This window comes from Bradyrhizobium sp. LTSPM299 (assembly GCF_000938235.1).
GTDB lineage: Bacteria > Pseudomonadota > Alphaproteobacteria > Rhizobiales > Xanthobacteraceae > Bradyrhizobium.
Genome location: NZ_JYMU01000031.1, coordinates 57,672 through 113,321, shown reverse-complemented (window position 1 = coordinate 113,321; position 55,650 = coordinate 57,672). Strand labels below are relative to the sequence as shown.

The window sequence follows — 55,650 nt, the reverse complement described above, 5'->3', positions numbered from 1 at the left end:
CCGACAGGCTCGCCGCGAACGTCGCCAGTGTGATGATGTTGAGGACCGGCGGCATGCCGCTCTTTGCGGTCACGTCGGCATCCGCCCCGTCAGGCCGCGGACTTGGCGAGTGCGTCGAATTCCATCAGCCGCCGGACCAGGGATTCGAAGTCGCGCAGCGGCACCATGTTCGGACCGTCGGACGGCGCATGGTCGGGATCGGGATGGGTCTCGATGAATACGCCGGCGACGCCGACCGCGACCGCCGCACGCGCCAGTACGGGGACGAATTCGCGCTCGCCGCCCGACGACGCCCCCTTGCCGCCCGGCTGCTGCACCGAATGCGTTGCGTCGAAGATCACGGGTGCGCCGGTGGTGCGCGCCAGGATCGGCAGCGCGCGCATGTCCGAGACCAGCGTGTTGTAGCCGAACGACGCGCCGCGCTCGGTGACGAGCACATTGGCGTTGCCGGCACTGGTGATCTTTGTGACGACATTGGCCATGTCCCACGGCGCCAGGAATTGGCCCTTCTTGACGTTGACGACCTTGCCGGTCGCAGCCGCCGCCAGCAGCAAATCGGTCTGCCGGCACAGGAAGGCCGGGATCTGCAGCACGTCGACCGCCTGCGCCACCTCGGCGCATTGGCTGGCCTCATGCACGTCGGTCAGCACCGGCAGCCCCACCGAGGCGCGGATCTCGGCAAAAATCGGCAACGCCTGCGCCAGGCCGATGCCGCGCGCGGCTGATCCGCTGGTGCGGTTGGCCTTGTCGAACGAGGTCTTGTAGACCAGCCCGATCCCGAGCCTGACAGCGATTTCCTTCAGCGCGGCGGCGACTTCAAGCGCGTGCGCGCGGCTCTCGAGCTGGCAGGGACCGGCGATGATCTGTAGCGGCAGCGCATTGCCAAATTTGACCGACCCGGCGGCAACGACGGGTGCGGCGGCTTGCGCGGAAACGTGACTGGTCAAAATGCTGCTTCCTTTTGCCGGCGACCATGCAACCCCGTTGGTGATGGATCAAGCCATCTCGCGAAATACCGGGGTACGCCGACGCCGTGGGGTCTCTATGGCATCACATTCATGCCATAACCACCCTTATAGCCACTCTGGGAATGATGGCAGGAGGGCTCAATGCGCATACCGCTTGTGATCGGAGCTGTCGTCGCCTTGTCCGCGATTTCGGGTCTGGCGCACGGTCAGAACGCCAGCCAACCCGGCGTCGTCACCGGCGGAGCCTCCGGCGTGATCGTCGACGGCAAGCCGGCCGCGCGCAGCGGCGACACCACCAGCAATGGCGGTCCGCTCGTCGAAGGCGTGCCCAACGTCCTGATCAACGGCAAGCCGGCGGCGGTCGTCGGGGACCGCACGCATTGCGGCGGCAAGGCTATCACGGGCAGCCACGGCGTCTTCATCAATGGCAAACCGATGGTCCGCGAAGGCGATCAGACCTCAGGCTGCGCGGAGTAGTTCGGCTAGGTCGCAGTGCAACTACCGTCATTGCGAGGAGCGATAGCGACGAAGCAATCCATGCTTCCATGCATGCGGCACGGTGGATTGCTTCGCTTCGCTCGCAATGACGCGGATAGGTCCGCACCGCGCCCGCGCTACGTCACTTGACCGACGAGAACGCGGTCGGCACCAACAGCTGGTTGACGATGTTGAGAACGATCTGGCCGTCCTCCTCGGTCTTGGCGCGCGCGGTGATCCATTCCGGGTCGGACGCGAACGCAGCCCATTTCTTGTCGCGATCGGCAAGCGATTCCCAGGCCAGCAGATAGGTCAGCTCCTGGTTGGATTCGCCGACCAGCGTCGTGAAGAAGCCGGCCTGCTTGATGCCATGCTTTTCCCAAAGCTTCAGCGTGATCGTCTCGAAGCGCTTCAGCAGCGCCGGCAACCGGCCCGGCAGGCAGCGATAGACGCGGCTTTCGTAGATCATTGGTGGTTCTCCCTTGAGTGTTGTGCGGGGGCGGTTATAGCGAGCGGGTTCCGCACTGTCTTGAGGGGCGGCAACATGGCACCCTTGCTCGCCCGGCGGCAGCCTTGCTCGCCCCGCCGGGACGGTATCCCGCAATGCTGCCGCAATGTTACTGGCCCTAGAACGGACCGTTTCCGGAGCTGGATCTGACGACATGCGGATATTGCTGGTTGAAGACGAAGCCGAGATGGCGGCGGCGCTGTCGCAGGCGTTGAAGGGTTACGACATGGTGTTCGACCATGTGCCGACGCTTGCCGAGGCCGAAGAGGCGATCTCCGCGGACGTGCATGGCGCGGTGTTGCTCGACCGCCAGCTCCCCGACGGCGACGGGCTTACGCTGATCCCGAAACTGCGGGCCCGGGCCGAAGGCGTGCCGATCATTGTGCTGACTGCGCGCGGCGAGCTTGCGGATCGTATCGCCGGCCTCGACCGCGGCGCGGACGATTATCTGGCAAAGCCCTTCGCCGTGGAGGAATTGTTGGCGCGGCTGCGCGCAGTGCTGCGGCGTCCCGCCGGCCTGCAGCTCGAGAGCATCAAAGCCGGCCGCCTCGCCTTCGATTGCAGCCATCGCGAGGTGAGCGTCGACGGCCGCCCGCTCGACCTGCCACGGCGCGAGCTATTGGTGCTGGAAGCGCTGCTGCGGCGCATGGGCCGCACCGTGCTGCGCTCGGCGCTGGAAGAGGCGGTCTACAATTTCGACGACGAGATCCAGTCGAACGCGCTCGACACCCACGTCTCGCGTCTGCGGCGCAAGCTTGCCGAGGCCGAGGCCGGCGTCGAGATCCACAGCATCCGCGGCGTCGGCTATCTGTTGAAGCAGATCCAATGAGCGCGCATGCCGAGCCGTATTGCCTGCGATCGCGGCTGAGCTGGCGGCTGATCTCGCTGCAGGCCGGGCTATTGGTCGCGCTGGCCGCGCTCGTGATCGGCGCGGTGTGGAGCTCGGGCCTGCCGATCATCGAACGTGACGAAGATCGCGTCATGGACGTCGTGCAATGGGCGCTCGGGCGCGACGCCCAGGGCAGCCTGTTCCTGCGTCCGACCGCGGAGCTAAAGCAACTGCGGGAGGACTCGCCCGACCTCTGGTTCCTGGTGCGCGACCGGCAGGGCCACACGCTCTCCGAAGGCGCGGTGCCGGATGAATTCACCGCGATCGGCGACGCGCTCGACCACATCAGCCAGGCCCGCCTCGGCTGGCAGATGTTCGAGGACGATCCACGCAAGCCGCCGGTGCGGATGAAGCGCGTCAACACCGATGCCGGCAATATGCAGATCATGACGGCCACACAGGGACCAATGTCCGGCGCCAAGGCATTGTTCGGGACCTCGCTGACGTTACTCGCTATCGCCCTGCCCGGCCTGCTCCTGATGGCCGCCGCGACACTGGTGGCGACGCCGATGGTGGTGCGGCGCGCCTTCGCCGGGCTCGATACGACCGCGGACCAGGCCCGCGCGATCGATTTCCGCCAGCGCGGCAGCCGGCTGTCCGCCGACCACCTTCCCCGTGAGGTCGCGCCGCTGGTTGCCGCCATCAACGATGCGCTGAAGCGGCTCGATGACGGCTATTCGCGCCATCAGCGCTTCGTCGCCGACGCGGCGCACGAATTGCGCACACCGATCGCGATCCTCAACACGCGGCTGGAATCGCTGCCCGAGGGGCCGGAGAAAACCCGGCTGCTCGAGGACGCCGCCCGGCTCGCGACACTGGCCGAGCAATTGCTCGACATCCGGCGCGTCGACCAGTGCCGCAATCCTTTCGCCCGCGTCGATCTCGTCGCGGTCGCACGGAACGTCGCGGCCGATCTCGCGCCGCTTGCGATTGCCGCCGGCTATGAGTTGTCGCTCGAGACCGTGACCGAACCCGTCGAGACGCTTGGCGACCGCGCCGCGCTCGAGCGCGCGCTGACCAATCTGGTGCAGAATGCGATCCAGCACGGTGGCCGGCGCGGCACGATCACGATCCATGTTGGCCGGGCCGCGACGATTGACGTCACTGACGAAGGCGACGGCATTCCGCCCGACCAGCGTGCGCTAATCTTCGATCCGTTCTACCGGCTGGCGCCGCTCGATCGCGGCGCCGGTCTCGGACTCAACATGGTGCGCGAGATCGCGCGGCTGCATGGCGGTCATGTCGCTGTTCTCGACGGGCCGAACGGCGGTGCGTGCTTTCGATTGACGCTGCCCCCTGCTCCGCTTGTCGATTGATTCCGTCAGCAACCACGCAATGCTGTCGCAATGCTGACCCTGCAAAAGGGATCACGCCTCAGAGTCGGGGCGCGATCAAACTCTTTGCCGGGAACGCCAATGTCACACGACTTCCTCTCCTTCTTCACCGCCTGGATGGCGGCACCTAGCCGCGTCGGTGCGATCGCACCCTCGGGCGCAGCCCTCGCCGAATTGATCACGCGAGACATCACGGCCAACACCGGACCGGTCCTCGAGCTCGGTCCGGGAACGGGTGCGTTCACCTATCAATTGCTGAAGCGCGGGCTTCACCAGCAGGATCTCACGCTGGTCGAGTACGGCTCGGATTTCATGCGGCTGTTGCAGCTCCGCTTTCCCGGCGCGCGCGTGCTCTGGATGGACGCAGGCCGCCTGGCATCGGAACGGCTGTTCGAGGGCGCGCCGGTCGGCGCCGTCGTCAGCGGGCTGCCGCTGCTCAACATGTCGCCGCGCAAGGTGATCTCGATCGTCGGCGGCGCGTTTAGCTATGTCAGGCCCGGCGGGGCGTTCTATCAATTCACCTACGGCATGCGCTGCCCGGTGCGGCGGCCGATCCTCGACCGGCTCGGCCTGCGCGCGACGCTGGTCGATCGCGCGATCCTCAACATACCGCCGGCCGCGGTCTACCGGCTGACGCGACGCCCGCAATCGAGGTTGCTCGGATGGAACGCAGCGTCGCAGCATCCGGACCGGATCGGAGATCAGGCGGTCGAGACGCGACAGCGGACCGCCGTATCCGCCTGACATGGCCTTAGGCCTTATTCGGCCGCTTGCGGGTCCTGACCTGCCGCAGCGGCAAGTTCGAGAATGCTGCGGCCATGGCGCTCGATCTCGTCGAGCGCAATCTGGACGTCGAGTTCGAGCTTCGCGTCCACCATCAGCTTGGGCCTGTTCACCTCGCCACAATGCGGGCAATGGCGCTCGCCGAGCGACATGTACTCGTAGCACGATTGGCACAGACCGAGCCGCCCGCGCTTGCGCGGCTTGTCGTCCAGGCCGATCGAGCGCGGCGCGCGCGAACCGTCCTCATGCTCCAGCCTGACTTCGAAACGGCCGACCGCGAATGGTTCGTCCGGCGCGTCCGCGACCTTCACGATTCGCTCACGCAACCCGCGCCGCGCCAGCGTGGTCGCCCGATAATAACAATAGGGATTATCGCCGCGGCGCCCTTCGAGGACGTGCGACACCCAGGTGCAGCCACCCCGGCACACATTCCAGTAGTAGCAGGAACCGCAGAAGCTTCGGCCGCGATTGCCGTCACGCCTGACGTTCCGGGACTCCAGCGCCTTAAGGGCTTCCTCGATCGTGCTGGTCCGCGTCTCGCCGCCCGCGAAATGCGATTTCGGCAGCGAAGGACAGCTCTTGATGGTGCCGTCGGCCTCCAGGCCCAACGTCGTCTCGCCGGCCGTGCAGCCGCCCCAATGGGTGACATCGTCGGTCAGCGACCGCCAGTAGGCTTCGTGCCGTCCGAAATAGCCGATGCTGTTGCCGGGCAGCAGGCGGAGACCGACGTCGCGGCCCCGATGATAGAGCTCGGCGAGCTTGTCGACGACGTCGACGATCTGGTGGGGCTGCAGCAGCATCTCGCTGTTGTCGACCGCGTTGCCCATCGCGACCGTGAGCTGGACCTGCCAATATTTCGCGCCGGCGGCCACGATCTCATCGAAGATGCCGTCCAGCTCTCGCATCGAACGGAGATTGATCTGGCTGTTGACGCCGGGCTCGATGCCGACCTCGCTGACCCATTTGATCGCCTGGATCGCCTGGTCGTGACTGCCCTTCACGCCGCGCAATTCGTCATGCAGATCGCGAAGCCCGTCGAGCGAAATGCCGATCGCGCGGACGCCCGCCGCGTACGCGGCGGCGATGCGCTCCCGGGTCAGCCCACGCGCTCCGGTCTGCAATCCGCAATGCATGCCGAGCCTGGCAATCTCGGCGGCGATCTCCAGCCAATCCTTGCGCAGATAGGCTTCGCCGCCGATCAATGTGATTTCGCGCGTTCCTACCGCGGCGAGTTGCCTGACGACGTCAAGGCATTCGGCCGTCGAAAGTTCGTTCGCGCGCCGCTTTCCGGCGCGCGAACCGCAATGTCCACATTTGAGATTGCAGGCGAGCGTGATTTCCCAGACCACATGGACCGGAACATGGGTCTTCCGGTCGCGCGCGGATCGCACGCGAAGCGAGTGCGGGGCCGGCCTCTCGGCTGGCTCGCCGGCGACGCCGTTCGGATTGCGCATTCCCGCGCGCTACTTCTTTTTCTTCGCCTTGGTCTTGAGATCGCGCTCGCGCGACTTGATCTCTTTCTCCAGCGTCCGCAGCGAGCCCTTGAGATCGCCCTGCGACTGCAGCAGCGCGTGCGCGTGGTCGCGGAGAACCTTGAGGTCCTCGAGCTTGGTTCGCGGATTCTTCAGCGCCTGATTGATGGCGGTACCATAGGCAACAATGATCATGGCAATTCCTCCAAACATTTACAGGTTGTATAATTAGCGTATGATTGCATAAGTTGAGAAGAGTGTCCAGCGAACGCCGATGACCCATCACCTTCTCGGAACCGTCCGAGCCTTTCACGAGGGAACCGAGGAACTCTCCGATGCAGCGATCGAGCGCGCGCTAAGAATTGCGCGCACGGGGCAACAGCCGGGCGGGCTCACCAGCCTGCTGCGTCGCTTTGGAAACCAGAATTTTTCTTTTGCCGGCACCTCGTTTCGCGAAATCCGCGAAATCGTCCGCTGTGTCGCACCTGAGCCCGACAAGTTATTCTGCGATGCCGGCGCGGGCTACGGCCACGTGGTGTTCTACCTCGCCTGCGTCACCGACTGCCGCGTTCGCGCGATCGAGATTGTCCCGCAACGTTGCGCCGCGATGCTGCGAACGCAACGCCAGCTCGGCCTCACCGATGTCGACGTCGTCCACGGCGACGCACTCGTGGCGAGCTACCAGGACGTCAGCTATTTGTTTCTGAACAATCCCTTCTTCCCCGACCTCGCCCGGCAATTCGTGCGCAAGCTGGTCGTGTCGGGGGCGGCAGGGCTGACCGTGATCGCCATCAACAACATCGTCGATGTGCTGCGCGACCACACGGCGTTCACCGAGCTCAACGTCGACGCCGATATTCCGAACTATCGGTTCGGCGTCTTTCGCCTCCGGCACCTTGCGCAGGCCAAGGCGCGGACCAGAGCCGCTACACCAGCCGCGACTGCACCACGGCAGCCTGAATGAACGAGGCAAACAGCGGGTGCGGCTCGAAGGGCCGCGACTTCAGCTCGGGATGGAACTGGACGCCGATGAACCAGGGATGGTCCTCATACTCGACGATCTCGGGCAGCACGCCGTCGGGCGAGAGCCCTGAGAAGCGCAGGCCGTGCTGTTCGAGCCGGTCCTTGTAGGCGGTGTTGACCTCGTAGCGATGGCGGTGCCGCTCGGAAATCTCGGTCGCGCCGCCATAGACCTGCGAGACGCGACTGCCGCGCGTCAGGGCCGCCGGATAGGCGCCGAGCCGCATGGTGCCGCCGAGATCGCCGGCCTTCGAGCGCTTCTCCAGCTCGTTGCCGCGTAGCCATTCCGTCATCAGGCCGACCAGCGGCTCCTTGGTCGGGCCGAACTCGGTCGAGTTGGCGTCCTCGATGCCGACCAGATTGCGTGCCGCCTCGATGACAGCCATCTGCATGCCGAAGCAGATGCCAAAATACGGCACATTGCGTTCGCGCGCGAACTGCGCCGCGCGGATCTTGCCCTCGGCGCCGCGCTGGCCGAAGCCGCCGGGGACCAAGATGCCGTTGACGTGCTCCAGGAACGGCGCCGGGTCCTCGTTCTCGAACACCTCGCTCTCGATCCAGTCGAGATTGACCTTCACCTTGTTGGCGATGCCGCCATGCGACAATGCCTCGATCAACGATTTGTAGGCATCCTTCATGCCGGTGTATTTGCCGACGATCGCGATCGTCACTGCGCCTTCCGGATTGCGGACGCGCTCGTTGATGACGTTCCAACTCTGCAGCGCCGGCGGAATTTTTGCGGTGATGCCGAACGCAGCCAGCACCTCGTCGTCGAGGCCCGCGGCATGATAGGCCTCGGGGACGGCGTAGATGTTGTCGACGTCGCGTGCCTCGATCACGGCGCTTTCACGCACGTTGCAGAACAGGCCGAGCTTGCGCCGCTCCTCCTTGGGGATTTCGCGGTCGGTCCGGCACAACAAGATGTCCGGCTGAATGCCGATCGAGCGCAGCTCCTTGACCGAGTGCTGCGTCGGCTTTGTCTTGAGCTCACCGGCACTTGGAATGTACGGCAAAAGCGTCAGATGAATGTAGACCGCGTGGTCGCGCGGCAATTCGGTCTGGAGTTGCCGAATCGCCTCGAAGAACGGCAAGCCCTCGATGTCGCCGACGGTGCCGCCGATCTCCACCAGCACGAAGTCGTACTCGTCGTTGCCCGACAGCACGAACTCCTTGATCGCGTTGGTGACGTGCGGGACCACCTGGATGGTGGCGCCGAGATAGTCGCCGCGGCGTTCCTTGGTGATGATGTCCTGGTAGATGCGCCCGGTCGTGATGTTGTCGGCCTTGGTGGCCGGCCGCCCGGTGAAACGCTCGTAGTGGCCGAGATCGAGATCGGTCTCTGCGCCGTCGTCGGTCACGAACACTTCGCCGTGCTGATACGGCGACATCGTTCCGGGATCGAGGTTGAGGTAGGGGTCGAGCTTGCGGAGGCGGACCTTGTACCCGCGAGCCTGCAGCAGCGCGCCAAGTGCCGCCGATGCCAGACCCTTTCCGAGCGAAGAAACCACGCCGCCGGTGATGAAGATATACCGCGCCATGGGGCTTAACCTTTAATCCGACTGCCGCGATTCGCAAAACGAATCGCGATCCCCCGGCAAGCAATCTGCCGGGCTGTGGGTGACGTTAAACTGAGAGCGATTTCAGAGAAGTAATGGGGGTTTCTGATGCAGGATGCGAGAGGTGCGTCCTGCATGGCCACCCTGCTTTATTGCGACCGCGGCGCCTGCGGGCCGCCAGGGGCCTGCGGAGGCTGCTGTTCGTCGGACTTCTTCAGCGAATCGAGGATGCCGCCCGAGGTCGGCGCACTGATCGGTGCGGACGGTCCGGCTGGCTGCGACTGCGCCGGCGCACCGGTGCCGATGATCGAACTCGGCTGACGATTGTAGCCTGCGTACCAGGACAGGAACAGGCTGGTCACGAAGAAGCCCGCCGCCAGCACGGCGGTCGTCCGCGTCAACAGGTTCGCGGTGCCGCGGCTCGACATGAAGCCGGCGCCGCCACCCATGCCGAGGCCACCGCCTTCGGACTTCTGCAGCAGCACGGAGCCGATCAGAACGGTGACGATCATGAGATGAATAACGATAACGACAGTCTGCATCGCAAGCCTTCCGTCACAAGCCGCCAAGCGGCCAGACAAACGGCGCTATCGGCTTTGCGGGTTTCGTGAAGTCGCGCCCTGTTACACGATTGGACCGGGCGTTGTCACCCCCGAGATAGTCGCAGTGTTGACGATGGCAAGCAGCGCCGGCGGCTTGCTATCTCCATCTTGATCTGGGGCACCGATTTCCACTATACTGGACGAATGGATACTTTAATCGACGATCTCAGCCAACGCCTGGCACAGCGAATCAGGTTGGAACGCGACGGCAGGGGCTGGTCATTGGCAGATCTCGCCGAACATTCCGGCGTCTCCAAGGCCACGATCAGCAAGATCGAACGCGCCGAAGTCAGCCCCACCGCGGTCGTGCTGGTGCGGCTCGCCTCTGCCTTTGACCTCACCTTGGCCGGCCTGATGCTGCGCGCCGAGGGTCAGGGCGAGCGGCTGTCGCGCACCGCGGAGCAACCAGTCTGGCGCGATCCCCAGTCAGGGTATCTGCGCAAGCAGGTGTTCAGCCGCCCCGACCATCCGGTCGAGCTGGTGCGGGTCGAACTGCCGCCGAAGCAGCGCGTGACCCTGCCCGCCTCGTCCTACGCCCATATCCGCCAGCTGGTCTGGGTCTTGAGCGGCAGCCTCGTCATCACCGAAGGTGGCGCGCGCCATGCACTTGCGGCCGGTGATTGCCTCGGCTTCGGTCCGCCCGCGAAGACCACCTTTGCCAACGAAACCAACGCCGCCTGCACCTATGTCGTCGCACTCGCCCGGAGCTGATGCATGCCGTCCTTTGTGATCAGACCGCTGCAAAACCTGCCGCAGATCCGTAACGCGCTCGGCGAATTGCTGGTCGAGACCGTCGCCAATGGCGGCTCGGTCAGCTTCATGCATCCGCTGCCGCTGGAGGACGCCCGCGCGTTCTGGAACGATTCGCTCGGCGCGGCCGCGCTCGGCGAACGCGTCGTGCTCGGCGCGTTCGACAGCGATGATCTGATCGCGACCGTGACGCTGCTGTTGAAGCTGCCGCCGAACCAGCCGCATCGTGCCGAGATCGCCAAGATGATGACGCGCGTCGCGTACCGGAAGCGCGGCGTGGCAACCGCTTTGCTGCAGGCCGCCGAGCGGCTTGCGGTCGACCGCGGGCGCACCCTGCTGGTGCTCGACACCGCCGTCGATGACGGCGCCGCCCCGCTTTACGAGAGGCTGGGTTTCCAGCTCTCAGGGATCATCCCGGACTACGCGCTGAAGCCGCATGGCGGCCTCACCGGCACGATGATCTACTGGAAGCGAATTGGTGCGGTGGCTGCTTAACACCCCGCCGCGATCGCCAGGAAGTCGACGGCCTTCAGGCTGGCACCGCCGACCAGCGCGCCGTTGACATTGGCGACGCCCATCAGCTCCGAAGCATTCGACGGCTTGACCGAGCCGCCATAGAGAATACGCATCTTGGCGCCCTCACCGTTGAAGCGATCGGTGAGCACACCCCGGATAAACCGGTGAACATCCTCGACGTCTTTCGCGGTCGGGGTCAGGCCGGTGCCGATCGCCCAGACCGGCTCATAGGCCACCACCAGATTGGCCGCGGTCGAGCCATCAGGCAGCGAGCCCTTGAGCTGGCTGCCGCAGAGATCGAGGGTCTTGCCGGCATCACGCTGCTCGCGCGTCTCGCCGATGCAGACGATCGCCGTCAGGCCGGCGCGCCAGACCGCCTCCGCCTTCTGCCGGACTAGGGCGTCGTTCTCGCCATGGTCGGCGCGGCGCTCGGAATGGCCGACAATGATGGCAGCCGCCCCCAGATCCGCGAACATCTCCGCAGACAGGTCGCCGGTGTGGGCGCCCGACGCCTTGGGATGGCAGTCCTGGGCTCCGACCGCGACCTTGCCACCGCGTGCCTTGTCGGCAAAGGCCCCGATCAGCGTCGCCGGCGGGCAGACCAGCAGATCGGCCTTCCCGGTTACGGCGGCAGCCCCTGCCAGCATCGCCTCGAACTCGGCCATGGCGGATTTCAGGCCGTTCATCTTCCAATTGCCGGCGATCAGCGGCCGAATAGCGTCGGTCATTTCAGGATTCCCATCAATCGAGTGGTCCCTTGCGCTAGCAGAGGTGGGCCTTGACTTCCAGAGACCGGCCCTGCATTGGCCGGGCGGCTAATAACCGCTTCAATCCACCCGCGGCCCAAGGTTGCGGGGGGACATCAGCCACTTTATGATGGCTTTTCAATTCGGTGACGCCCTGCTGCGGGACTTCAGCTTGCGCCTTGGGCACGACCCGGTTCCCCTCCTGTAAAACAAGTTGGACCCATGCTTCGAGGAATGCGGAAAGCCTCATCAAACTGGCTCGGCAAGACGATTATGGCCGTGGTGATGGGCGTTTTGATCGTCAGTTTCGGTGTTTGGGGCATTGCCGACATCTTCAAGGGCTTTGGCCAGTCGACGCTGGCCAAGATCGGCAGCACCGAGATTTCGGCCGAGCAGTTCCGCCAGATCTACACCGACCGCCTGCAGCAGCTCGGCCGCCAGTTCGGCAAACCCCTGAGCCCCGACCAGGCGCGGGCCTTCGGGCTTGACCGGCAGGTGCTGCAACAGACCCTGGCCGAAGCCGCGATGGATGAGGAGGCGCGCCGCATGGGCCTCAACCAGTCCAACGAAGAGGTGCTGCGCACGATCTACAACGATCCGAACTTCAAGGGGCTCAACGGCCAGTTCGATGCGCAACGCTTCCAGTCGGTGATCCGCAACTTCGGCTTCACGGAAGGCCGCTACATCGCCGAGCAGCGCCGCGTCGGCCTGCGGCGGCAGATCGCCAGTACCATCTCGGCCGGGGTCGAGCCGTCGAAGTCGATGATCGAGGCGCTGACGCGGTTCCAGAACGAGCAGCGCTCGATCGACTACGTCAAGCTCGACGCCGCCCAGGCCGGCACCATCGAGACGCCCTCGCCCGAGGCGCTCGCGGCCTATTTCGAGGATCACAAGGTCCAGTTCCGCGCGCCCGAATACCGCAAGATTGCCTTCGTCGCGATCACGCCCGAAGCGATCGGCAAGTGGGAAACCGTCTCCGACGACGACGCCAGGAAGCTGTTCGAGCAGCGCCGCGACCAAATCAGCACGCCGGAGAAGCGCGAGGTCTCGCAGATCGTGTTCCCGAACGTCGACGAGGCGCAGGCGGCGCGCACCCGCATGACGTCGGGGACCTCGTTCGACGACATCGCCAATGAGCGCAAGCTCAATGTGTCCGACGTCAATCTCGGCCTGGTGACAAAATCGGCGATCCTCGATCCGGCCGTCGGCGATGCCGCCTTCGCGCTGTCGTCGGGCGACATCAGCCAGCCGGTGCAGGGACGCTTCGGCGTGGCGCTGGTCAAGGTCGGCAAGATCGAGCCCGGCGTGACGCCGAGCTATGAAAGCTTCGCCCAGCAGATCAAGAACCAGATCGCCAGCGAGCGCGCCCGCACCAAGGTCGCCGAGCTGCGCGACAAGATGGAAGACGAGCGCGGCGGCGGCGCCGGCGTGCTCGAGGCTGCCCAGAAGCTCGGCCTGACGCCTGTCACGATCGACGCGGTCGACCGTTCGGGCCGGCTACCGGACGGCCAGCTCGCGCCGATCCCGCCCAAGCTCGAATTGGTGTCACAGGCCTTCAACAGCGACGTCGGCGTCGACAATGACCCGATCCAGTTCAATGCCGGCTATGTCTGGTACGACGTGCTCGGCGTTACGCCGTCGCGCGAGCGCAACCTCGACGAGGTCCGTCCCCAGGTCGAGGCGAAATGGCGCGAGGACCAGATCTCCGCCAAGCTGCGCGCCAAGGCGACCGAGATCGTCCAGAAGCTCGACACCGGCGGCAAGCTCGCCGACGAGGCGGCGGCTGTCGGCGCCAAGGTCGAAGCCGCCATCAACTTCCAGCGCGACGCGTCGCTGCCTGGCGTGCCGGCCGCCGTGGTCACCGCGGCGTTCCGCACCGCCAAGGACAACGACGGACAGACGCCTGCAGCTGGTGGCAGCGAATGGATCGTATTCCGCGTCACCGACGTCACGGTGCCTCCGATCGACTTCGCCTCCAACGAGGTCAAGAAGCTCCAGGAAGCCGTGCGGCGCTCGTTGAGCGACGAGCAGGTCGCGCAATACGTCACGAAGATCGAGGCCGACATCGGCATGACCGTCAACGAGGCCGCCTTCGCACAGGTGACGGGCGCGAACAGCAATTGAGCATGTTCCGCGCGGCAAACGCGGAACGCGTTTGCGCAGAGAACATGCCCCAGCAACAGACCTGAGCCAGCGAATGGACGACCTGAAATCGATCATCGGAAAAGTCGCCACCGGCGCCACGCTGACGCGTGACGAGGCAGCGTCCGCCTTCAACAGCATGATGTCGGGCGAAGCCACGCCCTCGCAGATGGGCGGGCTCTTGATGGCGCTGCGCGTGCGCGGCGAAACCGTCGACGAGATCACCGGAGCTGTTGCGGCGATGCGCGGCAAGATGCTGCGGGTCGAGGCGCCGGCGGACGCCGTCGACATCGTCGGCACTGGCGGCGACGGCTCCGGCTCGGTCAACGTCTCGACCTGCGCCTCCTTCATCGTGGCCGGCGCCGGCGTATCAGTTGCAAAGCACGGCAATCGCGCGCTGTCGTCGCGTTCCGGCTCGGCCGACGTGCTGGCCTCGCTCGGCGTCAAGCTCGACCTCACGCCGGAGCGCGTCGGGCGTTGCATCTCGGAAGCCGGAATCGGCTTCATGTTCGCGCCTGCGCATCATCCCGCGATGAAGAATGTCGGCCCGACTCGGGTTGAACTCGCCACCCGCACCATCTTCAATCTGCTCGGTCCGCTGTCGAATCCGGCCGGCGTCAGGCGGCAGATGGTCGGCGTATTCTCGCGGCAATGGGTGCAGCCGCTCGCCCAGGTTCTGAAGAATCTCGGCGCCGACAAGGTCTGGGTCGTGCACGGCTCTGACGGACTCGACGAGATCACCCTCACCGGCCCGACCTTCGTCGCCAGCCTCGAGAACGGCGAAATCAGGACCTTCGAGGTTACGCCTGACGATGCCGGCCTCGGCCGCGTCGGCGGCGAGGCCCTGAAGGGTGGCGATGCCGATGCCAATGCGATCGCGCTCGCAAGCGTGCTTCAGGGCAAGCCGAGCGCCTTTCGCGATGTCGCGCTGCTCAACGCCGCCGCCGCGTTGATCGTGGCCGGCCGCGCCAGGGATTTGAAGGAAGGCGTCGCCATCGGCGCGCAGTCGCTCGACAGCGGCGCGGCGGCGGCGCGGCTCAAGCATTTGGTCGCGGTTTCCAACAGTTGAGCATGATCCGATGTCCGACATCCTGAGCAAGATCGAGACCTACAAGCGCGAGGAGATCGCTGCCGCCAAGCGCGCGCGTCCGCTCGCCGAGGTCGAAGCGCTGGCAAAATCGGCCTCAGCCCCGCGCGGCTTCTTGCGTGCGATCAGAGACAAGCATGCCAACGGCGACTATGCGCTGATTGCGGAGGTGAAGAAGGCCTCGCCCTCGAAGGGGCTGATCCGGGCCGACTTCGATCCGCCTCTGCTCGCGAAGGCCTATCAGGCCGGCGGCGCGGCGTGCCTCTCGGTGCTGACCGATGCGCCGTCGTTCCAGGGCCATCTCGACTTCATGGTTGCGGCGCGCGCGGCGACCAACCTGCCGGTGCTGCGCAAGGATTTCATGTTCGACACCTATCAGGTGGCGGAGGCCCGCGCCCATGGTGCCGACTGCATCCTCATCATCATGGCCGCGCTCGACGATGCTGAGGCCAGGGATCTCGAGGACGCCGCGATCGCACATGGCATGGACGTGCTGATCGAGATCCACGACCGCGCCGAGCTCGAGCGTGCCTTAAAACTCCGCTCGCCGATGATCGGCGTCAACAACCGCAACCTCCGCACCTTCGAGACCACGCTCGCCACCAGCGAGGCGTTGGCGCCGCTGATCCCGCGCGACCGCCTGATGGTCGGCGAGAGCGGCATCTTCACGCCTGATGACCTCGCCCGCCTCGAGCGCGTCGGGATGTCGACCTTCCTGGTCGGCGAAAGCCTGATGCGGCAGCAGGACGTCGCTGCCGCCACGCGCGCGCTGCTGACACGGCCGGATACGCCGCGCGCGACCGGCACGCGCTGACGCGATGCCGCGGACCACCAGGCCCAAATCGTCAAAGACCAGCGCCGCCCTCACCCATATCGACGCCAGGGGCGAGGCGCGGATGGTCGACGTCTCGGCCAAATCAGCGACCGAACGCACGGCGGTCGCCGAGGGCCGCGTCGTGATGAGCAAGGCGACGCTTACGCTGATCGAAACAGGCCAGGCGAAGAAGGGCGACGTGCTGGCGACGGCGCGGATCGCCGGCATCATGGCGGCAAAGCGGACCTCCGAGCTGATCCCGCTGTGCCATCCGCTCGCGCTCACCAAAGTCACGATCGACATCGCAACCGACGCGAAACTGCCGGGCTGCATTGTCCGCGCCACCGTGAAGGTGACCGGGCCGACCGGCGTCGAGATGGAGGCGCTGACCGCAGTGACGGTCGCATGCCTGACGATCTATGACATGATCAAGGCCGTCGAGCGCGGCGTGCGCATCGAGGGCATCCATCTCATTGAAAAGATCGGCGGCGAGTCCGGGCATTATCGCGCGGGGGAATGATCGCCCGCATGGGCGCGCCGGGTTACTTCAGCGACGTGCTGATGTTGGTGAAGGTGGTGGAGAGCTTGGTGCCCACGCCCTTCACCGCGGTGATGATGGCGATCGCAATGCCGGTTGCAATCAACCCGTATTCGATTGCGGTGGCTCCGGTCTCGTCGGCGCAAAAATCCTGCAACAATCTTTTCATAATGTACCCACGTACTGGACGAACTCTGCGCGACGACTCGCAAGTTGCGTGCCTTCGATGACATTGAGCGTGGTCATAGGCTTAGATCGTAAACCATTGATTGCATCGATCCACGACGCGGCAAACCTTGCCGCCTGAATCTGCCGACGCGGCAAGTCTTGCAGTTCCCCATCAGGAACGATGTGTGCGAACTTAAAACAGCCCGCGTTGCCAGCACCGTTGCTGCGACCGTCGTCGCCGCGATCTTCGCTGTCGTTCGGCCGCGGAGGCCGACGTCGGCGCGCTGCGCAGTGTTTTCGCCACCACCAATAACCCTTCATTAACCAGCCTTGCTAACTGCAACTCCATTTCATTTCGGTACGACTTTCGCGGGCCGGAGGTGCACGAAACCTACCTCCGGGCGAGATGCCTGGAAGTGGTCGTATCAGATGAATTCAAGCGGCAGCGCCTCATTCAACATCACGTCGGTCCTGCGCAGCGGCCCGATCCGCTGGCTTATCGTCGGCGGTGGGCTGTTGATGGCAGCGATCGCGATCGGCGCGACGCTGATGGCCGGCAATTTCCGCGAGCGCGCCCTGCAGAGCAGCGAGCGCGAGCTCCATAACGCCGTCCTGCTGCTGGCGCGGCATTTCGACCAGCAGCTTGAGGATTTCGAGGTCGTCCAGAACGACCTGATCGCATTCATCCGCGAGCGGGGAGCAACGACGCCGGAGAGCTACAAGCGGCTGATGTCGGGTGCGGACATCCATGCCATGCTCAAGTCCAAGATGGACGCGCTGTCCTATGTCGGCGGCCTGAACGTGTTCGACGCCGACGGCACGCTGATCAACAGCTCGAGCGCGTGGCCGCTGCCGCAGGCCAGCATCGCCGATCGCAACTATTTCCAGATCTTCAAATCGAGCCCCTATTCGCCCGACATGCAGGTCGCGCCGGTGTTCAGCCGCGTCACCGGGGTCTGGACCACCGTCATCGCCCGCAAGGTCACCGGTCCGAACGGCGAGTTCCTCGGCATGGTCGGCCGCGGCATCGAGCCTGCCAGCTTCGAGAAGTTCTTCGCCACCGTGGCGCTCGGCGAAGGCGCCGCGATCGCGATGCATCACCGCGACGGCACGCTGCTGGCGCGCTATCCCCATGCCGAGGAGCTGATCGGGAAGAATTTCCGCAGCGGCCCGGCCGTCCAGCAGCAGGTGTTCGAATTGCCGCAGACCACGTCGCGGCTGACGAGCCCCCTCGACGGCAAGGACCGCGTGGTATCGTCACGGGCGCTGGAGAAATTCCCGATCGTCATCGTGGCGGCAACGACCACGGAGGCAGCCCTGGCCAACTGGCGCGAGCAGATCAGTATCCTGATCGCGGTGACCGGCCTGTCGGTGCTTGCGATCGCCACCCTTCTGACGCTCGTGGTGCGCAAGCTGCTGCTGCAATACTGGGCACAACAGCAGCGCCTGACGCTGGAGAAGCTGCGGCTCGACACCGCCGTCAACAACATGACGCAGGGCTTGCTGCTGTTCGATTCGTCGAAGCGCCTGGTGGTCTGCAACAAGCGCTATATCGAGATGTACGCACTGTCGGCCGACGTTATCAAGCCGGGCTGCAGCTTCCACGACGTCATCGCGCACCGCCGGCAGACCGGCTCGTTCAACGGCGACGTCGAGCGCTACGTCAACCTCGTGCTGCGCGACGTCGGCGTGCGCAACATGATGGTGATCGCAACGCCCGACGCCCGCTCGATCCAGGTCGTCAACGAGCCACTGGCCGATGGCGGCTGGGTCGCGACCCATGAAGACATCACCGAGCGCCGCCGCGCCGAGGAGCGCATCACCCACCTCGCCCATTACGACGCGCTGACCGATCTGCCGAACCGCACCCTGTTCCATGAGGAGATCAGGCGCGAGCTCGCGCATGCGGCGCCCGACAGCCAGATCGCGGTGCTCTATATCGACATCGACGAGTTCAAGGGCGTCAACGATTCGCTCGGCCACATGGTCGGCGACGAGCTGCTGAAATCCGTTTCCCGAAGCCTGAGCGGCGTGATCCGCAAAGAGGATTTCGTCGCCCGCCTCGGCGGCGACGAGTTTGCGATCGTCCAGACCGGCATCAAGGACACCGAGCAGGTCACCAACCTCGTGGCACGCATCTACGAGGCGATCCGTCCGCCCTATCAATGCCTCGGCCACCAGGTCACCACCGACGCCAGCATGGGGATTGCGCTCGCGCCCAAGGACGGCACCGATCTCGACCAGATCCTCAAGAACGCCGATCTCGCGATGTATGCGGCGAAGTCGGCCGGCCGCCGCACCTGGCGCTTCTTCGAGCCGACGATGGACGCCGAGGCGCGCGCCCGCCGCGGCCTCGAGGTGGATCTACGAAAGACGATCGCCGCAGGCACCGGACTGGAAGTGTATTACCAGCCCTGCCTCGACCTCCAGACCAACGAGATCAACGGTTGCGAGGCGCTGGTGCGCTGGCGCCATCCCGAGCGCGGCATGATCTCGCCGGTCGATTTCATCCCGATCGCCGAGGAAAGCGGGCTGATCAACCAGCTCGGCGAATGGGTGCTGGCGACGGCCTGCAAGGAAGCCATGAGTTGGCCCGATCACATCAGTCTGGCGGTCAACGTCTCGCCGGTGCAGTTCAGGAGCGGCACGCTGGCGCTAAAGGTGATCGCTGCGCTGGCGGCGTCCGGCCTCCCCGCGAGCCGGCTCGAGCTCGAGATCACGGAAGCGGTGCTGATCCGCGACGACGAGGCGGCGCTGGCGGTGCTGCACCAGCTCCGCGCCATCGGCGTGCGGATCGCGCTCGACGATTTCGGCACCGGCTATTCATCGCTGAGCTACCTGAAGCGTTTCCCGTTCGACAAGATCAAGATCGACCGCTGCTTCGTCACCGATATCGCCGACCCGCAAGGGTCAGCCGGCATCGTGGAAGCGGTCGTCAACATCGCCGCCGAGCGCCGCATGACGACGACGGCGGAAGGCGTCGAGACCGCGCAGCAGCAGCAATTGCTGCGCGAGCTCGGCTGCTCGGAAATGCAGGGCTATTTGTTCAGCCCGCCGAAGCCGGCGGCCGATATCAGGCAGTTGCTGATCGCACACCGGCAAGGTCCGCTCGCAGCTGGGTCTAGTCGTCCCCGCAAGCGCAAGCCGATCGCACGCTCGGCGTAAAAAAAGTAAAGCCGGTCCGCGGAACGGACCGGCTTCACCAAAACTCACCAGCTCTCAACTAGTTCGGCACGGGCCGCTTCGCCGCCGCCTTGCTATCCGTAGTCTTGGCGTCTGCGTTCTTGGCATCGGCGTTGACGGTGATGCCGCGGAGTTGGTTGAAGGCTGCGGACAGCGCCTTGTCGTTCTTCTCGTCCGGCGGAACGTAGGACTGCGAGCCGGTCTGTTCGGTACTTTCGGCCGCGAGGTGGCCGCGCATCGAGGCCTCGCCCTTGATCTCCGAGCGGGTCTTGAACTCGTCAGGCACGTCCTGCAGCACCTCGATGTCGGGCTTGATGCCCAGCGCCTGGATCGAATGGCCCGACGGCGTGAAGTAGCGCGCCGTGGTCAGCGCCAGCGCGCCATTGCCGGCGCCGAGCGGAATGATCGTCTGCACCGAGCCCTTGCCGAACGAGCGGGTGCCAATGATGGTCGCGCGCTTGTGGTCGTGCAGCGCGCCGGCCACGATCTCGGAGGCCGACGCCGAGCCGCCGTTGATCAGCACCACGAGCGGTTTGCCCTTGGTCATATCGCCGCCATGCGCGGTGAAGCGCTGGGTCTCCTCGGGATTGCGGCCGCGGGTCGAAACGACCTCGCCGCGCTGCATCAGCGTCGAGGTCACCGAGACCGCCTGGTCGAGCAGGCCGCCCGGATTGTTGCGGAGATCGACCACATAGCCAGCGAGCTTGTCCTGCGGGATCTCCTTCTGGATCGCGGTGATCGCCTTCTGCAGGCCCTCGGTGGTCTGCTCGTTGAACGAGGTGATCCTGATGTAGCCGATGTCGCCGCCTTCGGCGTGGAACTTGACCGGGCGGACGCGGATGATTTCGCGATTGAGCGTGAGCTCGATCGGCTTGTCGGCATCCTTGCGGACGATCTTCAGCCGGATCACGCTGTTGGGCGAGCCCTTCATCTTGTTGACGGCCTGATCGAGCGTCATGCCTTGGATCGTTTCGTCGTCGATCGTGGTGATCACATCGCCGGACATGATGCCGGCACGCGAGGCCGGCGTGTCGTCGATCGGCGCCACCACCTTGATGAAGCCGTCCTCCATCGTGACCTCGATGCCGAGCCCGCCGAACTCGCCATGGGTGGTCTCTTGCATGTCGCCCCAGCCCTTCTCGTTCATGTAACGAGAGTGCGGATCGAGCGAGGAGATCATGCCGTTGATCGCGCCCTCGACCAGCTTGGAGTCCTCGGGCTTCTCGACATAGTCGGTCCGGACCCGCTCGAACACTTCGCCAAACAGGTTGAGCTGCGAATAGGTGTTATCGGAGCGCGCCGCCGCCTTGGCGATCTCGATCAGATGCATTCCCCCCTGAGGCGCAGTCACGAGAAGGGTGAGACACGCCCCCGCAACAGTACCGAGGAAAAAGCCAACGTTCTTGCGCATCATCCGCGATCCCTTTTTTCGCTATGGTCGGCAATGTCTCGCAACATTCGACCGCCTCACCCCGACGGGGGCACAACACAATGGCTTTTTGGTCGGATCAAGGCCACCGCCTTACCGGACCCTTACCAAGAGCACGATCCAGACCAACTCCGGCGGATCTCCGCAAAACACCACGCTCGAACAAGGAGATGGGATCAGGTTGCGATTCCGTCCAGTCGCAGCTTGATCTAAATCCCTTTTTCGGCCTCCTCGAGCCCGTTCTGCCAGGTCGACGGCCGGGTCCCGAACCCGCGCTTGGCCCGTGTGCCCAACCAATAGCCAAATTGCGGCGGAACGTTCCGGAACGGACCCTCCACACCAAGCTTTAGCGCGGCATCCATCGGCCAGTTCGGGTTATTGAGGATTTCCCGGCCGACCGCGATCAAATCTGCTTGTTTATCGCGCAGGATCTGCTCGGCCTGGTCACCATGGATGATCAGGCCGACCGCCATGGTCATGATATCGGCCTGCTGTCTGACATATTCCGAGAGCGGCACCTGATAGCCGTATTTAATCTCCTTGCCCAGAATCGGCGCCGTCTCGCTGATTCCGCCTGACGAGCAGTCGATCACGTCGACGCCCTTGCCCTTCAGGATTTTGGCCAGCCGAGCGCTCTGTTCCGGCCCCCAGCCGGCATTGTCCTCGACCGACAGCCGCACGAACAACGGTTTGTGATCGGGCCAATGCGCCCGCACGGCCTCGGTCACGTCGATGAGGAAGCGCATACGGTTTGATTCGGAGCCGCCATAGTCGTCGCGGCGCTGGTTGGCGCGCTCGGACAGGAACTCGTGCACGAGATAGCCATGGGCACCGTGCAGTTCGAGCACGTCGAAGCCGGCCTCATCGGCGCGCCGCGCCGCCTGCCCCCAGGCCTGAACCAGGTCCTTGACCTCATGCGTCTCCAGCGCCCGCGGCACCGGCCAGCGCTCGCTATGCGCGATCGCGCTCGGCGCCACCGGTGTCCAGTCGTCCCAATCCTCGATCTCGGGCGTCCGCTGCAGCGGACGATCGCCCTCCCATGGGCGGTTCGCGCGCGCCTTGCGGCCGGAATGACCGAGCTGGATGCCGGCCACCGCATTCTGCTGCTTGATGAAGCTGACGAGCCGGCCGAGCGGCGCCACGAAGGCGTCATCCCAGATGCCGAGGTCACCGACCGTGCCGCAACCGCGCCGCTCCACCTTCGTCGATTCGACGATCACGAGCCCGGCGCCGCCGGCGGCGAACTTGCCGGCATTCATCAGGTGCCAGTCGGTCGGAAAGCCCTTCACCGCCGAATACTGGTGCATCGGCGGCACCACGATGCGGTTCTTCAGCGTGACGCCGCGAATCGTCTTCGGTGAAAACAGCAGCATTTCGGACATCGTTTCCCGCTTCCTGGCTTCCTCGCACCCGGTCGTTACCCGGCGCCGGCCGGGTCGATCTTCTGTTGGCGCTGAAGATATACGCACCGCGTCACCGCTGATAGAGGCTGATGTCGGCTGCATGCACGCGGGAGTGGCAATCGCCTGACAGCTCCGCTACGTTTCGGGTCCCGCCTCGCCTGTCTGCCGTCGCCCATGCCCCCATATCGCGCCAGTCCCGGCTTCTTCGAAGTGCCTCATGCAGCGGTCTACGCGCTGATGACGGCGACCGTGCTCGCATCGGGGTTTTGCTTCATCCAGGCCGGCGGATCGTCGGCGCCATCAGAGCTGTTGTTCCGCTACGGCGGAATGTATTCGACCGCGCTGGCGCGGCATGAATATTGGCGGCTGATCGCCTATGGCTTCCTGCACGTCAATTTCATCCACCTCACCACCAACATGCTGTGTCTCGTGCTATGGGGCGGGCATCTCGAGCGGCGGGTCGGACCAGCCTACTTCGTCATCATCTATTTCTGCGCGATGGCGTTCGGCGCCATCATCGGCAATGCGATCCATGCGACGCCATACCTCACGGTCGGCGCCTCCGGTGCCACCTCGGGTATCCTCGGCGCGCTGTTGTGCCTGTGGATCCTCGGCAAGCTCGATGTCCGCTTCGATTTCTTCGCCATCAACATCGGGCTAAACGTCGCCTTTGCGATCAGCAATTCGCGGATCGATTGGGCCGTGCATCTCGGCGGCTTTGCGGCCGGCCTGATCGCCTGCGCGGTGCTCGACCTCGTCGAGAAGGTGACGCCCTATGCGCTTCGCTGCAAATTCCCCGAAACCGTGAAGGTCAATCTCGTCCTGCTCGGCTGCGCAGCCGCACTTTGGCTTTGGACCAACCAGGCGCAGGCCTTGCTGGCCGGCGCTGCAGGATGGATCGCTTTCGCCGGCTTGACCGTCGCGAGTTGTGCCGTCGTCAAGCTGATCGATCTGGCGCTGTCGATCAAGAAGGGCCTCGCGATCGTCGTCGCGGCACTTGCGGTAGCAAACGCAGCCTGCGTGGCGCTTGGCGTCCAGGCTGTGGCGGCGTCGGCCTGCGTCGCGCGCTGGCCGCGGGCTCCGCAAGAGAACCTGCTCAGCACGTTCTGTTCGAATTCGATGCTTGTGGCCGGATTGACCGCGGCCGGCGTGGTCGCACTGACGTTGTTGGCTTGTTCAAGGGAAATTTACCGCGGCATCGAAGATGTCGGCTTTGTCGGCGCGTCGCTCCGCGCCGAACGCAACCGCCGTCACGGGCTGTGATCCGGCCAGGCCGAGCAGCCCGGCGCCACCTGTCCGATTTGTAACCGGCCGGCCTCGAACCCCAGGGCCGTCCCGCAGCGTCCCATCAGCAAGGGCCATTCGGTCCGCAGAGATGGAGGCGTCAGATGAAGGAGAAACTCCTCGCGACCGCGCTGAGTGCGACGATGCTGTTTGCAGCCTCGTTGCGCACGGCAAACGCCGAAACCTGGGTTTCCAAGGACATCTTGCGTCCGCACGGCCATGACCGGTCGATGGCCGCGGGCGCCGGCGAGGACGTCATCCTCGCTGTCCGCAACGCGCACCGCGACTTCCACAAACGGGTGGGATGAAATCCCCCGACGGCTTGCCGTCAGAGCGTCGCGAGCCTGGCCGCGCCCTTGGCGATGGCATCGTTGAAGCTGGTATCCCAGAATTTTCCGACCTCGGCCCTGGCGTCGAGAACGCCGAGCTTGAGGAAGGTATCGGCGACGCCCTGATGGGTCACCGGCACATCCGGTGTCACGCCGGCGAGCGAGAAATCGGCGCTGCGACGGGCGAACTGGTCGAGAATGTCCTGCAGCGACAGATGGGTTTCCGCGACCTGGGCTGCGGCATAGACTTGGAAATTCTTGTTAGCGAAGGCATAGGCGCGCTGGATTCGCAGCAACAGGTCGGTCAGCGCCGCGTGCCGCAGCGGATCGTCAATCGCCTTCGGGTTGGCGTAGATCGGAAAATTCCCCGAGAGATAGCCGACGCCGGTCTTGAGCAGGCGCGCGCCGTGCTTGGCGATGGCGAGCTGGCCATTGTAGCCGTAGATCGCCCAGGCATCGAGCTGGCCGGAGGCGAATGCCGAATAGCCGTCCGACGGCGTCAGGTTGACGGCGTCGATGTCAGCGAACGACAGGCCGGCTTCCTCGAGCTGCTTGGCGAGGAAATAATGCGCGGTCGTCGCGCGCACATAGCCCACCCGCTTGCCCCGGAGATCGGCGATCGCATGGATCGGCGCGTCCTTTGCCGCGACCGTCACCTGGATGTTGAGGTCTTCGTGCGTGACGGCGATGAAGCGCACCTTGGCATTCTGGCGCGCAGCAAACATCGCAGGGATTTCGCTGCCCGATCCCAAATCCAGCGCGTCGCCGTTCAGCGCTTCGATGTGGAGCACGCCATTGTTGAGCTCCTTCCACTCGATCTTGTAGGGCGTCTTGTCTTCGCCCGCAGCCTGAAGCAGCGGCCGCCAGCCGCCCTTGTAATAGGCGACACGAAGCGTGACGCCGCCGAGATCGGGGCCCGCGCCCTGACCGGTTTCGGCGCGTGCGCCGCCCGCGATCAAACTGCCGGCGAGAACGCCGAGCGCGGAACGCCGGGACAAGGAAAGTGGAATCGTCACGGGCAGAGCTCCTGAAGAACAGTCACAAGAGCCCGAGCTTCAAGGAAAGAATGGCAGATGTATATAAGAGGGAATTTCGTTTTTTGCGCCGCTTGCGAAAAGCCGTTCCACGGACGGCTCTCATCGCGCATTGATCTCTTTCCCGGCTCGATTTCGCCGCGCTACTTCGCGACGTCGTACACGTCGGGATCGAAGCTCGAACTCGGATTGCTGAATGCATGCCGAAGCGCCGGCGAGATCGGGACGTTGTAGTTGATCCCGTTCGGCGGCGTCGGCGATTCCAGCCACCTCTTGTACATGACCTCGATCTCAGGGCTGCCGTAAAGCTCAGCCGTCGCGCGGTCGGCAAGCGCCTTGAACGGCGCGTCCTCCCGGCGCAGCATGATGCCAAACGGTTCCGGCTTCGAGAACGTCTCCGCGCTGATCATGTAGAGCGCGGGCTCCTTCGAGCGCGCGATGGCGACGGCGAGCTGCACGTCATCGAGCGCATAGGCCTGCGCGCGATCGGTCTCCAGCATCAGGAACGCCTCGGCCTGGTCGGTTGCGGGGAGAATCTTGACGCCCAGTTTACGCTCAGCATTGACCTTGATCAGCTGGGCCAGATTGACCGATCCAGCGACCGCCGTGACCGATGCCCCCTTCAGATCATCGATCGTGTTGATGTTGCCGGCCTTCTTGGCGGCAAATCGCGTTGCACTCAGGAAGTGCGTATTGGTGAACGCCACCTGCTTCTGGCGATCGGCGTTGTTGGTGGTCGCCGAACAATGCAGGTCGATCGTGCCGTTGACCATCAAGGGAATGCGATTTGACGACGTCACGGGCAGGAAATCGACTGATATGTCGGGCATGCCGAGTTGCTGCTTCACGGCATCGACGATTCTGAGGCAGACGTCGAGGGCAAAACCGACGGGCCGCTGGTTGCCGTCGAGATAGCTGAAGGGAACGGAGGCCTCTTGATAGCCGAGCGTGATCTTCCTGGTTTCCTTGACCTTCTGGAGCGTACCTGAGAGCTCTTCGGCGGCAACGGGGCCCGCGACAAGCATGAAGGCCAAAACAACGGCGGGCAAACGCATCGACTGCTCCTGTGCGGTCATCAATTGCTGGGTTTTTGTGCTCGAGCCGTGTGGATGGTCCGAGCCGAGACGCGATCATTGCGGTGATAAACCACGCCGGACCCGGAAGATAGATGAGCATGTCTCTACCAGATATCGCGCAATGTTATACTCCGCCGTGCAGCTGACCAGATCCTGGCTGCTCAACGATTGCGGCCCGCGATGCGCGCAGAGCTCGCATACACATGACCGTCAAACAGACGCCGCTGCGTCCGGTAGAACGCGCCTTGCTCCGCGATCCATTCGCCGGCACGGTCCTTGACCGTTGCCGCGACCGTCAGCACGCCTGATGGCATGGCGATGCGGATCGGCGCTTCGGCATCGCTGGTCTTTCGCGTCACCTCGTGCACCACGCTGCCCTCGAGCCGCGCCGCCACCGCCATGCAAAGCGATGCGGTGAGCGGCAGCGCCCGATGCGGCTGCCCGTTTGAAATCATCCGGCCGGTGATATCAGCCTCGCCGGCTGCGATGCGTTCACCGGTGAGGGTCGATGCATCAAGCGGTCCGGCGACGAAGCCGATGAACGGAACCTGGCTCTTGGCGATGGCCTCCTCGCGCGTGGACGCAATGCCCATGGCGACGGACGCCGCGCACCTGATCGCCTGCAACCGGTCGAGCAACACGGCATCCGCGTCAAGCGCATCGGGCAATTCGGTGCCGGTCTTGCCGAGGTCCTCGGCACGCACGAAGCAGCACGCGTTCGCCGCATCCACCATGGATACGGTGAAGGCGCCGTGACCGGGGACGTCGAGCGTCTCGACGACCTTGCCGGTCGGCAGCAGCCTGCCCGTGGTCGCACCGCCCGGATCGCGGAACTCCAGCCGCACCGGCGCGCCGGTGCCGGCCACTCCCGGGATCGCGAGATCCCCATCCACGGCGGCAAGTCGGTCGTCGAGCCCGAATCGCGACCAGATGATCTTCTGCGTGTTGGTATTGTGGATGCGCACCAGGGCCTGGTCGCCGGAGATCTTGACCAGGCCCTCGTCGACAGCGAACGGGCCCATCGCGGAGGACATGTTGCCGCAATTGCCACCGTAATCCACCCGCGCGTCCTTCACCGACACCTGCGCGAAGGTGTAGTCGATGTCAGCGTCGGAGCGCGTGGGCGCCCCGACGATGCAGACCTTGGACAGCGAGGAGACGCCGCCGCCCATGCCGTCGAGCTGCCGGCCATAGGGATCGGGAGCTCCGATCGCGGCGAGAAAGATCTCGTCCCACGCGCGCTTGTCGCGCGGCAGATCTTGCTCGTGAAACACGATTGCCTTGCTGGTGCCGCCGCGCATGAAGACGGCCCGAATCCTGGTCTGCGGCATGCTGTCACCTCCCGACCGGACGGGTTTCGTCCGGGCGCAATCATCGCAGTGATAACCCACGTCGGGCTCAGGAGATAGCCGAGGATGTGTCTACCAGCCATCCCGCCTGATCCACTTCTTTCAATCGCGTTTTGATCCATCATGGCGCCTCATTCCAATCGGTGAGACGCAGAATGAAGCGACGCGACGTGCTTGGATTGCTGACGACGGGCGCAATCGGCATTGCGCTGCCGCCTCCCCGCGCCTATGCGCAAGCCGCAGGGCCGCAGATGGCCGCGCTCAGCAACTACATGAGCGCCGCGCGGCAACGCAGCCTTCCCGCCGACGTCGTCGAGCATGCCAGGCTCCATGTGCTCGATACGCTCGTGGCGATGATCTCGGGATCGCGGCTGGCACCGGGTGAAGCGGCGCAGCGCTTTATCCGGGACGTTGCCACCAAGGGAGATGTCAAGGGTGACGTCACGATCGCGGCGAGCAACCTGAGGGCGCCACCGATCGATGCGGCGCTTGCCAATGGCGTGATGGCCCATGCCGACGAAACCGACGACTCGCACAATGCGTCGCGCTCGCATCCCGGCTGCTCGGTGATTCCAGCGGCGCTGGCGATGGGCGAGCGGCTCGGCGTCAGCGGCGAGCATTTCCTTCGCGCCGTGACCCTCGGCTACGACGTCGGAACGCGCGTGGTGCTGACGATGGGCGGCGCCAAGTTCAGCTACGACAATGTGATGGACACCCATAGCGTCGCCGGAACATTCGGCGCGTCGGCCGCAGCCGCCTGCACCGCCGGCCTCGACGCACAGCGGATGCGCTGGGTGCTCGACTACGCCGCGCAGCAAGCGTCCGGTTACATCGTCTGGCGACGCGACGTCGACCACATCGAGAAAGGCTTTGTCTTCGCCGGCATGCCGGCGCGCAACGGCGTCACCGCGGCGCTCCTGGTGCGATCGGGCTGGACCGGAATCGACGACGTGTTCTCGGGCCCGGACAATTTCTTCCTGGCCTATGCGTCGAAGGCTAACCCCGAGCAACTCACCGACAAGCTCGGCGAACGCTACGAGATCGCGCTGACCGACATCAAGAAGTGGACCGTGGGCTCACCGATCCAGGCCCCGCTCGACGGGGTCGCGGCGATCCGCGGCAAGCACCCGTTCAGCGCCGATCAGGTCCAGCGCGTGACAGTGCGCGTCGCCCCTTCCGTCGCCGCGGTCGTCGACAACAGAGACAATCCGGATATCAGCCTGCAACACATGATCGCCGTGATGCTGCTCGACAAGACCGTGTCGTTCCAGGCCGCGCACGACAAGGCGCGGATGAAGGATGCAGCGGTCCTGCAGCAGCGCGCGAAAGTGAATCTCGTCGGAGACGAGGACCTCGCAAAACTCCTGCCGGCGCGCGTCACTGTCGTTGAGATTGATCTGACGGACGGCACGCATCTGTCCGAACGGGTCACTGAGGTTCGCGGCACGGTCGCAAATCCAATGACCCGCGCAGAGGTGACCGACAAGGCGCGAAGCCTGATTGCGCCGGTGCTGGGTCGTGGGCCGACCGAACGGCTGATCCGGTCTACGCAATCGATGCCGTGAAGAACATCCGCGATCTAGGGCAATTGCTCCGCCGCCGATGATCCGGCTGCAGTCAAGCCGGGAAACTGTCGCCGAACATCGGCAGGCCGCTGCGCGATTGCTCGCGCGTCGCCTCGTCCTGGATGACGTCCCAGTGCTCGGCGAGCACGCCGTCCGCCATGCGCACGATGTCGGCGACGACCCACGCCGCCGGCAGGCCATGGCCGCTGAACCGGCCATGGAGAATGACGAAATCACCGCTCGCCGCCGCGACGTGGTTCTCGTAGCGCAGCGTCGCGGGTAAGCCCTTGACCAGCTCGAACAGCCCGTCGCGGCCGGGCGCAATATGCGCGCTGTGCTGGATGTAGCGCGGCGACCAGAAGCGTTCGGCGGAGGCGTAATCGCGCTTGTTGAACAGCATATCGAAGGCATCAAGGACGATCCGGACTTGTCCGTCTTCATTGGATGTGATCATGGCCGCTCCCTCATCATGGCTTGTTGGTATCGGAAGATCCGAGGCTGCCGACGATCGATGCCCGGCGGGACAGCTCGATCCAGTTGCCGTCGGGATCGAGGATCATCGAGATCCGCGCGACGTCGCCGAGCGTGATCGGTGCAAGGCCCTCGCGCACGCCCTTGCTGCGCAGCTCATCATGCACGGCGTCGATATCGGCGACCTGCAGCGTGATGTAGCGCCAGCCACGAGCCTGGCGAACCGGATCGACGGTCGCGGCACGGTCTTCCCTGAAAAGAACGAGGCTGTCGCCCAACCGAAAGGCCGCACCGCCCGACCAGGGTTGTTCGGCGAAGCCGAGGATGTCGCGATAGAACCTGCGGTGTTCGCTCAGCGACCGCACCGCCATGGCGACGGCGATCTGGGTGATGCCATCATGCCCCGGCGGTACCAGACTGATACGATTGCCATCGGGATCAGACATGGCGCGCGGTTCTTCGACGCCCTCTCTTGCAACAATCAGCTCGCGGTAGCCGCTCGGCGCTGAATCCGGCAGCGGTTCCAAATGGTGGTTGAGCTTGATCACCGATCCGTCGGCATCGTGCCGATACTGTTTCTGCCCGCGGCGAACCGGCAGCACATGATCAAGACGGAGACCGGCATCCTGCTGCCAGAACCGCAGCATCGGCTCCAGATTGTTGGTCGAAAGTCCGACGTCGATGACCCTCTTCGCCAGTTGCATCCGCCGCTCCCTTGCTCGAACGACGTAGTCTATCGCTTCACAAACCCAAAGCTACTTCCGGACCAGCGGGATCTGCAAATTGGTCGGGCGATTCTGCTCGCTGTCAAAGCCGCGGCCGTCGACGTTGCGTGCGCCCCAGAACAACAGGTCGCCCCTGAGATAGACCAAATCGTACTCCATGAAGTTGGTCCCTTCCTTCAGACCGAATGGGACAAACGACTTTCCGAAGATGCTCTGGGGCGCATTGACCGCCCATGGCGCGTATCCGGCCGTTGCGACCTTGTTCAGGACGTCGGCAAATCCCTGCACCAGCGGCGTCACCTCGTAGCTCTCATCGGCAACGAAGTCGACCTTCTGCGCGCCAGGGGCGATCGGATGGGCCCCCTGCCACAGCACGTGTCCGCCGATCTTGATCCGCGCCAGCGGCACGGCGCCGTTAGGGTCGGCGAAGTTGACGACATCGAGTTCGAAGCGATCGGACGGCAGGTATTTGAAGGCGCGCTTGAGGTAGAACGGCTTGAGCGATCCGTCCGGGTTCTTGCTCGGCCTGATCTCGGGCGAGATGCTCTCCCAGTTGCCGAGCAGCGCCTGCTTGATCTTCGTGACGTCCGTTTCCATGCCACCTCTCCCCGGTTGATTGCTCGGCGACTGTGCCGCGGCTGTGCCAAGTCCTGCGCCAAGTCCCGTCATTACCAGAAAGAGCAACAGCGACGCTCTCAAACCCCAGCACATGCGCACACTCCCGTGCCTGCCAGGCAGGCCGCCCGTATCAGGTGCTTGTGTCTATAGAGAGAACTGGCGAGCCATAGAAAGACTTTGTAAGCTGGGCCCATGCCTGCGAGATATGGGAGCGAGGCATTGGGAGCGGGACATTCGGGAGATTGTGATGGAGCTTCGGCATCTCCGCTATTTCGTCGCCGTCGCCGATGCAGGCAGCTTGACCGTCGCCGCCGAGCAAAAGCTGCACACTTCCCAGCCCTCGCTCAGCCGGCAGATCCGCGACCTCGAGCAGGAGGTCGGCGTTCCCTTGATCACCCGCAGCGCGCATGGCATTGAGCTGACGCCGGCCGGCAAGGCGTTTTTGGATCACGCCCGCATGTCGCTGCTGCAGGCGGAGGCGGCCAAGGAAGCGGCGTTGCGCGCAGCCCAGCCGCCCAAACCGACATTCACCCTTGGCTTTCTGTCGGGCGCCGAAATCGATCTGCTACCCGAGGCGAGCCGCGTGCTGCGCGAGGCTTTTCCCGGCATCGACATCCGCCTGTCGAGCGAATACTCCCCCGTGCTTGCCAAAGCCTTGATGCGGCGCAAGCTCGATGCGGCCTTCATGCGGCCGGAAGAGAACATGGCGGATCTGGCCTTCAAACGCGTCCGAACCGATCCGCTGGTGTTTGTGTTTCCGAGCGACCATCGCCTCGCCGCGCAAACATCCATCGCGCCGCAGGAGATCGTCAATGAAACGTTCTATCTCCCGTCCAAATCCGCACCTGCGGTGCGCCGGGTCGTGCTGGAGTATTTCAACCGCGTCGGCATCGACATCAGGCCGGAGCATGAAGTGCACAATGTCGTCCATGCGATCTCGATGATCACCTCGACGCGCGGGGTCATGCTGCTGCCGGCCTACACCAGACGCTATCTGCCTGAAACGATCACCACCCGCCCGGTGCAGGGAGCAGCCCCCACGCTTGACCTCGTCATCGCCTACCACAAGGCAAACAACTCGCCGATCTTGAAGCTGCTGCTCTCCCGGGTTGACAGGTTGGGTCTGGTGCCTACCTAGGGCGGCAGGCGCAACAGCCCTTCCGCATTCGGAAGAGTGCCTCGGCTCCGCGGCGGAAGCCGAGGCACCAGTTCGACTTACCAATGCCACAACACACGTGGCATTGCTCTAACGGCAAGATGCCCTGTGCGTTCCTATCGCTCTCGGATCGTGGATCGTTGTTGGCCTCTGGCGGTTGTGTCACAAAATCATCATGACAGTCAGGAGGCACTTATGAACCCCTCAGCAGAACCAGAAGTGAACGACCGCGTAGTCTGGACCCGCGGTAGTGTGGGGCTCTCCGGGATCGTGACGGGCGCTCTCATCCTGAACGGCGCTGAGCCGGGATGGCAGCAACTGTTGGCGATACGCACCCAGCACGGCACGTTTCACGAGTTTCCCCGCAACCTGCGCGTCCTGCCGAGGATGATGCCGGCCAGCGCGCTGCTGTAACCGCAGACTGCTCGCGCGTAGCGGCCCGACCTATGCGAGCGGCAAGGCGATTTCGCAGGTCAGTCCTTGGGCACGCCAATCGAAACGCACCTCACCCTTGAGCTGGCCGATCATGTTTTCCATGATGCGTGTGCCGAACCCGCGGTGCGTGGGTGGCGTGACGGTTGGCCCACCCGACTCGACCCAGCACAGGCTGAGGCTTCGGTCTGCCGCTAGGGACCATTTGATTTCAACGTGACCGCCCGCCGCCGAGAGCGATCCGTATTTTGCCGCGTTGGTCGCGAGCTCGTGCAGGGCGATTGCAGCAGTCTGAGCCATACTCGGCTCCAGCATGACGGTCGGGCCGTCAATTCGCACGCGCGCCTCACTCTCCCCGCTGTAAGCCAAAAGCTCTTGCGTGACCAGACGGTGGAGCTCGGCTCCCTCCCAGCGGGATTCCACGAACAGCGTATGGACCTTTGCGAGCGCACCAATGCGCCCTCGATCAGTCGCTTGAGACCATCGGACGTATCGGAATGGGAAAGCCGCACCGTCGCCAACACCGTGGCCTGGATGTTCTTTGTGCGATGCTCGGCCTCACGCGCGAGATTGACGATCTGCGCCTGGCTCCGTTTGTGCTCGGTGATGTTGCGAGCGATTTCGCTGCGCCGACCACCTTGCCTAGCGCATTTCTGATCGGCGAAACGGTCAGGGAAATGTCAATCAACCTGCCATGCTTGCATTGCCGGACAGTTTCATAATGTTCGACGCTCCGGCCGCGCCGGATTCGCCCCATGATCGCGGCGTCCTCTTCTTGGCGATCCGGCGGCATCAAAACCGCGATCGGCTTGCCGACGATTTCCTCCGCCAGAATAGCCAAAGACGCGCTCCGCGCCGCCGTTCCAGCTCGTGACGATGCCATCGATATCCTTGCTGATGATTGCGTCGTCGCTTGATTGGATGATGGCGGCGAGCCGCAGCGCCGCCTCCTCGCCGCGTTTGCGCGCGGATATATCCTGGAAGCAGTTGATGGCGCCGACAATGTTGCCGCCGCGATCCTTGATCGCCTCGATGTCAACGAGCGCGATGCCGCGCGAGCTGTCGGGCCGCTCGATAGGGACCTCCTGGTCACGGACGGAAACACCGGTGCGCAACACATCGGCCATGGGGCATTGATGGTGCGGGAGCGGCCTGCCGTCGGGACTAAACTTCCGATACGATCCGCAAAACCGTTCGTCAGGATGTCCCGGTTCAGGCGACCGGCCCCATCGTTCGGCAGCGCGGCGGTTGTACCGAAGAACCAAGCCGTCCCGGTCGCAAACGTAGATCGCAAACGGCAGTTGTTCGAACAGTCGCCCAGGTACTTCGAAGCTGTCTTCGTCGTCACGCAAACCAAGGGCGACGCCGGCAGCGATCGCGACCGTATCCAGCTCGATTGAGGTTGTCAGGGGTTCGGCCTTACGGGAGCGTGGCGCCTCTGAAGGTACATTGCTCACTGTGCTGTCACCTGCGCCGAATTCGGGATTTGGATGATCTCGGGGCGCCCGATCCGCGTCCCTCATCTCGATTTGGCGGCTTGTGGTGCAAGCGCGCGCTTCATGGAAGCATACATCCTCAACTGGGCTGCGTTACGAAGCGCATTCTGCCTCGCCTCTCCTTCCGGCAATTGTCTCGCCTCGCCGGCACGCGCATCGGCCTGCTCATCCAGACGGTCCGCCGTCAAGAATACCACTTTCGTCCTGCTTCGCTTTTTAGGAATCATGTCGGTGACCTGACTTTCTTTCGAACCAGTCGAGTGGTTCGGATTGTGGTGAGGCCGATACAATTTGCATTTGATCGACGTGGCCGCAGCTTTTGCAGCGCAGCGTCCAATGCTCGTGCCCGGGTCGCGAAGCCGTGATCCGCTGCACCACGGTGGCGCCCGCACATCGCTGGCACCGTGGGCTCGACGGTATCAGGATTGGTGATGGGGCTATTTGAGCGGACATCCTGATCTCCTGTGAGGTTGCCGACTCTAGTCTGGAGATTTAAGTTCGCAGCTGAGCCAGCCTGTCGCGTCGCCGCTCAAGGCATCGCTGACCACCAGGGTTCGCTGGGCACGGTCACATTTGGGTCACTCGAACGTACGGAGTTCGTAACCCGCCGGGCCCGGCGCAATGCTGGCCAGCCGCGTTCGGGTCTCGCAGCGCCAGCAGCGCGGGCGCTCTATGACGCTAAGCGGCAAACCGGTTGGTAAGGTGTGAAAGCCGAGCATGCCGCACCCTTTATCTGCCCGGGCGGGTGCACAACACATTGCCGGGCCTCAGCCGCAGACCGGGCGATGTTCTCCCCTTGCAGATCGGTCTGCTGGTCAATATTGACCACACCGCACCATTTTTAATATTTAGGCATTGGTGGTCCCGAGGAGGGCTCATGAAGTCAGCGAAGCGAACATTCGATCCTCAGGCTTTTCTGGCCGTGGTCGGGACCGGAAAAGCGATACGGAAGTACCGTAAAGGTCGGATCATCTACGCCCAAGGCGAAGAGGCTGATCAGGTTTTTTACATCCAATCGGGCAAGGTCAAAGTGACCGTTGTTTCCGAGCAGGGAAAAGAAGCCGTCGTCGGCATATTGGACGCTGCGCAGTTTTTTGGCGAGGGATGTCTGAATGGTCAGGCGGTCCGCATCGGGACCGCGAAGGCGATCGAGGAGTGCCTTATCACCTCGATCACGCGAAAGGCGATGCTGGCGGCGCTCCGCAAGGAGCCAAGATTTGCAGAACTCTTCGTGACTTACCTGGTGACCAGGAGCAACCGCATTGAAGAAGATCTGATCGACCAGCTGTTCAATTCGAGCGAGAAGCGGCTCGCCCGCCTTCTGCTTCTGCTGGCCAATTTCGGAAAAGATGGCAAGCCGATACCAATCGACGCTTCGATCACTCAAGCAACCTTGGCGGAGATGATCGGTACGACCCGATCCCGGGTGAGCTTTTTCCTGAACAAGTTTCGCAAGCTCGGATTGATCAGCTACAACGGAAAGATCGAGGTGCATCGCTCTCTGCTGAACGCGGTCCTGTATGAAAAACCTCAGCTGCAAAGAGACGTAGAACCCGCCGAATAGATCGGATGATGGGGTAGCAATTCTTGCGCCCGTCGCAGCACATCTTACAACACTTCCGCCACCACCGCGCCCGGCCGGACCCTCGTCTGCAGTCGGGACACCGCCTCGGCCAGCGGAATGTCGGCCTGTGAGCCGTCGCGCTCGCGCAAACTCACCCGGCGGTCTCTCATCTCGCGGGCGCCAACAATGGCCATCACAGGCACCGCCATGTCACGCGCCGCCACGATGCGCCGCGACAGGGTGTCGGCGCCGTCATAGGCGACGGCTCTGATACCGGCATCCCAAAACGCCGCCATCACCTCCGCGCCGTATCCGGCCTGGTCTTTCGAGATCGGCATGACCGCGACCTGATCCGGCGACAGCCAGAACGGAAGTACGCCACCATGGTGCTCGAGCAGGATCGCGATCTTGCGGCCGAGTGATCCGAAGATCGCATGGTGGATCATCAGGGGCGTCGCGCGGCTGCCATCGGGCGCGATGTAGGACGCCTCGAGCCGCTGCGGCAGCACGCCGTCGAGCTGCACCGTGCCGCACTGCCAGGATCGTCCGAGCCGGTCGCGCAGCGCGAATTCCAGCTTCGGTCCGTAGAACGCGCCTTCGCCGGGATTGATCTGAGGCGCGAGGCCGCAGCGCCGCGCAGCATCGCCGAGCTTCGCCTCCGACCAGTCCCAGGTCGCGTCGTCGCCGGCGCGCACCGCCGGCCGCGTGGCCAGCGCCACTTCGTAGTCGGGAAAACCGAGGTCGCGGTAGACCTCGCCCAGCAGGGCGATGAAGCACGCGACTTCGGCCTCCACGTCCTGCTCGCGGCAGAACACATGGGCGTCGTCCTGCTCGAAGGCGCGCGTCCGCATGATGCCGTGGAGCGAACCGGACGGCTCATTGCGGTGGCAGGCGCCGAACTCGGCATAGCGGATCGGAAGCTCCCGCCACGAGCGCAGCCCCTTGTTGAATATCTGGACGTGGCACGGGCACGACATCGGCTTCAGCGCCATCGCCGCTTCGCCGTCATCGAGGCGGAACATGTGCTCGCCGAATTTGTCCCAGTGGCCGCTGCGCTGCCAGAGCTCCTGCGGCAGCAGCTGCGGCGTCCGGACCTCGGCATAGCCGGCGCGGCGCATCTTGCCGCGAACATAGTCCTCCAGCACCCGGTAGATCGCGGTGCCGCGCGGATGCCAGAACACCATGCCCGGCGCGTCGTCCTGAAGGTGCCAGAGCTTAAGCTGCACGCCGAGATTCCTGTGGTCGAGATCGTCCATGGCTTCATTCCTTGTAAGGGGAGTAAGCGCGGACGGGGATCATCAAACACAGAAAAGGCCCCGTCCGTCGCCGGCGGGGCCTTTTCTGGGTGAAATACGCTTGTCTCTAGCGCGCGCAACCAGAAGGCGACCCGCCGTAAGCGGTCGCCGTGGTGGTCGATGCGGCTGATCGAAGGTTGTTCATGGCGCTTATATGGCGGCAAGGCGCTCGGGCGTCAACTCAGTTCCACGAATGGCCTTTGACGATCACCTCGCAAATCGTTGAGGCCATCACCGGCACACTGCGGTTGACACAGCGAACGGCAGGGTTTCTATTTGGGCCACGGGGAAGTGCGATCTCCCCGCGAGGCGACATGCCCAAGAATCGCGTCCTGGTTCACCAAGGGCGCATCATGTCATCATACACCGCAATCTCATTCGAAAAACTGTCCCGGCTTATTGGAACGGCCAACGCGCCGGCGCTCATCGATGTTCGCATTGATGAGGATTTCGCCGCCGATCCGCGGCTGATACCCGGCGCGGTGCGCCGATCGCATCTCGACGTGCAGGACTGGGCCTCCCGCATGACCGGCCAGTCCGTCGTTGTCATTTGCCAGAAAGGCCAGAAGCTCAGCGAAGGCACCGCCGCGTTGCTGCGCTGTGCCAGCGTCGAGGCCGAAGTCCTCGAAGGCGGGCATCTCGGCTGGACCGCCGCGGAACTGCCGGCCGTCCCGGCCGACAAGATTCCCAAACGTGACGGGCGCGGCCGCACGGTCTGGGTCACGCGTTCGCGCCCCAAGATCGACCGCATCGCGTGCCCGTGGCTGATCCGCCGCTTCATCGATCCTGCCGCCGTGTTCCTGTTTGTGACGGCCTCCGAGGTCGAGGCGGTTGCCGAACGCTTCGGGGCAACACCGTTCGACATCGAGAATGTGTTCTGGAGCCATCGCGGCGAACTCTGCACGTTCGACGTGATGGTTAAGGAGTTCGGGCTCTCGACGCCGCCGCTGGAGCGGCTTGCGACGATGGTGCGGGCCGCAGATACCGGGAGGCTTGACCTCTCTCCGGAGGCTCCCGGATTGCTCGCGGCATCGCTTGGCCTGTCGCGGATGTACGACGACGACCTTGAACAGTTGAGCGCCGGCCTGCTCCTCTACGACGCCTTCTTTCGCTGGTGCCGCGACGCGACCAAGGAGACGCACAATTGGCCGACCAACAAGGTGAAGCCATGACTGACGTCGCGGCCAACGAAAAAGTGCGCATACCGGAGTACGCGCACGGCATCTCCTTCAATGAGGCGCTGCGCGTCTGGATTCGCGTGGCGATCCTCAGCTTCGGCGGGCCGGCCGGCCAGATCGCCGTCATGCACCGCATCCTCGTCGAGGAAAAAAACTGGATTTCGGAAGGGCGTTTCCTGCATGCGCTCAACTACTGCATGCTGCTGCCCGGGCCGGAAGCCCAGCAACTCGCGACCTATATCGGTTGGTTGTTGCACCGGACCGCCGGCGGCATTGTGGCGGGAGGACTGTTCATCCTGCCCGGCATCTTTGCCATCATGGGGCTCAGCTACATCTATGCCGCCTACGGCAATGTGGGTTTCGTCGAGGCCCTGTTCTTCGGTCTGAAGGCGGCGGTGCTCGCCATCGTCATCCAGGCCGTGGTCCGCGTCGGCAAACGAGCATTGCGCAATCCAATCATGATCGGCATCGCTGCGGCCGCCTTCGTCGCGATCTTCTTTTTCGGAGCGCCCTTCCCGCTCATCATCGTCGTGGCGGCCATCATCGGCTTCGTGGGGGCCCGGCTCGGCAGGCCGGAGTTTGCGGCCATCGAACACGGCGGCAAGAGTTCGGCTGCGATCGACGACATGCTCGGCGAAGCCGTCCCGGATCACGTTCGACCGAATACGATGCGCACGCTGCGGGTTGGCGCAGTCTGGCTGACGCTCTGGCTGGTTCCAGTCTTCGTAATCCTTATCGCTCAGGGCCCAAACGACGTCTTTAGCCAGATCGCGATCTTCTTCAGCAAGATGGCGATGGTGACGTTCGGCGGAGCCTACGCGGTGCTGGCCTATGTCGCGCAGCAGGCGGCCGAGTACTATCACTGGGTGAGCCCACGCGAGATGCTCGACGGCCTCGGCATGGCGGAAACCACGCCCGGACCGCTCATCATGGTCGTCCAGTTCGTGGGCTTCATGGCCTCGTTCCGCGAAGCGAGTGGCCTCCCGCCGATGCTCGCCGGAACGCTCGGTGGATTGTTGGCGACGTGGGTGACCTTCACGCCGTGCTTCCTCTGGATCTTCGCCGGGGCGCCCTACATCGAGGCGCTGCGTGGAAACAAGTCCCTCGCCGGCGCCTTGTCGGCCATCACCGCGGCGGTCGTGGGCGTCATCCTCAATCTCTCGATCTGGTTCGCACTGCATACGCTGTTCCGGCAGACCTTTCCGGTTCATACGCTCGGTCTATCACTCGACGCCCCCATACTCAGCAGTGTCGACCTTCCGGCGCTTGCCCTGTCGGTCGCCGCGGCCACGGCGATCTTTCGCTTCAACGTCGGAATGCTCGTCGTCCTCGCCGCTTCGTGCATCGCAGGCGTCCTGATGCGCCTGGCGGGCGTCATCTGACGGAGCGGAGCAAGGCCGCCGAATGGACTCCACCTGGCGCAGGACGTGGCAAGAAGGATCATCACGCCAACACGGACCCTTCAGACAACCCAAGACCGTTCGGTCGCAGCTTGGCGGCCACAAGGTCAAACCGAAAGCAACGGAGTTACGAACATGATGAAATCGATAGCGATCGCGTTGGCAGCCGCGCTGCTCCCCGGCGCATCCTTGTCTGCGCCGGCCGACCTTGGCAGGGCCGCACCGACAGAACAGGAAACGCTTGTCACGCCAAGCCAAGGCGTAGCGGCCGTACGCCTTCCCGCGACCGAGACGTTGCGCGGCGTCGTCGACAGCGTCGATCAGGGTAATGACACCATCAAGATCAGACTGTCCACGGGCACAGCGGAGCAGTTCGAGGTCCAGGACGGACTGCTCTTCAACGCTGTTCGCTACGGCGATCAGGTTGAAATTACCGTGGAGAGTATCGAAGGCGCGAAGACCATCGTCGGGCTGAAATAGCAATGGACGAAGACCACCATTCAATACGCGCCAACAAGAGCAACAAGGAGCGGACAACCATGCGCATCAAACGCTGGACGACAGCTTTCATTCTCGCGGCAGGTTTCGCGACCGCCGCGAGCGCACAGAAGATCGACTGGGACATCTTTGCCGAACCGTTCGTCTCTGCGGCCCATGCCCAAGACGTCAACTGGCAAAAAGTCGACGATGCGCTGGGCCGAAAACCGGCCATTGCCGGAGAGGTGCATCGCTATGGATTTCCGCGCAGCGACCTTTCCGTCACTTTGGACGGCGTGACCATCAAGCCGGCATTGGCACTCGGCGGCTGGGTTGCCTTCAAGCCCGCCCACGGCGGCGTCATGGTGATGGGCGATCTTGTTCTGCTGGACTCCGAGATAAACCCGGTCATGGCCAAGATGATTGCGAATGGCATCGAGATTACCGCAGTCCACAACCATCTGCTGCGTGCCAATCCCGCGACCTTTTACATGCACATCGCGGGACTTGGCGATGCCCCCAGGCTCGCGACGGCCATCCGCGAGGCGCTGCGGGAAAGCAAAACCCCCGGCGTTGCACCGACGCCGGCAACGGCTCCACCGGCCGTCGATCTCGATACCGCACAACTCGACCAGATCATCGGCGTCAAAGGACAGGCCAATGGCGGCGTCTATCAATTCAACGTCCCGCGGCGCGATCCCGTCACGGAAGGTGGCATGACATTGAGCCCGCCGGGACCGATGGGTGTTGCGATCGGCATCAACTTCCAACCGACTGGTGGAGGCAAGGCGGCCGTCACCGGCGACTTCGTGCTGACCAGTGACGAGGTGAACCCGGTCATCCTGGCATTGCGGACGCATGGCATCGACGTGACGGCTCTCCACAGTCACATGCTGGAGGAACAGCCGCGCCTCTTCTTCATGCACTTCTGGGCGAATGACGACGCGATCAAGCTCGCCAAGGGCTTGCGCGCCGCGCTCGACAAAACGGCAAGCACGAAAAGCTAGTGCAATCCAAACAAGGCGATCCAGTCATAAGGAAAGCAAAAGCTACCCTCCTCGCCGTGCTCGTTACTGTCTCCAATGCTGAGGCCGCGGACAATATGCGCAGACTCAAAGGCACCGAGATCGTCACCACGCTGAGCGGCATGCAATTCACCGATGAAGTGCATTGGCGCGAGGTCTATGAGCGGAACGGCACCCTGCGCAGTTACAGCATGGGCCGCGCCAGTGTCGGAAAATGGCGGCTCCGGAAAAATGAGCTCTGCACTGGGTACGGTAGCGAAGAGGAGCGGTGTTTTGAGGTCTGGCGACATGGCAACAGGGTCATTATGCAGCGCGACGCCGAGGACAAATACCCGAATGAAGGAATCCTTGAGAGACCCAGCGCCCCACCTTCGGACGTGCGAAAGCCAAAGCCGTCGCCGGCCAAAAATTAACGACGCGATCAAGCGGGAGCGATGAACAAGTGGAGAACCGAATGACAGTGAACAACGAGCGCCGTGATTTCATCAGGGGCGTTGGTGCTGCCGCAGCATCAACGGCGATTTTTGCGGGGACACCTGCCCTTGCGCAGGCCAATCAGGAGACAGGAGTAAAGCCAATGGCGTATCAGCCCAAGGTGATGCCGTTCGATCCGAAATCCATCACCGGCATCTCGGAGAAGGTCCTCATCAGTCACTACGAGAACAACTATGTCGGCGCCGTGAAGCGGCTGAATGCGATCGGCGCGCAGCTCGCCGAGCTCGATTTCACGAAAGCTCCGAATTTCGTCATCAACGGACTGAAACGTGAGGAGCTGATTGCCTCGAACTCGATGATCCTTCACGAAATCTATTTCGATGGGCTCGGTGGTGGCGGCAGCGCGAAAGGGCCGCTGATCGAGGCCATCGTGCGCGATTTCGGGAGCATGGAGCGGTGGCGCGCCGAGTTCGCCGCGATGGGCAAGGCGGAAGGCGGCGGATCGGGCTGGGTGATCCTGTCCTACTCGCCGCGTGACAAACGGCTCGTCAACCAGTGGGCGGCCGACCATACGACGACGCTCGCCGGTGGCCGCCCGGTGCTCGTGCTCGACATGTACGAGCACGCCTATCACATGGACTATGGTGCCGCGGCCGCGCGCTATGTCGACATTTACATGGAAGCGATCAAGTGGGACAACGCCGCAAAACTGTACGAGCAGTACAGCCGGGAAACGTAGAGCGTTTTCGAGCGAAGTGGATACCGGTTCGCGCTGGGAGAAAGCAAACATCTAGAGCCCCGTTCCGATTCCGACGGCGATTGCGAAATGTGAAAAAGGGGACGCTTTGCCATGAGGCTAGTGGCGATCACGGTATAGTCTGCGCTTGCGTGTCATTCAACGCCGCACATGCGCAGACGAGTTGCAGGGTCTGCGCTGACCAGCAAAAGGCCTGCATGAAGAATTAAGCCGGTGCGACCTGCAAATCCGAGTATCGGATGTGCATGAAGTCCTGCACGAAGTGAGGACCGTTTTTTCAGCGAACGATCCCTGAAGTGCCTCATCGCGGCACTCGCCTGCGGCATCGGGGGCTCAGTTGCCCTCGATGCCGGCTTTGTCGCCGAGGAAAGCCTTCGGAAATTATCGGCTGCACCGATCCGTACGAAGCTTGCCGGATGCAGCTGACCGATGAGGTGCACTATCAGCATGTCTACGATCAGGACGGTACGCTGAGAAGCCATCCGACAGGAGGGTCGAAAAATGGTTCATCGAACATTTCAGGAAATTGCCAAAATGTTGGCTGGACTTGCGATGCTATCCGGCGCCGCTGCCGCGGCTCAATCGGAAGACAAGCGGCCTCTCCGACTCGAAGCAAAAATCCTGCTCGGCGATGTGCAGGGCCGTATCGACCACATGGCGGTCGATTTGAAGAGGCAGCGGTTGTTCATAGCCGAACTCGGCAATGACAGCGTCGGCGTCGTCGATTTGGCCAATCACACCCTGATCCGGACCATCCATGGGCTGAACGAACCGCAAGGTGTCGGCTATGAGCTGTCGACTGATACGCTGTTCGTCGCCAACGCGCGGGGTGGCTCGGTCAGCCTGTTGGAAGGCACCGAATACAGGACGACGGGACGAATCGAACTCGGCAGCGATGCCGACAACGTTCGTATCGACGCCGCAGCCAAGCGCGTCGTCGTCGGTTTTGGTGATGGCGGGTTGGCCGTGCTGGATCCCTTGACCCGCAGCAAAGTCCGGAGCGTGCCATTGAAAGCGCATCCAGAGAGCTTTCAGCTCGTCCAGGATCGCATCTTGGTCAATTTGCCCGACGCCCACGCGATTGCGGTGGTGGATGGCACTTCCGGCAAGCAGCTCGCAACCTGGCCAATGGACAAGGGTGGCAATTTCGCGATGACCGCGGATCACGAACGAGGCCGAATTCTTGTGGCCTTTCGTAATCCGGCCGACCTGGGTGTCTTCGACCTGGCCAACGGCAAGTCCATCGCGAATGCCGAAACCTGCGGCGACGTCGACGACCTCTTCGTCGATGCCAAACGCTCGCGCGTCTATGTCAGTTGCGGAGCCGGTTACGTCGATGTGTTCGAGACCGACGCCGCGACCTATCGGCGAATCGCGCGCATTCCGACCGCTGCCGGCGCACGGACCTCTTTGTTCCTACCGGAATTGGATCGTCTGCTGGTCGCGGTCCGTGCAGGCCCGGCGGGCCCAGCAGCGATCTGGGTGTTCAAGCCTTTGCCTTGAATCGGCTCCGCTCGATTGAACCGTATCGATGACCGGCGAGTTGTCGTCGGCGCGCCGCATGGCCTGGTGGGTACCGGTCGCGACGGCTCCTATCAGCCGGAACCCGCTCGTTGGTTTTGAAGGATGCGGTCCTTGACCGTCCGTGCGATCGCCGCCGGCGCGTCGTCAGGGATCGCGAAGCATGAACTCGCGTTGATTTCGCAGAGGACGTAAGTGTCGGCGCCCGCCGCATCCTGTGGGCCGTAGAGAAAATCCGCGTCCCAGATGACCGGCAACGAGTCTTCGTCGATATCAAGCGTTTCCATCAACTGCGGGGTCCATGTGTCCTCCATCGACCTTCGCAGTGTCTGGAACAGCGAGGCATCGGGCCCATGCATCATCCGCGACCCCGGCTGCGCTTCAGGCGAGTCCGGGCCTTCCGGCGGAGGCGGGATCAAGGCCTTGATCAATTGCTGACCGAAGCCCGCGACCTTGGAGCCGCTCATGTAGCAGCGGATCATTCCTTCGGGCAGACGAGGCTGGTACGCCTGGTCGATGATGCAGCCGCCCCACCCGAAATACGGCTCGCAGCGGACGATGAACGCGTCGAGCGGCATCTCCTCGGGCAAGCTGCCGCGCAGCGCGTGGAGCACCCGGACCGTCGTGGCCGTATCCGGCAAAGCTTCCACCTTCCAGACGCCCTGGCCTCCATTTCCGCGGTTTTGTTTGATCACCCGCGGGCCGCCGGCCCGAAGGCACGACGGGAATTCGACGCGGAAGGCGTCTGCGCTGTCATAGCGATGCGTGTCACCGCCCCAGCCCAAATGGCGCGTGCGGTAGAGCACCTCCTTGACGCCCATCTTGAGGATGATGTCGGGATGTGCACTGACCCACGGGCCCTGCGCCGCGATCTCACGCAGCAACGGATCGAGTGCCGCGCGTGTCTTGCCCTGATGGATCGGGTCGACCCAGACCAGGACGCCATCGACCGCGAGCAGTTCGTTCCGGACCGCGTCGGCGAAGGCTTCGTCGTAGACAACGGGACGGGCCTCGATGCCGACAGCGGAGAGCGCTTCGAAAACGCGGATGAAGCGACTGTTTTGTGGGGTCGTGTCCCGACGTGCGGCAGCGTCTCCACGCGAAAGGATTGCAACGGTCTTGTGGTGAGGAGAGTGTTCGGTGTCCATGCGCAAGCTCCACGACGGATCGCGTGTCGCGCAGAGCTTGGACGGGGAGAGGTCTGACGGGGAGTCTGCATTGTCCCCACGACAATTACTTTACGCGACATCGCAAGCAGGTTTCAAGACGGAGATTGCTTCGCTTGACCGTGCTCGGTAATGTCGCGACAGGGGATCATTGGAGCCTCCCCGTTTAGATGGGCTTTACCATCCAAGCGCTCGCCACCTCGTTCGGGGGAGCGACTCTATGGATGGATTTTTCTTTACTCTCTTTGCCCTCGCCGCCCTTGCCGGCGGCTTCGTCAGCGGCTTTTCCGGCTTTGCGATGGGCATCGTCGTATCCGGCGTATGGCTGCATATCATCACGCCGATACAAACCGCCACCTTGATCGCCGGCTACGGTCTGCTCACGCAGGGCTATGGCATCTTCAAGCTGCGCCACACAATCGACTGGCGGAAGGCCTGGCCGCTCGCGCTTGGGACGGTCGTCGGCATCCCGGTCGGCGTCAGCATTCTGGCTTACCTCAACTCCACCTATTTGCGGTTCGGCGTCGGTGTGGTGCTTGAGCTTTACGCGATTTACGGCCTGACGCGGCCGGTCTTCGCTCCGATGAAGATTGGAATCGGATCTGATCTGGCGATTGGCGTTTCCAACGGCTTGCTTGGTGGCCTGACGGGCCTCGGCGGCATTATCTCGACGATCTCGTGCCAATGGCGCGGCTGGCCCAAGGAGGTGCAGCGCGCCGTGTTTCAGCCGGTGCTGTTCATAGCATTCGTGGTTATCTCGATCTCCCAGGCGGCTGCCGGCTCAATCACCAGAGATACGCTGGCACTGTACGCGTTGGGCATTCCATTCATGGTGGCCGGCCTTTGGGCCGGCTTCAAACTGTTTGGAAAAATCAACGATGAGACGTTCCGCAAGACCGTCCTGGTGCTGCTGCTGTTCTCCGGACTGTCGTTGATCGTCTCGGCGCTGTCCCATCCGGGATGAGTTGCCGGCTCCGCGCGTTCCCGCCGGAAATCACGATCACTGATTTGCCCGCGGCACAAGGTCCCGCGACAGAAGTCATTTCGTTTTTTTTGTAAAGCTCGGACAATCATGTCGCGAGAATGTTGGTGTATGACTCGCAGGTCGCGCCACAAATTCGGTGTCGTCCCGGGCTTGACCCGGGACCCAACCACAAATGCCGATTGTCGCGCGCCGCTGGGGCTACAGCTTTTTCGACAACACAACCCTGTAGTTATGGATCCCGGCTTTCGCCGGGACGACAGCGTTGATGTTGCGCACAAATTCTCGTACACCGTTCCCGCAATGACCTCCTCCCTTTCCCCCAATTCCGTCGACGTGCTGCTGTTCGATATCGGCCGCGTCGTGCTCGACATCAGCTTCGACGAAGTGATGGCGCGCTGGGCGCAGCACGCCGGCTGTGCGCCCGCCGTCCTCGCAAAACGTTTCGTCGTCGACGACAGTTTCAAGCATCACGAGATCGGTCGGATCGACGACGCGGCGTTTTTCGCGAACCTGCGGAGCTCGCTGGGTGTCGACCTCACCGACGCGCAGTTCCTCGAGGGCTGGAACGCGATCTTCACCGGCGAGATGGTGGGCATCCGCCCCCTGCTCGCGAACGCCGCGAAGCGGATGCCGCTCTATGCGTTTTCCAACACCAACCCGGCCCACATCGCGCATTTCTCGGCCGCCTATGCCGACCTGCTCAGTCACTTCAGGACCGTCTTCCTGTCGTCGACGATCGGCTTAAGGAAACCCGACGCCGAGGCCTATGATCATGTGGTAAAAGCGATCGGCGTGCCGGCGTCGCGGATCCTGTTCTTCGACGACTCGGCTGCCAATATCGAAGGCGCGCGGGCGCGCGGCCTTCAGGCCATCCACGTGACATCGACGGATGACGTGGCAAGGGCGCTGACCGCACTTGGAATTTGAAGACTCGGACTTTGAGGAGCTTTGCCCGTGGCCCTGATGCCGGTTGCCGATGCCCTCGCCGCCATCCTCGCGGGCGCCGACCCGCTGCCCGAGGAGATGGTGGCGCTCGATGCCGCCTATCACCGCACGCTGGCGCGCGATATCGCGGCGCGGCGCACCCAGCCGCCGCAGCCGATGTCGGCGATGGACGGCTATGCGGTGCGCGCAGCCGATGCGGCCAACCTGTCGGCCCGGCTCAAGGTGATCGGCGAGGTCGCGGCCGGCCGGCCGTTCGCGCGGACGGTCGGCGCCGGCGAAGCGGTGCGGATTTTTACCGGCGGCGTGATCCCCGACGGCGCCGACGCGATCATCATCCAGGAAGACACCCGCACCGACGGCGACCACATCACCATCACCGAGGCGGCCGCCAAAGGACGACATATCCGCGCGGCCGGCGTGGATTTCCACGAGGGCGATGTGCTGCTGGCAGGCGGCAGTCTGCTGGCCGACCGCGCGCTGTCGCTTGCGGCTGCGATGAACTATCCGGAGCTGCCGGTGTGCCGCCGTCCGAAGGTGGCGGTGCTGGCGACCGGCGATGAACTCGTAATGCCCGGCTCCCGCCCCGGCCCCGGCCAGATCGTCTATTCCAACGGCTATGCGCTGCGGGCGCTGGCCCGCGCCGAGGGTGCCGAGACCGTCGATCTCGGAATCGCGGCCGACACTGTGGCGTCGACGACCGCGGGGATCCGCCGCGCGCGTGACGTCGGGGCCGACATCCTGATCACCACCGGCGGCGCCTCGGTCGGCGACCACGACCTGGTCAAGCAGTCGCTGGAGGCCGAGGGCGTCAATATGGCGTTCTGGCGGATCGCGATGCGGCCGGGCAAACCGATGATGCACGGGCGTCTCGGGGGAATGCGGGTGATCGGCCTGCCCGGCAATCCAGTGTCGTCCTATGTGTGCGCCTTCCTGTTTCTGGTGCCGCTGATTCGCAGCCTGTGCGGCCGCAAGACGGTTCATCATGTCCGCGAGCGCGCCCTGCTCGGCCGCGATCTCGCCGCCAACGACCAGCGCGAGGATTATCTGCGCGCGCGGCTCGAGCAGCGCGACAACGGCACGCTGATCGCAACGCCGGTCACGCAGCAGGACAGTTCGCTGTTGGGAAATCTCGCTGCGGCACGGGCACTTCTGATCCGCCCGCCGTTCGCGCCGGCCGCCGCCAAGGGCGCGGCGTGCGAGATCCTGACCATGCCGGAGTGAGGCCTTCGCGGTAGCCGCGCATCGGGAGTGCCAGTTACGTTCACCTGAAATTAAGTGGTTGCGGAACACATATCGAACATATAGTGTCCGTTCATGATTTGTTTCGAGTACTGGTGTCACCAAATGGGAGTCCGTCTCGGAGTTTCGCGCTCCCGAGGTCCGGCTTTCTTCTGAAGTCTCGGAATCGAACGACGCTACCAACCGGGGGAATGCTCGAGATGCTCACGCGCAAACAGTACGAACTTCTGCGTTTCATCAACGAACGTCTGAAAGAGGCCGGCGTGCCGCCCTCCTTCGACGAGATGAAGGACGCGCTCGACCTGCGCTCGAAATCCGGTATCCACCGCCTCATCACGGCCCTGGAAGAGCGCGGCTTCATCCGCCGCCTGCCCAACCGCGCCCGCGCGATCGAGGTGATCAAGCTTCCCGAGCTCTCCGGCGGCGGCGGCAATGGCCGGCGTGGCTTCACGCCAAGCGTCATCGAGGGCACGCTCGGCAAACGCTCGACCGCGCCGATGACGGCCGAGGAGGACGGCAACCGCCCGGTCGCAGTCCCCGTGATGGGCCGGATCGCGGCCGGTACCCCGATCGAGGCGCTGCAGACCCGCAGCCACACCATCAGCGTCCCGCCCGACATGCTCGGCTCCGGGGAGCACTACGCGCTGGAAGTGCGCGGCGACTCGATGGTCGAAGCCGGCATTCTCGACGGCGACATGGCGTTGATCCAGCGCAACGACACCGCCAACACCGGCGATATCGTGGTGGCGCTGATCGACGAAGAGGAAGCCACCCTGAAGCGCTTCCGCCGCCGCGGCGCCTCGATCGCGCTCGAGCCGGCCAACACCGCCTATGAAGTGCGCATCCTGCCGCCGAACCGGGTGCGGATCCAGGGCAAGCTGATCGGGCTCTATCGCAAGTACTGAGGCAGCAAACGCGCTGTAGCGCGTTTGTGATCGGAGTGCTCCACGGTCAGTCGTACAATCGCCCAGAAACGGGAAGAAGATCGTACGCTATCGTCCACTCTGGTAGAGGCCCTATGCCTCAAGGAGAGGCACGGGTCGCTACCTCGAAATGAGGAGCCATCCGATGTGTGACTATAGTCTGCACGCCGTGGCATCGCGCCCCGCCGTCGTCGGAGAGACGCTGATCACCACGACCTTCCGCGGCACGTCGACCCGCGGCTTTGCTTCGGAGCATGATCCCGCCGTTGCGGTGTGCATGCGTCCGGGCACCGAGCTCGCCTTCGCCGAGAACGTCCGCTACGACGGCCGCTGGCTCTGGACCCGGACGATCGGCTACCGCGTCGGCGTGTTCAACGAGGTCGAGCCCGACGTTCCCGATCGCCATCATGATGCGGTCGAATTCCCCGACGGCAACCGCTTGCTGGTGACCCAGCTCTGCGAAGGCCAGCGCGTCACCGTGCTGCAGCTGCCGGCGGTCGCGTCGACCGTCGAGCGCGAGCCCAAGGTCGTGGAGCGGCGGCCCTCCGTATTCGCGTCGCTGTTTTTGGGTTGAGACCATCATCGCCGCGGGATGAGCCTCCGCGCGGCGGGTGACCAAAGTCATTTCCAGCGACCCCGGACTTAGCGTTCCGGGGCGCATTTGTGGATTTGCGTCCAATGGCGCCTTGGCGCATCATCACGGTCCGACAAGGACACGCGCGGTGGTCGACAAGGTCACTTGGCAAAAGGCTGGACGCGTCACGGAGCCGGGCCGCTACATGTTCCGGTTCGGCTGGCTGACGGTGACGGCCGCCGACCTGAAGGTCTGGGAGCAGTTTCCCCAGGCCGCCTTCACCCTCGTCAAGATACCCGACGCTGATCCCGACGCGGCCGAGTACCACCTCGGTTTGTTCGAGCTGCCGACCGGGCCTTCGTCCTAACCCGACTAATCGTATGGGCAGCAGCCCAACTCGAGCAGCTAATCCTGCAAGGCATGTCGCGCGCCTGATAGGCGCGCCAATCCACCATCCAACTTCGAATCCCGGCTCGCTCCGCGAGATCGGCGACCTGTGCCCGTGCTCGGGCTTCCAACCATCTCAAAAACGAAAGGAGCTGCCATGAGCAGTCGTTTCACGAGTGCCAACAATCCTGGCCTCCGCGGGCAGGAACGCATGAAAGAACTCGCCGCCGAGGCGAGAGTATCGCCCATCCCGGTAAAAACGGATTTAGTCGTGCGCGAAAACAGAGCGGAAACACCGCGAAATTTCGCAGATGTGATCATTCGATCGCACCGAAGGAAGCTTGCGGCGCCTCAGTGAGGCACCGAAAATGCCGAAGCCGCTTGCTCCGCCTAATGCTTAGGTTTCTTTGGCTGTTGCGGCCGCTGCTGACGAGCCTTTTTGGCTTCTTGGCGTTCTTGGTGGCGCCGTTGCTGTCTGGTCTGCTTTGGTCGTGCTTCTGGTTCTTCCGCGGGCGCGGCTAAGGGTGTTAGTCTTGGGTATGGCTCCTGGCCTGTTGCGTAGACATGCACCTGATCGACCAGCTGGTTCCAGTTCAGTGTTGTGCTATTCGAGCAGCTTGCGAGAAGGGTAAGCAGCAAGGCGGTAAGCGCCCCGCCAGCCGACATCTTTTTCTTGATTGCGACGGCGAGCTCTGGCGAGGAAGCTTCGATCGTACTGACAACCTCGGCCTCTGGCTTCCCCTGCCGAGCTTCGTCCAGTGCGGTCTGCAGAACACGCAGGATCTCGATCGTTTCTTGCGGCGCATGAACGACGCGGATCGCGTTCTCAACGAAGTCAAATTTTCCGTCGACGACACGGGCTGGACGTCCGCACCTTTGACACTGGGTCACGTTGTTGATGAATGCTGCGCCTGTCGATTCTGTAGCGCCAAAATCATTGGAAATGAACACGAACCCGCAATTGGAGCAGCGGCTCGGAAGCGCACCGGACGTCTGCTTCAGGGTTGGCACGATTATCAGTGTTCCCTCGCTCAGGCCGCCTCAATGGGCGGCCCAAATCATACCACGGAAGGATCGGACGGGGGTCCAGCCTCCCCCGCGGGGCCTCGGGGATGCCCCGTAAACCAGCGACCCCCGCTGAGGGGGTCAGCGAGGGCCAATGCGGCTGGGGTTGGCGCGGGTTATGGGCTTAGCGCCGCTGGCAAGTTCACGCCTCTAAACCCCGGGAGTCGAGCCCAATGATTGGGCCGTCGCCTCCAATGCCGGCGTGTCAACCAGTTATCCCAGAAATCCACAGGCGCCCGACGCCAGGCTCAAAGACAAGCGGGCATCGAATTTGCTTCGATACCATCGGTTCGCACCGGGAGAAGGACGTAATCGGACGAGGCAGGCGACCAGCTTCGCTCCAAGAACGGCTCGCTGCATTTGCACGGCTAAACCGAGAAGCTGCCTCCCGGCACGGAACGGGACATTCTCCTCGAGAAGGCGCGAAAGGCCGATGAAGCTGCGGATCTCGATAGTTCGACGAAGCGCCGGCAGGATTGACTGACACCGCCGACGCCGAATAGGGCGGCCCCCCTGGCTTGGACGGTTCACTCGATCAAATGAAACCGGTGGCGCATTTCCCGCTGAACGACCTTCATTGCTCGATCAGCGAGTCGCCTCGGCGATGCGCCGTAGAGGGTGACCTTTACCGAAAAGGAGCCGTCGTTCTGCCTGATGATCTGGATGCCGCTGATCGTTTCGCAGCCGGGCCACTGCCGAACAGCCTGGAGGCATTCTTTGCGGAGGTCCGCGTAGGTCAGACCAGTGGTTGGTGGTTTTGGCACTGGGACAATCCGGCCCGTTAAAGCCCTAGCTCTAGTTAGCAAAGCTGACACCGGGCTGACAGGCATTCCGGGTCGCGTCCGTCACTAGGCGTACAATAGGATTGAGCCGATCAGCGCGACGATAGACCCCCATATCGAGACCAAGGTCACACCGAGCCACAGCGTATCGAAGATTTCGCCTGTCGAGTAGCGGCGAGGCTTGCGATCGGGCGGGACTGTCACGGGTGCAGGGCTACGCGGCGAAGTGCGCCGCGGTCGCGAAGGCGATTGCGCACGCGGCGGCCAGCATTGTCGCAGCGCCGATAAGGCCTCGGGTCGTTTCCGTCTTGGTCAGGTGCGATTTCATGCTGAGGCAACGCGTGCTCTGGGGCAGTGTTCCTAGTCTAAACCCGCTCCCACGTCGCCAGAGCCGCCTCAACCGCTGCGGGGTCATCCTTGATACGGTAGACCGTTTGCCGGCTCAGGCCGGTGGTGTTCGCGATCGCGATCGCGCTCCGGTTTTGCGCAAGCATGTCGCGCACCTTGTCGACTTGCTGCCGGGTGAAGCTCGGCTTCCGGCCCCGATACTCGCCATGTGCCTTGGCGTGCGCGATGCCGGCCCGCTGGGCTTCCTTAATGGCCTCGGCCTCGGCCTGAGCGTTGGCAGCCATGAACGCGATCACCGCGTCTCTGGCGGCCTTCTGCATGGGGTCCTTGGTGGTGCCGTCGAACACCATGCTGTTGATCACCGTCCGGACGATGACACCGCGCCTAATGAACTCGCGCAGCACCTCGGTGATGTCCTCATAGTTGCGGCCCAGGCGATTTACCCAGCGCACCACCAGCGTGTCGCCTTCGCGCAGCATGTCGAACAGCCGGCGGCCTTCAGGCCGCTCGACAAGGCGCGTAGACACGCCAGAGACGCCTTCGTCGCATAGGACGGCGTCGAACTTGTATCCGGTCGCCTCGGCCATCGTGCGCTGATGAGCGCTGGTCTGCTCCGACGTGCTAACTCGGCAGTAGAGGATGGTCGCCATTGGAACACCTGTCCGTTGAGTTGGTGTCCACATAAAATGATGTCCGAAAGGCAGAGTCAACCCTATCGGACATGTTCTTTGACGATCTTGACATGTCCGCTACGCGTACCCCAACGGACAACCACGGATGAAAAGATGCCCGGCGCGCCACCGGGATGCGCCGCGCCGGGCAAGGTCAGGTTGGAACAGGCCCGCGAAGCCGGAATGATTGTCACAGGCCGGCATGGTTTACTGCAAGAATCGAACCACCCGGCGAGGCATCGCGGGGGTGCGCCGGGTCGAGGGGAGGCTCCCGCAAAAAAATCCAGAGACGATCGCGCCCGTGTTCAAGCGATACGGGGCCGCATTCCAGATGGGACCGATAGCGGCCCGCCAACTGAGGCGGCAAGAAGCGAGGTCACGCGGCTGAGGCGCAGCCCCAACACGCGGACCTCGCAGCCATCGATCCTATCTGATGACGGGACAATGACCATCAACGATGTCACATACTCAGCTGACACCAGCCTTACGTTACGAGATCTTAATGGTGCCGGTTCACAGAATTTGAACCTGGCCTTTTTTAGACAGCGGTCTGCGGACTTTACTTCGCGAAGAAGATTGTCTGAATTAGGACAGTAACGCCCGATGCACGGCGCCCGTCGCGCTCAGGCGCGCGGGCCTTCACCGACGTGAGACAAGTCCGAACTCAGCAGTGTCTTCCTATATTTTGCTCCGTTCGGACCTGTCTCACCCCTCGCCTGCCTCAGTCGACGATGGTACGTGGCCTTGCTGATACCCATCGGGACCCGCGGCTCGGTACGGCTTGCGGTATTCTTGGCAAGCCACTCTGAGCGCGGGATAGCGCCGGCTTCACGTCGGCGCTCCGTGCTCCTATCCTTGCTCAACTCTACCTGCCGCTTCTCCCGCCCCTTCTTGTCGACGTCGAGAGAGCCTATCGTCGTCAGCCCCAGGGCCTGCCGAACCACGAAGGGCAGAACGTAGAGCCCCAGGTCGTATGCCAGTTCGTCCGCCGTCCACTTGCGCGGGTTGAGCTCGACGCGCCTGATCAGTGCGGCAAGCTCGTCCGGACCGCACCAGGGTGCCCACTGCGCGACCCACGCCTCTATGGCGGCGACGGGACCGCTCTTCTTCCCGATGTGCCAGAGATGGCATGCCGCGATGTACAAGTGGTCGCGGCCAGCGTCATCATCCGGCAGCTCAGCACTAACCGGCATTTTACCGCCATTCGTTCCGTTTCCGTGCGGCACGGCAGGAAGTGACGGCTGGAGAAATGTGTGTGATTTCAGAGCGGTTGAGTGCTGAAAGCTCAACTATGCGGAAAGCGTCTCCAAGCTCTGGAAGCTCGGATGCACCAGCGCTTCCGGCGCGATCGCCAGCACGATCAGCGCCGCCACCGCCAGCTTCCGGAACGTGATCGCACGGCGATCGACCATGACCGCGATCAGCACCACGGCCGTCATGAAGAACGACCGCTGGGTCGCGACCTCCGAACCCGACAGCAGGAGATAGAACGCCGCGGCGACAAGCACGGCGGCGGCCGCCCATTTCTTGATCGGATGGCCCACCGTCAGCGCCGGAAACAGCGCCAGCAGCGCACGCACCACGAAGAACACGACGCCCGCGACGACGGCCATGTGATAGCCGGAGATCGACAGAACGTGGCCGAGACCGGAGATGAACATCGCATCGTTGACCGGCGTGGTGATTGCATCGCGCCGGCCGGTCAGCAGCGCGGTCGCGATCGCACGCTTGTCGCCATCGAGCGACGTGCGGATGCGTGCGTCGATGGCATCGCGCAGGTTCTGCATCACGGCCGCGTAGCGCAGCGCCGGGCCGCCGCTTGCCGGCGGCTCCTTGGTCTTGATCGCGCCCATCGCGAAGCCAGAGGCGCCGATGCCCTGGAAATAGCCGTCACGGCCGAAATCATAGGAGCCCGGGCGCTGCGGTCCGAGCGGCGGCTGCAACCGCGCTTTCAGTTCGACGAAGCTGCCGACATCGGGCGCGGTGCCCTTCTTCACCGAGAGCCTGACGCGCTCGAGCCTCAAGGCGTCGCGCGGGCTCTCCATCGAGACCACGCGCAGCACGAAGCGGTCGGTCTTCTCTCTGACGTCGCGTGTCTCGACAAATCCGGTCAGCGCCACCGAGAACATCGGCCGTGCCAGCACGCCGTGGGCGATCCGCGCGGTCTTCCAGGTCGCAGTGGCAAAGCCCGCCGCCACGGCCGCGGCCATGACGATGGCGGGAAACAGCTTCTGCCGCCGCAGCAGGAACGCCAGCGCACACAGCGCGATCGCTACGATTGCCGCAACCGATAGCACCGGCTCATGCTCGGCCGCGAAGTAGAACGCGATGCCGGTGCCGAATGCCACCGGCACCCACGGCAGCAGCCGCCCGGCCCCCGCCTCGGCGCGCACCCATTGAGAGGCGGCCAGATGCTGGCGCGCACCGGCACATAGCCTCCAACCGGCGCGGCCGCGCGCGGCGGCCACGTCCCCGCGTAGCCGCGCTTGCCGCCCGGCGTCGTACCCTGCTCCGCCATCCCGCTCGCGATCCCTGCCGGACGACAAGGCTAGCGGAAGCCGCCGTTGGCCGATTAGCGGAACGCAACCAGAACACGAGGTATCCGGCAGCACGAGCTGCGGCTGCTACGGCGTCCTGCGAAACCGGAAATCGCAGCACGAGGCCCCCTCCATCAAGGTCTGGGAACGCGACAGCTCCAGGCCGTCGTCGAACCCTGTGAGCATGGCATGGTCGCGTTTGCAGTGAACCTGGTAACCGATGTCAGCGAGGCCGAGATCCTTGTAGAACTCTGCATAACCGCAGCGCTTCACGTTGAAAGCAAACTCTTGATCCGACTGATCCAGGACCTGGACCTCCATGCCGCCGCCGGCCGCCCACAGTTCATCGACAATTCGCCTCAACGATCCGATACCCTGTCCGTAGGTGGTGGCCCATGTTGCGCCATCCTCGGTCGCCAGCCGGCGTATCGTCGCATCGACGAGCTCTCGCGCGGC

58 protein-coding genes and 1 pseudogene (2 of these 59 running past the window's edge) are annotated in these 55,650 nt (G+C 63.7%); 32 read left to right on the top strand and 27 right to left on the bottom strand.

From position 1 onward, the window contains the following. A protein-coding gene (locus tag UP10_RS18065) for an MFS transporter (protein ID WP_044588769.1) crosses the window boundary here: on the bottom strand, positions 1–55 show its 5' end (the start). Its footprint begins 1,124 nt before the window's first position; the window shows 55 of its 1,179 coding nt (coding positions 1–55); the start codon lies at positions 53–55; its stop codon lies beyond the left edge, outside the window. A 34-nt stretch (positions 56–89) separates the two neighbouring features. Beyond that, on the bottom strand, positions 90–947 hold the full coding sequence (gene kdsA / locus UP10_RS18060) for a 3-deoxy-8-phosphooctulonate synthase (RefSeq protein WP_044588647.1): 858 nt from the start codon (positions 945–947) through the stop codon (positions 90–92). A 162-nt stretch (positions 948–1,109) separates the two neighbouring features. Here kdsA and UP10_RS18055 point away from each other — a divergent pair, with 162 nt between their 5' ends. Continuing rightward, positions 1,110–1,445 (top strand): PAAR domain-containing protein, encoded by a 336-nt coding sequence (locus UP10_RS18055; protein WP_044588646.1) that lies wholly within the window; start codon positions 1,110–1,112, stop codon positions 1,443–1,445. A gap of 142 nt (positions 1,446–1,587) precedes the next feature. Here the strand turns inward: UP10_RS18055 and UP10_RS18050 are convergent, their stop codons facing one another. Continuing rightward, positions 1,588–1,914, bottom strand: a complete 327-nt coding sequence (locus tag UP10_RS18050) for an NIPSNAP family protein (RefSeq protein WP_044542316.1) — start codon at positions 1,912–1,914, stop codon at positions 1,588–1,590. Between the two features lie 193 nt (positions 1,915–2,107). Here UP10_RS18050 and UP10_RS18045 point away from each other — a divergent pair, with 193 nt between their 5' ends. The 3 genes from UP10_RS18045 (at position 2,108) to UP10_RS18035 (ending at position 4,920) form a co-directional block, all read left to right on the top strand. Further along, positions 2,108–2,782, top strand: a complete 675-nt coding sequence (locus tag UP10_RS18045; RefSeq protein WP_044588645.1) for a response regulator — start codon at positions 2,108–2,110, stop codon at positions 2,780–2,782. Next, entirely contained in the window at positions 2,779–4,158 is a 1,380-nt protein-coding gene (locus UP10_RS18040) for a sensor histidine kinase (protein WP_044588644.1), read from the top strand. Before UP10_RS18045 ends, UP10_RS18040 begins: the two co-directional genes overlap by 4 nt. A gap of 99 nt (positions 4,159–4,257) precedes the next feature. After that, a complete protein-coding gene (locus UP10_RS18035) occupies positions 4,258–4,920 on the top strand; it encodes a class I SAM-dependent methyltransferase (protein WP_044588643.1) in 663 nt (220 codons plus the stop codon). Positions 4,921–4,934: 14 nt separating this feature from the next. Here the strand turns inward: UP10_RS18035 and UP10_RS18030 are convergent, their stop codons facing one another. Both UP10_RS18030 and UP10_RS18025 read right to left on the bottom strand, forming a co-directional pair. Then, complete coding sequence (locus UP10_RS18030; protein ID WP_050043725.1) at positions 4,935–6,413, bottom strand: radical SAM/SPASM domain-containing protein; 1,479 nt, start codon at positions 6,411–6,413, stop codon at positions 4,935–4,937. Positions 6,414–6,422: 9 nt separating this feature from the next. Next, positions 6,423–6,626 (bottom strand): DUF1843 domain-containing protein, encoded by a 204-nt coding sequence (locus UP10_RS18025; RefSeq protein WP_044588642.1) that lies wholly within the window; start codon positions 6,624–6,626, stop codon positions 6,423–6,425. A gap of 79 nt (positions 6,627–6,705) precedes the next feature. On the opposite strand from UP10_RS18025, the gene UP10_RS18020 reads away from it, so the two are divergent. Continuing rightward, positions 6,706–7,395, top strand: coding sequence for a hypothetical protein (locus UP10_RS18020; RefSeq protein ID WP_044588641.1), 690 nt, complete (start codon positions 6,706–6,708; stop codon positions 7,393–7,395). Here UP10_RS18020 and pyrG read toward each other — a convergent pair. Beyond that, the gene (gene pyrG, locus UP10_RS18015) at positions 7,358–8,989 is read right to left on the bottom strand and encodes a CTP synthase (protein ID WP_044588640.1); all 1,632 of its coding nucleotides are present in this window, start codon (positions 8,987–8,989) and stop codon (positions 7,358–7,360) included. The two genes, UP10_RS18020 and pyrG, sit on opposite strands and share 38 nt — an antisense overlap. A 167-nt stretch (positions 8,990–9,156) precedes the next feature. Further along, a complete protein-coding gene (secG, locus tag UP10_RS18010; RefSeq protein WP_044542323.1) occupies positions 9,157–9,549 on the bottom strand; it encodes a preprotein translocase subunit SecG in 393 nt (130 codons plus the stop codon). A 204-nt stretch (positions 9,550–9,753) separates the two neighbouring features. On the opposite strand from secG, the gene UP10_RS18005 reads away from it, so the two are divergent. Both UP10_RS18005 and UP10_RS18000 read left to right on the top strand, forming a co-directional pair. After that, positions 9,754–10,320 (top strand): helix-turn-helix domain-containing protein, encoded by a 567-nt coding sequence (locus UP10_RS18005; protein ID WP_044588639.1) that lies wholly within the window; start codon positions 9,754–9,756, stop codon positions 10,318–10,320. A 3-nt stretch (positions 10,321–10,323) separates the two neighbouring features. Next, positions 10,324–10,854 carry a GNAT family N-acetyltransferase gene (locus UP10_RS18000; RefSeq protein WP_044588638.1) on the top strand — a complete coding sequence of 177 codons (531 nt, stop codon included), beginning with the start codon at positions 10,324–10,326 and terminating at the stop codon, positions 10,852–10,854. Here the strand turns inward: UP10_RS18000 and tpiA are convergent. After that, positions 10,851–11,603, bottom strand: coding sequence for a triose-phosphate isomerase (tpiA, locus tag UP10_RS17995; RefSeq protein ID WP_044588637.1), 753 nt, complete (start codon positions 11,601–11,603; stop codon positions 10,851–10,853). The genes UP10_RS18000 and tpiA overlap by 4 nt on opposite strands. A gap of 240 nt (positions 11,604–11,843) precedes the next feature. Here tpiA and UP10_RS17990 point away from each other — a divergent pair, with 240 nt between their 5' ends. The 4 genes from UP10_RS17990 (at position 11,844) to moaC (ending at position 16,184) form a co-directional block, all read left to right on the top strand. Next, the gene (locus UP10_RS17990) at positions 11,844–13,745 is read left to right on the top strand and encodes a peptidylprolyl isomerase (protein ID WP_044588636.1); all 1,902 of its coding nucleotides are present in this window, start codon (positions 11,844–11,846) and stop codon (positions 13,743–13,745) included. A 73-nt stretch (positions 13,746–13,818) separates the two neighbouring features. Continuing rightward, positions 13,819–14,832: an anthranilate phosphoribosyltransferase gene (gene trpD / locus UP10_RS17985; RefSeq protein ID WP_044588635.1), complete on the top strand. Its 1,014-nt coding sequence runs from the start codon at positions 13,819–13,821 to the stop codon at positions 14,830–14,832. 10 nt (positions 14,833–14,842) lie between these two features. Then, positions 14,843–15,664: an indole-3-glycerol phosphate synthase TrpC gene (gene trpC, locus UP10_RS17980; protein ID WP_044588634.1), complete on the top strand. Its 822-nt coding sequence runs from the start codon at positions 14,843–14,845 to the stop codon at positions 15,662–15,664. A 4-nt stretch (positions 15,665–15,668) separates the two neighbouring features. Beyond that, on the top strand, positions 15,669–16,184 hold the full coding sequence (gene moaC, locus UP10_RS17975; protein ID WP_044588633.1) for a cyclic pyranopterin monophosphate synthase MoaC: 516 nt from the start codon (positions 15,669–15,671) through the stop codon (positions 16,182–16,184). Between the two features lie 22 nt (positions 16,185–16,206). On the opposite strand, the gene UP10_RS17970 is transcribed toward moaC, so the two are convergent. Then, positions 16,207–16,371, bottom strand: coding sequence for a Flp family type IVb pilin (locus UP10_RS17970; RefSeq protein ID WP_044588632.1), 165 nt, complete (start codon positions 16,369–16,371; stop codon positions 16,207–16,209). 428 nt (positions 16,372–16,799) lie between these two features. Here UP10_RS17970 and UP10_RS17965 point away from each other — a divergent pair, with 428 nt between their 5' ends. Next, positions 16,800–19,535, top strand: a complete 2,736-nt coding sequence (locus tag UP10_RS17965; protein ID WP_044588631.1) for a bifunctional diguanylate cyclase/phosphodiesterase — start codon at positions 16,800–16,802, stop codon at positions 19,533–19,535. Positions 19,536–19,593: 58 nt separating this feature from the next. On the opposite strand, the gene UP10_RS17960 is transcribed toward UP10_RS17965, so the two are convergent. Then, on the bottom strand, positions 19,594–20,964 hold the full coding sequence (locus UP10_RS17960) for a S41 family peptidase (RefSeq protein ID WP_044588767.1): 1,371 nt from the start codon (positions 20,962–20,964) through the stop codon (positions 19,594–19,596). Positions 20,965–21,191: 227 nt separating this feature from the next. Continuing rightward, the gene (locus UP10_RS17955; RefSeq protein WP_044588630.1) at positions 21,192–22,364 is read right to left on the bottom strand and encodes an NADH:flavin oxidoreductase/NADH oxidase; all 1,173 of its coding nucleotides are present in this window, start codon (positions 22,362–22,364) and stop codon (positions 21,192–21,194) included. Between the two features lie 195 nt (positions 22,365–22,559). Here UP10_RS17955 and UP10_RS17950 point away from each other — a divergent pair, with 195 nt between their 5' ends. Further along, entirely contained in the window at positions 22,560–23,648 is a 1,089-nt protein-coding gene (locus UP10_RS17950; protein WP_044588629.1) for a rhomboid family intramembrane serine protease, read from the top strand. A 125-nt stretch (positions 23,649–23,773) separates the two neighbouring features. After that, positions 23,774–23,977 carry a hypothetical protein gene (locus UP10_RS17945; RefSeq protein WP_044588628.1) on the top strand — a complete coding sequence of 68 codons (204 nt, stop codon included), beginning with the start codon at positions 23,774–23,776 and terminating at the stop codon, positions 23,975–23,977. Positions 23,978–23,997: 20 nt separating this feature from the next. Here the strand turns inward: UP10_RS17945 and UP10_RS17940 are convergent, their stop codons facing one another. The 3 genes from UP10_RS17940 to UP10_RS17930 form a co-directional block, all read right to left on the bottom strand. After that, entirely contained in the window at positions 23,998–25,014 is a 1,017-nt protein-coding gene (locus tag UP10_RS17940) for an ABC transporter substrate-binding protein (RefSeq protein ID WP_245321778.1), read from the bottom strand. 161 nt (positions 25,015–25,175) lie between these two features. After that, positions 25,176–26,087, bottom strand: coding sequence for an amino acid ABC transporter substrate-binding protein (locus UP10_RS17935; RefSeq protein WP_044588765.1), 912 nt, complete (start codon positions 26,085–26,087; stop codon positions 25,176–25,178). Positions 26,088–26,269: 182 nt separating this feature from the next. Continuing rightward, complete coding sequence (locus UP10_RS17930; RefSeq protein ID WP_044588627.1) at positions 26,270–27,439, bottom strand: 2-methylaconitate cis-trans isomerase PrpF family protein; 1,170 nt, start codon at positions 27,437–27,439, stop codon at positions 26,270–26,272. A 173-nt stretch (positions 27,440–27,612) separates the two neighbouring features. On the opposite strand from UP10_RS17930, the gene UP10_RS17925 reads away from it, so the two are divergent. After that, positions 27,613–29,022, top strand: coding sequence for an MmgE/PrpD family protein (locus UP10_RS17925; protein WP_044588626.1), 1,410 nt, complete (start codon positions 27,613–27,615; stop codon positions 29,020–29,022). A 52-nt stretch (positions 29,023–29,074) separates the two neighbouring features. Here the strand turns inward: UP10_RS17925 and UP10_RS17920 are convergent, their stop codons facing one another. The 3 genes from UP10_RS17920 to UP10_RS17910 are packed head-to-tail and all read right to left on the bottom strand — an operon-like array spanning position 29,075 to position 30,815. Then, on the bottom strand, positions 29,075–29,476 hold the full coding sequence (locus UP10_RS17920; protein ID WP_044588625.1) for a nuclear transport factor 2 family protein: 402 nt from the start codon (positions 29,474–29,476) through the stop codon (positions 29,075–29,077). A 13-nt stretch (positions 29,477–29,489) separates the two neighbouring features. Beyond that, entirely contained in the window at positions 29,490–30,197 is a 708-nt protein-coding gene (locus UP10_RS17915; RefSeq protein ID WP_044588624.1) for a VOC family protein, read from the bottom strand. Between the two features lie 51 nt (positions 30,198–30,248). Continuing rightward, positions 30,249–30,815, bottom strand: a complete 567-nt coding sequence (locus UP10_RS17910; protein ID WP_044588623.1) for a hypothetical protein — start codon at positions 30,813–30,815, stop codon at positions 30,249–30,251. Between the two features lie 268 nt (positions 30,816–31,083). Between UP10_RS17910 and UP10_RS17905 the strand changes: the two genes are divergently transcribed. Together UP10_RS17905 and UP10_RS44365 are read left to right on the top strand one after the other, a co-directional pair. Continuing rightward, the gene (locus UP10_RS17905) at positions 31,084–31,974 is read left to right on the top strand and encodes a LysR family transcriptional regulator (protein ID WP_044588622.1); all 891 of its coding nucleotides are present in this window, start codon (positions 31,084–31,086) and stop codon (positions 31,972–31,974) included. Positions 31,975–32,187: 213 nt separating this feature from the next. Further along, positions 32,188–32,406, top strand: a complete 219-nt coding sequence (locus UP10_RS44365) for a hypothetical protein (RefSeq protein WP_197086848.1) — start codon at positions 32,188–32,190, stop codon at positions 32,404–32,406. Between the two features lie 30 nt (positions 32,407–32,436). Here UP10_RS44365 and UP10_RS46700 read toward each other — a convergent pair whose 3' ends face one another. Genes UP10_RS46700 through UP10_RS45860 form a run of 3 tightly spaced genes read right to left on the bottom strand, consistent with a single transcriptional unit; the run spans position 32,437 to position 33,881 of the window. Further along, positions 32,437–32,880: a sensor histidine kinase gene (locus UP10_RS46700; RefSeq protein WP_082077169.1), complete on the bottom strand. Its 444-nt coding sequence runs from the start codon at positions 32,878–32,880 to the stop codon at positions 32,437–32,439. Positions 32,881–32,890: 10 nt separating this feature from the next. Then, positions 32,891–33,217, bottom strand: a complete 327-nt coding sequence (locus UP10_RS46695; RefSeq protein ID WP_502692208.1) for a PAS domain S-box protein — start codon at positions 33,215–33,217, stop codon at positions 32,891–32,893. Further along, complete coding sequence (locus UP10_RS45860; RefSeq protein WP_283807657.1) at positions 33,141–33,881, bottom strand: PAS domain S-box protein; 741 nt, start codon at positions 33,879–33,881, stop codon at positions 33,141–33,143. Before UP10_RS45860 ends, UP10_RS46695 begins: the two co-directional genes overlap by 77 nt. Before the next feature lie 916 nt (positions 33,882–34,797). On the opposite strand from UP10_RS45860, the gene UP10_RS17885 reads away from it, so the two are divergent. Continuing rightward, positions 34,798–35,484 (top strand): Crp/Fnr family transcriptional regulator, encoded by a 687-nt coding sequence (locus UP10_RS17885; RefSeq protein ID WP_044588620.1) that lies wholly within the window; start codon positions 34,798–34,800, stop codon positions 35,482–35,484. 44 nt (positions 35,485–35,528) lie between these two features. Here UP10_RS17885 and thrS read toward each other — a convergent pair whose 3' ends face one another. After that, complete coding sequence (gene thrS / locus UP10_RS17880) at positions 35,529–36,740, bottom strand: threonine--tRNA ligase (RefSeq protein ID WP_050043721.1); 1,212 nt, start codon at positions 36,738–36,740, stop codon at positions 35,529–35,531. A 392-nt stretch (positions 36,741–37,132) separates the two neighbouring features. On the opposite strand from thrS, the gene UP10_RS17875 reads away from it, so the two are divergent. The 7 genes from UP10_RS17875 to UP10_RS17845 all read left to right on the top strand — a co-directional run bounded on the left by UP10_RS17875 (position 37,133) and on the right by UP10_RS17845 (position 43,554). Continuing rightward, positions 37,133–37,951, top strand: a complete 819-nt coding sequence (locus UP10_RS17875; protein ID WP_044588763.1) for a chromate resistance protein ChrB domain-containing protein — start codon at positions 37,133–37,135, stop codon at positions 37,949–37,951. Next, complete coding sequence (gene chrA / locus UP10_RS17870; protein WP_044588619.1) at positions 37,948–39,339, top strand: chromate efflux transporter; 1,392 nt, start codon at positions 37,948–37,950, stop codon at positions 39,337–39,339. The genes UP10_RS17875 and chrA overlap by 4 nt, the downstream gene beginning before the upstream one ends. Before the next feature lie 153 nt (positions 39,340–39,492). After that, entirely contained in the window at positions 39,493–39,837 is a 345-nt protein-coding gene (locus UP10_RS17865; RefSeq protein WP_156180101.1) for a hypothetical protein, read from the top strand. Positions 39,838–39,896: 59 nt separating this feature from the next. Beyond that, positions 39,897–40,841 (top strand): DUF1259 domain-containing protein, encoded by a 945-nt coding sequence (locus UP10_RS17860; protein WP_044588761.1) that lies wholly within the window; start codon positions 39,897–39,899, stop codon positions 40,839–40,841. Then, complete coding sequence (locus UP10_RS44355; protein ID WP_156180099.1) at positions 40,841–41,272, top strand: hypothetical protein; 432 nt, start codon at positions 40,841–40,843, stop codon at positions 41,270–41,272. Before UP10_RS17860 ends, UP10_RS44355 begins: the two co-directional genes overlap by 1 nt. 41 nt (positions 41,273–41,313) lie before the next feature. After that, the gene (locus UP10_RS17850) at positions 41,314–42,033 is read left to right on the top strand and encodes a superoxide dismutase (protein WP_156180097.1); all 720 of its coding nucleotides are present in this window, start codon (positions 41,314–41,316) and stop codon (positions 42,031–42,033) included. 570 nt (positions 42,034–42,603) lie between these two features. Beyond that, complete coding sequence (locus UP10_RS17845; protein ID WP_050043720.1) at positions 42,604–43,554, top strand: YncE family protein; 951 nt, start codon at positions 42,604–42,606, stop codon at positions 43,552–43,554. Positions 43,555–43,646: 92 nt separating this feature from the next. Here the strand turns inward: UP10_RS17845 and UP10_RS17840 are convergent, their stop codons facing one another. Next, positions 43,647–44,720 carry a Cj0069 family protein gene (locus tag UP10_RS17840; protein ID WP_044588615.1) on the bottom strand — a complete coding sequence of 358 codons (1,074 nt, stop codon included), beginning with the start codon at positions 44,718–44,720 and terminating at the stop codon, positions 43,647–43,649. Between the two features lie 238 nt (positions 44,721–44,958). Here UP10_RS17840 and UP10_RS17835 point away from each other — a divergent pair, with 238 nt between their 5' ends. The 7 genes from UP10_RS17835 to UP10_RS44350 all read left to right on the top strand — a co-directional run bounded on the left by UP10_RS17835 (position 44,959) and on the right by UP10_RS44350 (position 50,149). Then, positions 44,959–45,702 (top strand): sulfite exporter TauE/SafE family protein, encoded by a 744-nt coding sequence (locus UP10_RS17835; protein WP_044588614.1) that lies wholly within the window; start codon positions 44,959–44,961, stop codon positions 45,700–45,702. A 321-nt stretch (positions 45,703–46,023) separates the two neighbouring features. Further along, positions 46,024–46,650 carry an HAD family hydrolase gene (locus UP10_RS17830; protein ID WP_044588760.1) on the top strand — a complete coding sequence of 209 codons (627 nt, stop codon included), beginning with the start codon at positions 46,024–46,026 and terminating at the stop codon, positions 46,648–46,650. A gap of 27 nt (positions 46,651–46,677) precedes the next feature. Continuing rightward, the gene (locus tag UP10_RS17825; RefSeq protein ID WP_044588613.1) at positions 46,678–47,889 is read left to right on the top strand and encodes a molybdopterin molybdotransferase MoeA; all 1,212 of its coding nucleotides are present in this window, start codon (positions 46,678–46,680) and stop codon (positions 47,887–47,889) included. A 218-nt stretch (positions 47,890–48,107) separates the two neighbouring features. Beyond that, positions 48,108–48,812, top strand: a complete 705-nt coding sequence (lexA, locus tag UP10_RS17820) for a transcriptional repressor LexA (protein ID WP_044588759.1) — start codon at positions 48,108–48,110, stop codon at positions 48,810–48,812. 163 nt (positions 48,813–48,975) lie between these two features. Then, complete coding sequence (locus UP10_RS17815; RefSeq protein ID WP_044588612.1) at positions 48,976–49,404, top strand: hypothetical protein; 429 nt, start codon at positions 48,976–48,978, stop codon at positions 49,402–49,404. Positions 49,405–49,552: 148 nt separating this feature from the next. Then, the gene (locus tag UP10_RS17810; protein WP_044588611.1) at positions 49,553–49,771 is read left to right on the top strand and encodes a hypothetical protein; all 219 of its coding nucleotides are present in this window, start codon (positions 49,553–49,555) and stop codon (positions 49,769–49,771) included. A 177-nt stretch (positions 49,772–49,948) separates the two neighbouring features. Continuing rightward, complete coding sequence (locus UP10_RS44350; RefSeq protein ID WP_156180095.1) at positions 49,949–50,149, top strand: hypothetical protein; 201 nt, start codon at positions 49,949–49,951, stop codon at positions 50,147–50,149. A gap of 32 nt (positions 50,150–50,181) precedes the next feature. On the opposite strand, the gene UP10_RS42105 is transcribed toward UP10_RS44350, so the two are convergent. The 5 genes and pseudogenes from UP10_RS42105 to UP10_RS17780 form a co-directional block, all read right to left on the bottom strand. Next, a complete protein-coding gene (locus UP10_RS42105; protein ID WP_050043719.1) occupies positions 50,182–50,802 on the bottom strand; it encodes a hypothetical protein in 621 nt (206 codons plus the stop codon). A 1,201-nt stretch (positions 50,803–52,003) separates the two neighbouring features. Continuing rightward, positions 52,004–52,636, bottom strand: coding sequence for a recombinase family protein (locus UP10_RS17795; RefSeq protein ID WP_044588609.1), 633 nt, complete (start codon positions 52,634–52,636; stop codon positions 52,004–52,006). Positions 52,637–53,280: 644 nt separating this feature from the next. Further along, entirely contained in the window at positions 53,281–53,850 is a 570-nt protein-coding gene (locus UP10_RS17790; protein ID WP_044588608.1) for a hypothetical protein, read from the bottom strand. Positions 53,851–53,970: 120 nt separating this feature from the next. Then, a pseudogene (locus tag UP10_RS17785) lies at positions 53,971–55,175 on the bottom strand (ComEC/Rec2 family competence protein); the annotation flags it as partial. A gap of 106 nt (positions 55,176–55,281) precedes the next feature. Continuing rightward, positions 55,282–55,650, bottom strand: the 3' portion of a protein-coding gene (locus UP10_RS17780) for an L-2-amino-thiazoline-4-carboxylic acid hydrolase (RefSeq protein ID WP_044588607.1). The gene runs 108 nt beyond the window's last position; 369 of the gene's 477 nt are visible here — the last part of the coding sequence; its start codon lies off the right edge, out of view; the stop codon is at positions 55,282–55,284.

Excerpts from the sequence above, each read along its gene's own strand:
- UP10_RS18055 (WP_044588646.1), top strand. The coding sequence starts at position 1,110 with ATGCGCATACCGCTTGTGATCGGAGCTGTCGTCGCCTTGTCCGCGATT.
- UP10_RS18050 (WP_044542316.1), bottom strand. The coding sequence starts at position 1,914 with ATGATCTACGAAAGCCGCGTCTATCGCTGCCTGCCGGGCCGGTTGCCG.
- UP10_RS18045 (WP_044588645.1), top strand. The coding sequence starts at position 2,108 with ATGCGGATATTGCTGGTTGAAGACGAAGCCGAGATGGCGGCGGCGCTG.
- UP10_RS18040 (WP_044588644.1), top strand. The coding sequence starts at position 2,779 with ATGAGCGCGCATGCCGAGCCGTATTGCCTGCGATCGCGGCTGAGCTGG.
- UP10_RS18035 (WP_044588643.1), top strand. The coding sequence starts at position 4,258 with ATGTCACACGACTTCCTCTCCTTCTTCACCGCCTGGATGGCGGCACCT.
- UP10_RS18030 (WP_050043725.1), bottom strand. The coding sequence starts at position 6,413 with ATGCGCAATCCGAACGGCGTCGCCGGCGAGCCAGCCGAGAGGCCGGCC.
- UP10_RS18025 (WP_044588642.1), bottom strand. The coding sequence starts at position 6,626 with ATGATCATTGTTGCCTATGGTACCGCCATCAATCAGGCGCTGAAGAAT.
- UP10_RS18020 (WP_044588641.1), top strand. The coding sequence starts at position 6,706 with ATGACCCATCACCTTCTCGGAACCGTCCGAGCCTTTCACGAGGGAACC.
- pyrG (WP_044588640.1), bottom strand. The coding sequence starts at position 8,989 with ATGGCGCGGTATATCTTCATCACCGGCGGCGTGGTTTCTTCGCTCGGA.
- secG (WP_044542323.1), bottom strand. The coding sequence starts at position 9,549 with ATGCAGACTGTCGTTATCGTTATTCATCTCATGATCGTCACCGTTCTG.
- UP10_RS18005 (WP_044588639.1), top strand. The coding sequence starts at position 9,754 with ATGGATACTTTAATCGACGATCTCAGCCAACGCCTGGCACAGCGAATC.
- UP10_RS18000 (WP_044588638.1), top strand. The coding sequence starts at position 10,324 with ATGCCGTCCTTTGTGATCAGACCGCTGCAAAACCTGCCGCAGATCCGT.
- tpiA (WP_044588637.1), bottom strand. The coding sequence starts at position 11,603 with ATGACCGACGCTATTCGGCCGCTGATCGCCGGCAATTGGAAGATGAAC.
- UP10_RS17990 (WP_044588636.1), top strand. The coding sequence starts at position 11,844 with ATGCTTCGAGGAATGCGGAAAGCCTCATCAAACTGGCTCGGCAAGACG.
- trpD (WP_044588635.1), top strand. The coding sequence starts at position 13,819 with ATGGACGACCTGAAATCGATCATCGGAAAAGTCGCCACCGGCGCCACG.
- trpC (WP_044588634.1), top strand. The coding sequence starts at position 14,843 with ATGTCCGACATCCTGAGCAAGATCGAGACCTACAAGCGCGAGGAGATC.
- moaC (WP_044588633.1), top strand. The coding sequence starts at position 15,669 with ATGCCGCGGACCACCAGGCCCAAATCGTCAAAGACCAGCGCCGCCCTC.
- UP10_RS17970 (WP_044588632.1), bottom strand. The coding sequence starts at position 16,371 with ATGAAAAGATTGTTGCAGGATTTTTGCGCCGACGAGACCGGAGCCACC.
- UP10_RS17965 (WP_044588631.1), top strand. The coding sequence starts at position 16,800 with ATGAATTCAAGCGGCAGCGCCTCATTCAACATCACGTCGGTCCTGCGC.
- UP10_RS17960 (WP_044588767.1), bottom strand. The coding sequence starts at position 20,964 with ATGCGCAAGAACGTTGGCTTTTTCCTCGGTACTGTTGCGGGGGCGTGT.
- UP10_RS17955 (WP_044588630.1), bottom strand. The coding sequence starts at position 22,364 with ATGTCCGAAATGCTGCTGTTTTCACCGAAGACGATTCGCGGCGTCACG.
- UP10_RS17950 (WP_044588629.1), top strand. The coding sequence starts at position 22,560 with ATGCCCCCATATCGCGCCAGTCCCGGCTTCTTCGAAGTGCCTCATGCA.
- UP10_RS17945 (WP_044588628.1), top strand. The coding sequence starts at position 23,774 with ATGAAGGAGAAACTCCTCGCGACCGCGCTGAGTGCGACGATGCTGTTT.
- UP10_RS17935 (WP_044588765.1), bottom strand. The coding sequence starts at position 26,087 with ATGCGTTTGCCCGCCGTTGTTTTGGCCTTCATGCTTGTCGCGGGCCCC.
- UP10_RS17930 (WP_044588627.1), bottom strand. The coding sequence starts at position 27,439 with ATGCCGCAGACCAGGATTCGGGCCGTCTTCATGCGCGGCGGCACCAGC.
- UP10_RS17925 (WP_044588626.1), top strand. The coding sequence starts at position 27,613 with ATGAAGCGACGCGACGTGCTTGGATTGCTGACGACGGGCGCAATCGGC.
- UP10_RS17920 (WP_044588625.1), bottom strand. The coding sequence starts at position 29,476 with ATGATCACATCCAATGAAGACGGACAAGTCCGGATCGTCCTTGATGCC.
- UP10_RS17915 (WP_044588624.1), bottom strand. The coding sequence starts at position 30,197 with ATGCAACTGGCGAAGAGGGTCATCGACGTCGGACTTTCGACCAACAAT.
- UP10_RS17910 (WP_044588623.1), bottom strand. The coding sequence starts at position 30,815 with ATGGAAACGGACGTCACGAAGATCAAGCAGGCGCTGCTCGGCAACTGG.
- UP10_RS17905 (WP_044588622.1), top strand. The coding sequence starts at position 31,084 with ATGGAGCTTCGGCATCTCCGCTATTTCGTCGCCGTCGCCGATGCAGGC.
- UP10_RS44365 (WP_197086848.1), top strand. The coding sequence starts at position 32,188 with ATGAACCCCTCAGCAGAACCAGAAGTGAACGACCGCGTAGTCTGGACC.
- UP10_RS46695 (WP_502692208.1), bottom strand. The coding sequence starts at position 33,217 with ATGCCGCCGGATCGCCAAGAAGAGGACGCCGCGATCATGGGGCGAATC.
- UP10_RS17885 (WP_044588620.1), top strand. The coding sequence starts at position 34,798 with ATGAAGTCAGCGAAGCGAACATTCGATCCTCAGGCTTTTCTGGCCGTG.
- thrS (WP_050043721.1), bottom strand. The coding sequence starts at position 36,740 with ATGGACGATCTCGACCACAGGAATCTCGGCGTGCAGCTTAAGCTCTGG.
- UP10_RS17875 (WP_044588763.1), top strand. The coding sequence starts at position 37,133 with ATGTCATCATACACCGCAATCTCATTCGAAAAACTGTCCCGGCTTATT.
- chrA (WP_044588619.1), top strand. The coding sequence starts at position 37,948 with ATGACTGACGTCGCGGCCAACGAAAAAGTGCGCATACCGGAGTACGCG.
- UP10_RS17865 (WP_156180101.1), top strand. The coding sequence starts at position 39,493 with ATGATGAAATCGATAGCGATCGCGTTGGCAGCCGCGCTGCTCCCCGGC.
- UP10_RS17860 (WP_044588761.1), top strand. The coding sequence starts at position 39,897 with ATGCGCATCAAACGCTGGACGACAGCTTTCATTCTCGCGGCAGGTTTC.
- UP10_RS17850 (WP_156180097.1), top strand. The coding sequence starts at position 41,314 with ATGACAGTGAACAACGAGCGCCGTGATTTCATCAGGGGCGTTGGTGCT.
- UP10_RS17845 (WP_050043720.1), top strand. The coding sequence starts at position 42,604 with ATGCTATCCGGCGCCGCTGCCGCGGCTCAATCGGAAGACAAGCGGCCT.
- UP10_RS17840 (WP_044588615.1), bottom strand. The coding sequence starts at position 44,720 with ATGGACACCGAACACTCTCCTCACCACAAGACCGTTGCAATCCTTTCG.
- UP10_RS17835 (WP_044588614.1), top strand. The coding sequence starts at position 44,959 with ATGGATGGATTTTTCTTTACTCTCTTTGCCCTCGCCGCCCTTGCCGGC.
- UP10_RS17830 (WP_044588760.1), top strand. The coding sequence starts at position 46,024 with ATGACCTCCTCCCTTTCCCCCAATTCCGTCGACGTGCTGCTGTTCGAT.
- lexA (WP_044588759.1), top strand. The coding sequence starts at position 48,108 with ATGCTCACGCGCAAACAGTACGAACTTCTGCGTTTCATCAACGAACGT.
- UP10_RS17815 (WP_044588612.1), top strand. The coding sequence starts at position 48,976 with ATGTGTGACTATAGTCTGCACGCCGTGGCATCGCGCCCCGCCGTCGTC.
- UP10_RS44350 (WP_156180095.1), top strand. The coding sequence starts at position 49,949 with ATGAGCAGTCGTTTCACGAGTGCCAACAATCCTGGCCTCCGCGGGCAG.
- UP10_RS17795 (WP_044588609.1), bottom strand. The coding sequence starts at position 52,636 with ATGGCGACCATCCTCTACTGCCGAGTTAGCACGTCGGAGCAGACCAGC.
- UP10_RS17790 (WP_044588608.1), bottom strand. The coding sequence starts at position 53,850 with ATGCCGGTTAGTGCTGAGCTGCCGGATGATGACGCTGGCCGCGACCAC.